The sequence below is a fragment of the Maricaulis sp. genome, from assembly GCF_048270265.1.
In the GTDB taxonomy this organism is placed as follows: domain Bacteria; phylum Pseudomonadota; class Alphaproteobacteria; order Caulobacterales; family Maricaulaceae; genus Maricaulis.
Genome location: NZ_JBLWTD010000018.1, coordinates 1 through 56,523 on the forward strand (window position 1 = coordinate 1; position 56,523 = coordinate 56,523).

Annotated in this window: 52 protein-coding genes and 1 other RNA gene; 42 read left to right on the forward strand and 11 right to left on the reverse strand. The window is 65.0% G+C overall.

Annotated features, from left to right (window positions below):
- Window positions 1–1,359: energy-dependent translational throttle protein EttA (ettA, locus tag ACN0YF_RS10335; protein ID WP_417494313.1), on the forward strand; the 1,359-nt coding region annotated here is incomplete at its 5' end.
- Between the two features lie 183 nt (window positions 1,360–1,542).
- On the forward strand, window positions 1,543–2,172 hold the full coding sequence (locus ACN0YF_RS10340; RefSeq protein ID WP_417494314.1) for a CPBP family intramembrane glutamic endopeptidase: 630 nt from the start codon (window positions 1,543–1,545) through the stop codon (window positions 2,170–2,172).
- Here the strand turns inward: ACN0YF_RS10340 and ACN0YF_RS10345 are convergent.
- On the reverse strand, window positions 2,169–3,437 hold the full coding sequence (locus tag ACN0YF_RS10345) for a D-amino acid dehydrogenase (protein WP_417494315.1): 1,269 nt from the start codon (window positions 3,435–3,437) through the stop codon (window positions 2,169–2,171). The genes ACN0YF_RS10340 and ACN0YF_RS10345 overlap by 4 nt on opposite strands.
- Before the next feature lie 96 nt (window positions 3,438–3,533).
- Between ACN0YF_RS10345 and ACN0YF_RS10350 the strand changes: the two genes are divergently transcribed.
- Window positions 3,534–4,478, forward strand: coding sequence for an ArsR/SmtB family transcription factor (locus ACN0YF_RS10350; RefSeq protein ID WP_417494316.1), 945 nt, complete (start codon window positions 3,534–3,536; stop codon window positions 4,476–4,478).
- Between the two features lie 68 nt (window positions 4,479–4,546).
- Here the strand turns inward: ACN0YF_RS10350 and ACN0YF_RS10355 are convergent, their stop codons facing one another.
- Complete coding sequence (locus tag ACN0YF_RS10355; RefSeq protein ID WP_417494317.1) at window positions 4,547–5,725, reverse strand: helix-turn-helix domain-containing protein; 1,179 nt, start codon at window positions 5,723–5,725, stop codon at window positions 4,547–4,549.
- A 236-nt stretch (window positions 5,726–5,961) separates the two neighbouring features.
- Between ACN0YF_RS10355 and ACN0YF_RS10360 the strand changes: the two genes are divergently transcribed.
- The 3 genes from ACN0YF_RS10360 to rimK all read left to right on the forward strand — a co-directional run bounded on the left by ACN0YF_RS10360 (window position 5,962) and on the right by rimK (window position 8,890).
- Window positions 5,962–6,642, forward strand: coding sequence for a DUF4386 domain-containing protein (locus tag ACN0YF_RS10360; protein ID WP_417494318.1), 681 nt, complete (start codon window positions 5,962–5,964; stop codon window positions 6,640–6,642).
- A gap of 50 nt (window positions 6,643–6,692) precedes the next feature.
- Window positions 6,693–7,361 (forward strand): DUF2306 domain-containing protein, encoded by a 669-nt coding sequence (locus ACN0YF_RS10365; RefSeq protein WP_417494319.1) that lies wholly within the window; start codon window positions 6,693–6,695, stop codon window positions 7,359–7,361.
- A gap of 101 nt (window positions 7,362–7,462) precedes the next feature.
- Entirely contained in the window at window positions 7,463–8,890 is a 1,428-nt protein-coding gene (gene rimK, locus ACN0YF_RS10370) for a 30S ribosomal protein S6--L-glutamate ligase (RefSeq protein ID WP_417494320.1), read from the forward strand.
- 104 nt (window positions 8,891–8,994) lie between these two features.
- Here rimK and ACN0YF_RS10375 read toward each other — a convergent pair whose 3' ends face one another.
- Together ACN0YF_RS10375 and ACN0YF_RS10380 are read right to left on the reverse strand one after the other, a co-directional pair.
- Window positions 8,995–9,522, reverse strand: coding sequence for a fasciclin domain-containing protein (locus tag ACN0YF_RS10375; protein WP_417494358.1), 528 nt, complete (start codon window positions 9,520–9,522; stop codon window positions 8,995–8,997).
- A 935-nt stretch (window positions 9,523–10,457) separates the two neighbouring features.
- A complete protein-coding gene (locus ACN0YF_RS10380; protein ID WP_417494321.1) occupies window positions 10,458–14,018 on the reverse strand; it encodes a hydantoinase B/oxoprolinase family protein in 3,561 nt (1,186 codons plus the stop codon).
- A 168-nt stretch (window positions 14,019–14,186) separates the two neighbouring features.
- Between ACN0YF_RS10380 and ACN0YF_RS10385 the strand changes: the two genes are divergently transcribed.
- The 31 genes from ACN0YF_RS10385 (at window position 14,187) to ACN0YF_RS10535 (ending at window position 47,462) form a co-directional block, all read left to right on the forward strand.
- On the forward strand, window positions 14,187–14,906 hold the full coding sequence (locus ACN0YF_RS10385; protein WP_417494322.1) for a TerB family tellurite resistance protein: 720 nt from the start codon (window positions 14,187–14,189) through the stop codon (window positions 14,904–14,906).
- A 55-nt stretch (window positions 14,907–14,961) separates the two neighbouring features.
- Complete coding sequence (locus ACN0YF_RS10390) at window positions 14,962–15,249, forward strand: hypothetical protein (RefSeq protein WP_417494323.1); 288 nt, start codon at window positions 14,962–14,964, stop codon at window positions 15,247–15,249.
- Between the two features lie 118 nt (window positions 15,250–15,367).
- A complete protein-coding gene (locus ACN0YF_RS10395; protein WP_417494324.1) occupies window positions 15,368–16,282 on the forward strand; it encodes a DMT family transporter in 915 nt (304 codons plus the stop codon).
- Window positions 16,282–16,941, forward strand: a complete 660-nt coding sequence (locus ACN0YF_RS10400; protein WP_417494325.1) for an N-acetylmuramoyl-L-alanine amidase — start codon at window positions 16,282–16,284, stop codon at window positions 16,939–16,941. Before ACN0YF_RS10395 ends, ACN0YF_RS10400 begins: the two co-directional genes overlap by 1 nt.
- Window positions 16,942–17,032: 91 nt before the next feature.
- Complete coding sequence (locus ACN0YF_RS10405; RefSeq protein WP_417483551.1) at window positions 17,033–17,707, forward strand: aquaporin; 675 nt, start codon at window positions 17,033–17,035, stop codon at window positions 17,705–17,707.
- A gap of 132 nt (window positions 17,708–17,839) precedes the next feature.
- Complete coding sequence (locus ACN0YF_RS10410; protein ID WP_417494326.1) at window positions 17,840–19,012, forward strand: iron-containing alcohol dehydrogenase; 1,173 nt, start codon at window positions 17,840–17,842, stop codon at window positions 19,010–19,012.
- Window positions 19,013–19,333: 321 nt separating this feature from the next.
- Window positions 19,334–19,727: RNase P RNA component class A (rnpB, locus tag ACN0YF_RS10415), an RNA gene on the forward strand.
- Window positions 19,728–19,933: 206 nt separating this feature from the next.
- Window positions 19,934–20,395 carry a division/cell wall cluster transcriptional repressor MraZ gene (locus ACN0YF_RS10420; protein WP_417494327.1) on the forward strand — a complete coding sequence of 154 codons (462 nt, stop codon included), beginning with the start codon at window positions 19,934–19,936 and terminating at the stop codon, window positions 20,393–20,395.
- Complete coding sequence (gene rsmH, locus ACN0YF_RS10425) at window positions 20,392–21,393, forward strand: 16S rRNA (cytosine(1402)-N(4))-methyltransferase RsmH (RefSeq protein WP_417494328.1); 1,002 nt, start codon at window positions 20,392–20,394, stop codon at window positions 21,391–21,393. The genes ACN0YF_RS10420 and rsmH overlap by 4 nt, the downstream gene beginning before the upstream one ends.
- Window positions 21,390–21,773: a cell division protein FtsL gene (ftsL, locus tag ACN0YF_RS10430; protein WP_417482281.1), complete on the forward strand. Its 384-nt coding sequence runs from the start codon at window positions 21,390–21,392 to the stop codon at window positions 21,771–21,773. The genes rsmH and ftsL overlap by 4 nt, the downstream gene beginning before the upstream one ends.
- A gap of 62 nt (window positions 21,774–21,835) precedes the next feature.
- Entirely contained in the window at window positions 21,836–23,527 is a 1,692-nt protein-coding gene (locus ACN0YF_RS10435; protein WP_417494329.1) for a peptidoglycan D,D-transpeptidase FtsI family protein, read from the forward strand.
- On the forward strand, window positions 23,524–24,996 hold the full coding sequence (locus tag ACN0YF_RS10440) for a UDP-N-acetylmuramoyl-L-alanyl-D-glutamate--2,6-diaminopimelate ligase (protein ID WP_417494330.1): 1,473 nt from the start codon (window positions 23,524–23,526) through the stop codon (window positions 24,994–24,996). Before ACN0YF_RS10435 ends, ACN0YF_RS10440 begins: the two co-directional genes overlap by 4 nt.
- Complete coding sequence (locus ACN0YF_RS10445) at window positions 24,989–26,401, forward strand: UDP-N-acetylmuramoyl-tripeptide--D-alanyl-D-alanine ligase (RefSeq protein WP_417494331.1); 1,413 nt, start codon at window positions 24,989–24,991, stop codon at window positions 26,399–26,401. Before ACN0YF_RS10440 ends, ACN0YF_RS10445 begins: the two co-directional genes overlap by 8 nt.
- Before the next feature lie 7 nt (window positions 26,402–26,408).
- A complete protein-coding gene (mraY, locus tag ACN0YF_RS10450) occupies window positions 26,409–27,512 on the forward strand; it encodes a phospho-N-acetylmuramoyl-pentapeptide-transferase (protein WP_417482277.1) in 1,104 nt (367 codons plus the stop codon).
- 3 nt (window positions 27,513–27,515) lie between these two features.
- The gene (gene murD / locus ACN0YF_RS10455) at window positions 27,516–28,940 is read left to right on the forward strand and encodes a UDP-N-acetylmuramoyl-L-alanine--D-glutamate ligase (RefSeq protein WP_417494332.1); all 1,425 of its coding nucleotides are present in this window, start codon (window positions 27,516–27,518) and stop codon (window positions 28,938–28,940) included.
- Window positions 28,937–30,064: a putative lipid II flippase FtsW gene (gene ftsW, locus ACN0YF_RS10460; protein ID WP_417482275.1), complete on the forward strand. Its 1,128-nt coding sequence runs from the start codon at window positions 28,937–28,939 to the stop codon at window positions 30,062–30,064. Before murD ends, ftsW begins: the two co-directional genes overlap by 4 nt.
- Window positions 30,061–31,167: an undecaprenyldiphospho-muramoylpentapeptide beta-N-acetylglucosaminyltransferase gene (gene murG / locus ACN0YF_RS10465; RefSeq protein ID WP_417494333.1), complete on the forward strand. Its 1,107-nt coding sequence runs from the start codon at window positions 30,061–30,063 to the stop codon at window positions 31,165–31,167. The genes ftsW and murG overlap by 4 nt, the downstream gene beginning before the upstream one ends.
- Window positions 31,164–32,570, forward strand: coding sequence for a UDP-N-acetylmuramate--L-alanine ligase (murC, locus tag ACN0YF_RS10470; RefSeq protein WP_417494334.1), 1,407 nt, complete (start codon window positions 31,164–31,166; stop codon window positions 32,568–32,570). Before murG ends, murC begins: the two co-directional genes overlap by 4 nt.
- A complete protein-coding gene (gene murB, locus ACN0YF_RS10475) occupies window positions 32,528–33,499 on the forward strand; it encodes a UDP-N-acetylmuramate dehydrogenase (protein ID WP_417494335.1) in 972 nt (323 codons plus the stop codon). Before murC ends, murB begins: the two co-directional genes overlap by 43 nt.
- On the forward strand, window positions 33,496–34,410 hold the full coding sequence (locus ACN0YF_RS10480; protein ID WP_417494336.1) for a D-alanine--D-alanine ligase: 915 nt from the start codon (window positions 33,496–33,498) through the stop codon (window positions 34,408–34,410). Before murB ends, ACN0YF_RS10480 begins: the two co-directional genes overlap by 4 nt.
- Window positions 34,411–34,529: 119 nt before the next feature.
- On the forward strand, window positions 34,530–35,306 hold the full coding sequence (locus ACN0YF_RS10485; protein ID WP_417494337.1) for a cell division protein FtsQ/DivIB: 777 nt from the start codon (window positions 34,530–34,532) through the stop codon (window positions 35,304–35,306).
- On the forward strand, window positions 35,303–36,628 hold the full coding sequence (gene ftsA, locus ACN0YF_RS10490; RefSeq protein ID WP_417494338.1) for a cell division protein FtsA: 1,326 nt from the start codon (window positions 35,303–35,305) through the stop codon (window positions 36,626–36,628). The genes ACN0YF_RS10485 and ftsA overlap by 4 nt, the downstream gene beginning before the upstream one ends.
- A gap of 104 nt (window positions 36,629–36,732) precedes the next feature.
- A complete protein-coding gene (locus ACN0YF_RS10495) occupies window positions 36,733–37,131 on the forward strand; it encodes a hypothetical protein (RefSeq protein ID WP_417494339.1) in 399 nt (132 codons plus the stop codon).
- A 137-nt stretch (window positions 37,132–37,268) separates the two neighbouring features.
- Window positions 37,269–38,849, forward strand: a complete 1,581-nt coding sequence (gene ftsZ / locus ACN0YF_RS10500) for a cell division protein FtsZ (protein WP_417494340.1) — start codon at window positions 37,269–37,271, stop codon at window positions 38,847–38,849.
- A gap of 124 nt (window positions 38,850–38,973) precedes the next feature.
- Window positions 38,974–39,873 (forward strand): UDP-3-O-acyl-N-acetylglucosamine deacetylase, encoded by a 900-nt coding sequence (gene lpxC / locus ACN0YF_RS10505; protein ID WP_417494341.1) that lies wholly within the window; start codon window positions 38,974–38,976, stop codon window positions 39,871–39,873.
- 110 nt (window positions 39,874–39,983) lie between these two features.
- Window positions 39,984–40,814 carry an outer membrane protein assembly factor BamD gene (locus ACN0YF_RS10510; RefSeq protein ID WP_417482265.1) on the forward strand — a complete coding sequence of 277 codons (831 nt, stop codon included), beginning with the start codon at window positions 39,984–39,986 and terminating at the stop codon, window positions 40,812–40,814.
- A 27-nt stretch (window positions 40,815–40,841) separates the two neighbouring features.
- Entirely contained in the window at window positions 40,842–42,539 is a 1,698-nt protein-coding gene (recN, locus tag ACN0YF_RS10515) for a DNA repair protein RecN (RefSeq protein ID WP_417494342.1), read from the forward strand.
- 153 nt (window positions 42,540–42,692) lie between these two features.
- The gene (locus tag ACN0YF_RS10520) at window positions 42,693–43,955 is read left to right on the forward strand and encodes an alpha/beta hydrolase (RefSeq protein WP_417494343.1); all 1,263 of its coding nucleotides are present in this window, start codon (window positions 42,693–42,695) and stop codon (window positions 43,953–43,955) included.
- A 78-nt stretch (window positions 43,956–44,033) separates the two neighbouring features.
- Window positions 44,034–44,507: a hypothetical protein gene (locus ACN0YF_RS10525; protein WP_417494344.1), complete on the forward strand. Its 474-nt coding sequence runs from the start codon at window positions 44,034–44,036 to the stop codon at window positions 44,505–44,507.
- Between the two features lie 89 nt (window positions 44,508–44,596).
- Window positions 44,597–46,705, forward strand: a complete 2,109-nt coding sequence (ligA, locus tag ACN0YF_RS10530) for an NAD-dependent DNA ligase LigA (RefSeq protein WP_417494345.1) — start codon at window positions 44,597–44,599, stop codon at window positions 46,703–46,705.
- Window positions 46,706–46,853: 148 nt separating this feature from the next.
- Complete coding sequence (locus tag ACN0YF_RS10535; RefSeq protein WP_417494346.1) at window positions 46,854–47,462, forward strand: 3'-5' exonuclease; 609 nt, start codon at window positions 46,854–46,856, stop codon at window positions 47,460–47,462.
- Between the two features lie 152 nt (window positions 47,463–47,614).
- Here the strand turns inward: ACN0YF_RS10535 and ACN0YF_RS10540 are convergent, their stop codons facing one another.
- Window positions 47,615–48,145, reverse strand: a complete 531-nt coding sequence (locus tag ACN0YF_RS10540) for a hypothetical protein (protein ID WP_417482261.1) — start codon at window positions 48,143–48,145, stop codon at window positions 47,615–47,617.
- On the reverse strand, window positions 48,145–49,983 hold the full coding sequence (locus ACN0YF_RS10545; protein ID WP_417494347.1) for an aminopeptidase P family protein: 1,839 nt from the start codon (window positions 49,981–49,983) through the stop codon (window positions 48,145–48,147). Before ACN0YF_RS10545 ends, ACN0YF_RS10540 begins: the two co-directional genes overlap by 1 nt.
- 150 nt (window positions 49,984–50,133) lie before the next feature.
- On the opposite strand from ACN0YF_RS10545, the gene ACN0YF_RS10550 reads away from it, so the two are divergent.
- Entirely contained in the window at window positions 50,134–50,310 is a 177-nt protein-coding gene (locus tag ACN0YF_RS10550) for a hypothetical protein (protein WP_417482259.1), read from the forward strand.
- Between the two features lie 28 nt (window positions 50,311–50,338).
- On the opposite strand, the gene ACN0YF_RS10555 is transcribed toward ACN0YF_RS10550, so the two are convergent.
- The 3 genes from ACN0YF_RS10555 to ACN0YF_RS10565 all read right to left on the reverse strand — a co-directional run bounded on the left by ACN0YF_RS10555 (window position 50,339) and on the right by ACN0YF_RS10565 (window position 52,485).
- Complete coding sequence (locus tag ACN0YF_RS10555) at window positions 50,339–51,199, reverse strand: 50S ribosomal protein L11 methyltransferase (protein ID WP_417494348.1); 861 nt, start codon at window positions 51,197–51,199, stop codon at window positions 50,339–50,341.
- Window positions 51,200–51,293: 94 nt separating this feature from the next.
- Window positions 51,294–51,938, reverse strand: a complete 645-nt coding sequence (locus ACN0YF_RS10560) for an NrsF family protein (protein WP_417494349.1) — start codon at window positions 51,936–51,938, stop codon at window positions 51,294–51,296.
- Complete coding sequence (locus tag ACN0YF_RS10565) at window positions 51,931–52,485, reverse strand: sigma-70 family RNA polymerase sigma factor (protein WP_417494350.1); 555 nt, start codon at window positions 52,483–52,485, stop codon at window positions 51,931–51,933. Before ACN0YF_RS10565 ends, ACN0YF_RS10560 begins: the two co-directional genes overlap by 8 nt.
- A 169-nt stretch (window positions 52,486–52,654) precedes the next feature.
- Here ACN0YF_RS10565 and ACN0YF_RS10570 point away from each other — a divergent pair, with 169 nt between their 5' ends.
- The 3 genes from ACN0YF_RS10570 (at window position 52,655) to ACN0YF_RS10580 (ending at window position 54,129) form a co-directional block, all read left to right on the forward strand.
- Window positions 52,655–52,945: a DUF2282 domain-containing protein gene (locus ACN0YF_RS10570; protein WP_417494351.1), complete on the forward strand. Its 291-nt coding sequence runs from the start codon at window positions 52,655–52,657 to the stop codon at window positions 52,943–52,945.
- A gap of 207 nt (window positions 52,946–53,152) precedes the next feature.
- The gene (locus ACN0YF_RS10575) at window positions 53,153–53,557 is read left to right on the forward strand and encodes a hypothetical protein (RefSeq protein ID WP_417494352.1); all 405 of its coding nucleotides are present in this window, start codon (window positions 53,153–53,155) and stop codon (window positions 53,555–53,557) included.
- Window positions 53,557–54,129: a carboxymuconolactone decarboxylase family protein gene (locus ACN0YF_RS10580; RefSeq protein WP_417494353.1), complete on the forward strand. Its 573-nt coding sequence runs from the start codon at window positions 53,557–53,559 to the stop codon at window positions 54,127–54,129. Before ACN0YF_RS10575 ends, ACN0YF_RS10580 begins: the two co-directional genes overlap by 1 nt.
- 58 nt (window positions 54,130–54,187) lie before the next feature.
- Here the strand turns inward: ACN0YF_RS10580 and ACN0YF_RS10585 are convergent, their stop codons facing one another.
- Window positions 54,188–54,913, reverse strand: a complete 726-nt coding sequence (locus tag ACN0YF_RS10585; protein WP_417494354.1) for a cytochrome c biogenesis CcdA family protein — start codon at window positions 54,911–54,913, stop codon at window positions 54,188–54,190.
- A 25-nt stretch (window positions 54,914–54,938) separates the two neighbouring features.
- Window positions 54,939–55,379, reverse strand: coding sequence for a thioredoxin family protein (locus tag ACN0YF_RS10590; protein WP_417494355.1), 441 nt, complete (start codon window positions 55,377–55,379; stop codon window positions 54,939–54,941).
- A gap of 648 nt (window positions 55,380–56,027) precedes the next feature.
- Between ACN0YF_RS10590 and ACN0YF_RS10595 the strand changes: the two genes are divergently transcribed.
- On the forward strand, window positions 56,028–56,357 hold the full coding sequence (locus tag ACN0YF_RS10595; protein WP_417494356.1) for a GIY-YIG nuclease family protein: 330 nt from the start codon (window positions 56,028–56,030) through the stop codon (window positions 56,355–56,357).
- Window positions 56,358–56,523 lie beyond the last annotated feature (166 nt).

Sequence of the window (56,523 nt, forward strand, 5' to 3'; positions counted from 1 at the left end):
GACGAGTTCAATGCCGTCTCCATGAAGCTCGCCGAGGATTATTCCGACGAGCTGATGGAAGAGATGAATACGCTGCAGGAAAAGATCGATGCGGCGGACGCCTGGGACATTGATTCCAAGATCGAGATGGCGATGGACGCGCTGCGTTGCGCGCCGGCCGACTGGGGCGTCAAGGATCTCTCCGGTGGTGAGCGCCGCCGTGTCGCGCTGTGCCGCCTGCTCTTGTCCGAACCGCACATGCTGCTGCTCGATGAGCCGACCAACCACCTCGACGCCGAGTCGGTGGCCTGGCTGCAGAACTATCTCGAGAAATTCGCCGGCGCCGTTCTGGTCGTGACCCACGACCGTTACTTCCTCGATAGCATCACCACGTGGACGCTGGAGCTCGATCGTGGCCGCGGCGTGCCCTATGAGGGCGGCTATTCCTCCTGGCTGGAACAGAAGACCAAGCGTCTGGCCCAGGAAGGCCGTGAAAAGTCCGCCAAGGAACGCGCCCTGGCCCGCGAGCTGGACTGGATCCGCTCCTCGCCGAAAGCCCGTCAGGCCAAGTCCAAGGCGCGTATCCGCTCCTATGAGGAGCTGCGCGAGAAGGCCGAACGCGCCGATATCTCGACCGCCACGATCAACATCCCGCCAGGCCCGCGCCTGGGTGGTGTGGTTGTCGAGGTCGAGGGCCTGAAAAAGGGCTATGGCGACAAGCTGCTGATCGACGGTCTGGAATTCAAGCTGCCGCCAGGCGGTGTTGTCGGTGTGATCGGCCCCAATGGCGCCGGTAAATCGACCCTGTTCCGCATGATCATCGGCCAGGAAACGCCTGACGAAGGCTCGATCCGTCTCGGCGAGACCGTCAAGCTGGGCTATGTCGACCAGTCGCGCGACAAGCTCGATCCGAAGAAGACCGTCTGGGAAGAAATCTCCGAGGGCAATGACATTCTCAATCTCGGCAATCGCGAAGTGCCGAGCCGGGCCTATGTCGGTGCCTTCAACTTCAAGGGCGGCGACCAGCAGAAGAAGGTCGGTCTGCTCTCCGGCGGTGAACGCAATCGCGTCCACCTCGCCAAGATGCTCAAAGAGGGCGGCAATCTGCTCCTCCTCGATGAGCCGACCAATGACCTCGACGTCGAAACCCTCTCGGCCCTCGAAGAAGCGCTGGAAATCTATCCAGGCTGCGCCGTGGTCATCTCCCACGACCGCTTTTTCCTCGACCGTATCGCCACCCACATCCTCGCCTTTGAAGGCGACAGCCATGTGGAATGGTTTGAAGGTTCCTTCTCCGACTATCTCGAAGACAAGAAGCGCCGCCTCGGCGCCGATGCGGACATCCCGCACCGGATCAAGTTCCAGAAATTCGGGCGCTAGTCCGCAATTTCAATGGCAGTCTGACGATCAGGGCCTGGCGCACGCGCCGGGCCCTTTTCATATCTGGGACCGGCCCATGCGCAGGCCCGCTCCGGGGTGGACACTGCGTGCCCGGTTCCCGCTATGCCCGGTGCGGCCGGCGCACTAGTCTGCCCGCCTCGCATGTCGGACATGGAGGGGAGCATGCAACAGATACTGATGGATACCCTGGTGCAGCTGATTGTGGTCGGGCTGGTGTGCAGCCTCGCCTGGCTGATCTTCGCGCGGAAGCGCAGCGGCCTGCGCGCCTGGCTCGGCCTGACCTTGCCGCCCCTGCGTGCGGTCGGCCTGACGCTCCTGGCCGCCCTGGTGATCGTGCCGGCCTCGCTGGCGCTATTCGTATTCTCACCGATGAATGACGCGGCCAGCGGTGAAAACACGGTCGCCGCCGCCCTGACCTTCTTGGAGGGTGGCTGGCCATCCATCGTTCTGGCGATTGTCCTGCTGGCGGTGCTCAAGACGGCACTGGCCGAAGAGATCTTCTTTCGCGGCCTGATTGCCAAACGCCTGGTCAATGGTCTGGGCTTTTCCGCCGGAAATCTGGTCCAGGCGCTCGCCTTTGGCGCGGTTCACCTGGTCATCTTCATCATTCCCGGCGGCCCGGCCTTCGATCCGGTGATGGCGGCCGGGATTGTCGGTGTCACGGGCTTCGGCGCCTGGGTCTCGGTCTGGCTCAATGAAAAGCCCGGCCAGGGCTCGATCATGCCTGGCTGGATCCTCCACGCCCTGACCAATGCCGTGTCCTATCCGGTATTGGCTTTCGGCCTCGGCTAGATCCGGCTCGCCGCGAACGGCGCCGGATCAACCGGTGGTGTCTCGGCGTCCATCAGGGCGGCCAGCAGGCCGGCCGAGCCCATAGCCTGGGTCCAGCCGAGATGGCCATGGCCGGTGCTCAGCCACAGGCCCTTGGCGCGGGTCTCGCCGATGAAGGGGCGCCCGTCGGCACTCATCGGCCGGAAACCGGTCCAGGCATTGATCTCGCCGGCCAGCAGCCTGTCGGCAAATTCGGGATAGACGGCGCGGACCAGGGATTTGAGATTCTCAACCCGTTCGGTGCGCAGGCGCTTGTCATTGCCCGCGATCTCGGCCGTGCCGGCCACGCGCAGCCGGTCACCCATCGGCGTGATGATGGTGTGCAGCGCCTCGTCAAACACCGGAGTGGCCGGGCGCGCATTGAGGCCGGACATGTCGAGGGTGAGCGAATAGCCCTTCACCGGACGCACCGGCAGATGCAGGCCGAGCGGCTTGAGCAGCGACCAGGCCGTATGACCGGCAGCGATCACGATGGTGTCGGCCTCGATCTCCTCGGTCTCGGTGCGCACGCCGATGACATGGCCGCCGCGATCCATCAGCTCGACCACGCGTGTCTCCCACTCGAACGCGACCCCGGCCGCCTGCGCTGCGGCCGCCAGGCCAGCGGTGAAGCGATGGGCATCGCCGGATTCGTCGTCGGGGAAGTGGATCGCCCCGGCAATCTTGCCGGCGATGCCAGCCAGTTGCGGTTCCAGCGCCAGCGTCTGCGCGCGGTCCAGCGCCTCATAGCGCAGGCCAAGCGGGACCAGCTTGTTGGCCGCCAGGACAGCGGCCTCCATGGCGGCCAGGCTGCGGCAGAGCTTCAGCGTGCCGCATCTGAGATTGTCGAATTCCAGCCCGAGTTCATCGCGCACGGCCTGGGTCTGGGCCAGGCTGTAGCGCGCCAGGGCGAAATTCGCGGCGCTGGCGGCATCATGGCGCTTGTGGGTGGAATTGCGCAGGAAGCTCAGCCCCCAGCCGATCAGGCCGGGCAGGGGCGCCAGGCGCAGTTTCATCGCCGCGCCCGGGTCAAACAGCGAGGCCAGCAACTGCCCGGCCACCCCGGGCTGGTTCCATGGCTCCGGTTCCGACGGTGTCAGCGCTCCGGCATTGGCGAAACTGGTTTCCAGCGCCGGCCCTGTCAGGGCATCGAGAACGGTCACGGAATGACCGTGCCGGCGCAGCGTCCAGGCCGCGGAAACCCCCGCCAGCCCGGCCCCGATAATGATGATCTCGCGGCGTCTCACATTGCACTCCAGAATCCGGCATACAGGCTTGCCTTTGAACTTCGTCGCGATGCGGATAAAAGCAAGGGACATTCCGCACTTACAGGCAAGATTCCCATGGATGCACTGGTCACTCAGCTCAAGGCAATCGCCGAACCGACCCGTTTGCGGGTGGTCTCGCTCTTGTCACGCGGCGAATTGACGGTGTCGGAACTCGTGCATGTGCTCGGCCAGAGCCAACCGCGGGTCAGCCGTCATCTCAAACTCCTGACCGATGCGCGCCTGGCGGAGCGCCTGCCCGAGGGGGCCTATGTCTTCTACAGGCTGACCGAGGCCGGTGGCGGGCGGCGGCTGGCCGATATTCTCGGCGGCCTGTTGCCCGATGATGATCCGGTACTGACGCGCGATATCGCCCGGCTGGAATCGATCAAGCAGGCGCGCGCCGTCGCCGCCCAGACCTATTTCGAGAGCGTCGCCGAGGACTGGGACCAGATCCGCCGCCTGCATCTGGCCGATGCCGAGGTTGAAAAGGCGATGCGCAAGCTGGCGGGGCCTGGCCCCTTCGATCTGATGATCGATGTCGGCGTCGGCACCGGCCGGGTGCTCGAACTCTTCGCCGACCGGGTCAAGCGCGGGGTTGGCGTCGATATCAATCACTCCATGCTCAATGTCGCCCGCCTCAACCTGGCCAATGCGGGGCTGACCAATTGCTCGGTGCGCCATGCCGATGTCGGCGCGCTGCCCTTCGAGAATGCCGCTGCCGATCTCGTCACCGTGCACCAGGTGCTGCACTATCTCGACGATCCGGCCGGTGCCGTCACCGAATGCGGCCGCCTGCTCAAGCCCGGCGGCCGTCTCCTGATCGTCGACTTCGCGCCGCACCAGCTGGAATCCCTGCGCGAGGACCATTATCACCGCCGCCTCGGCTTCTCCGACGAGGAGATGCAAGCCTGGATCGAAGGCGCCGGCCTCAAACTCGCCCACCAGACCTCGCTGCACCCCGATGAACCGAGCGGTCAGCTGACGATGAAGATCTGGGTCGCGGTGCCGAGTGATAAATAGGGGGCTCCCGGCGATGCCCCCCGCATATTTGAGGCCCCGGCTTGTCCCGGTGCCTCCAATCTCCTGAGCTATACCCCCGCAGAGGAGAGCTGCTGGGCCCGGTACTGGCTCGGGGTCTGTCCGGTGACCCGTTTGAAAGCCTTGTAGAAGGATGAGCGGGCGTTGAAACCGACCGAGAGTGCGATGGCGAGCACGGTTTCGCTGCCTGACATGATTTGCGGCTGAGCCGCCAGCACACGCCATCTGTTCACATAGTCAAAGAAGCACTCTCCAATCGTCTCGTTGAGGGTCTGGGAGATGTGATTGGGCGAGGTCCCAATCTGGCTGGCCAGCCTTTGCAACGAGAGCGCGGGGTCCAGATAAGCCTGGTCTTCACGCATGGCGCGCTCGATCTTGGCGGCGATCCGGGCTGCCTGGTCGGGACCGAGGGCGGATCGCAGATACTTGCGGTCCCCGGCCTCGCCGGGTTCAGCCTGGTTCTCCTCCTCGGCCTGGAACTCCGGATAACGTCCCTCAAAACCCGGCTTCTGGCGCAGCCCCCAAAGTCCGAGAAACCAGACCAGAATCAGCGCGGTGGCACCGTTGAGCCAGTGGTCGACGAGCGCCAGACCAAGAAAATTCTCACTCACGAGCATGCTGGTGGCGAGCAGCCACGATCCCCCGAGGAAAAAGACAAGCCAGGCGAGCCAGTCCAGCTCCCGGTTTTCATTGCTGGCAAACAAGTCCCGGATTCGCCGACCATAGGCTGCGAGGCGATACAGGATTCTCGCGACGTAATATCCTGACTGTCCGATCCAGCCGATCACCAGCACGAACAGGACGAGCGCGACGACCGGGGGAAAGATTCCCTCCGGAAGCTCGCCCTGCAGGAACATGGTTGAGCGGGCGGCCGGGTTCATCGCGGCGATCATGGCGCTCGCCATCAGGCCGAGCAATGCGGGCATAAAATGCCAGACATGGGCTGTTCTCGGGTGCCAAGCGGTCTCGGACGTCAGACCCTCGACATAGAACCACAACATCGGACCCAACAGGAAAAAGGTCGGGGCCGCGATCGCGGGAAACAGGGCCGGTGCCAGCGGGAACGAGGCGTGGAGGAGTGGTGCTGACGCGATCGCGCCGAAGGCGCAGAAAAACCCGGCCAACGGCAGCCCGGTCGGGGCGCGCACAGACCGCATCAGCAGCACGGATGCGCAAAGCGCCGCCTGGCCGACAGTCGCGCCTGCGAGCATCACATCGAGGGTGTCCAATAGCCCAGCCTCCAGTTTCCCGCTTGATTAGGCACCCTGCGGCGCAATGACAAGCGGCGAGCCTGAAGCCCGGTGTCCGGCCCGGCAGGCGCGGACAGAAAACTGTCTCAGCCGACAGGCCGGGCCGACAGGCAGGGGGCCGCTGGTCCAGGGATAGGGCTTGTCACGATCGACATTGCACGGGCGATGGCCTGGCCGCACCCGGCCGGTCAAGGAAGCCGTAGAGGAGAGTTCGCATGATCAGTTTTCAAAGAATTGGCGGCCTGTCGGCACTGGTTGCGGCGGCCACATATCTGGTGGGGTTCTGGCTCTACTTTCAACTTCTCGAGCCTGCTCAATATGGCAGCTCGCTTCTGCCGCCGCTGCAACACGCCGGTTTCCTCGCGGAAAACGAGGCTCTGATGCGGGGCTGGAACTTCATCATTTACATCGTGAACGGCGTTGTCCTGACGGTCCTGGCGATCGCGGTTCACCGTCGCCTGGCAGGAACGCCCACCGGTCTGGCGTTATGCGCCACGGCGTTCGGCTTGATGTGGGCGACGCTCGTGCTGGCCAGCGGCATGGTGGCCAATGTCAGCCTGGGGGTTATCACCGGATTGTACGAGACCGAGCCTGTCCAGGCCGCCGACGCCTGGCTGGTCCTGACGACGGTGCAGGAGGGGCTTGGCGGTGGCAATGAGCTCGTCGGCGGCCTCTGGATCCTGCTGGTCAGTGCCGCGGCCCAGTGGGCCCGATGTCTTCCAACCTGGCTCAATCTCCTCGGGGTCACGATCGGGCTGGCCGGACTGCTGACCCTGGTTCCCGGCTTGACCGATGCGGGCGCTGTTTTTGGTCTGGGCATGATCGCCTGGTTCATCGCCGTCGGATTTGCCCTGCTGTTCGGACGCCGCCCGGAGGTATCGGTCGCCAGCCGCTAAGGCTGGACCGGGCTCGCGCCCAATTTCACCGCCACACGGAAAGTCACCTGATGGAAATTCCTCAAATCGCCCTGATTCATCTGGCTGCGGGATGCGTCACCATTCTTGCCGGCACACTCGCCCTGGCATCCGCCAAGGGCCGGCGTGTGCATCGGTGGGCGGGGATCGTGTTCGTCGCCGTCATGCTCTGCCTGACCCTCAGCGGCCTGTATCTCAGTTACAGCCGCGAGATCATTTTCACGGCTTTCCTTGCAATCCTCGCCTCGCATCTGGTCATCACCGGCTGGTTTGCTGCCAGACGCAAAGACGGGATAACGCGTCGGGTGGAGATATCGGCGCTTTTGCTGATCATGCTGAACACCGCGGTGTGCCTGGCAGTTGGCCTGCATCTTTCGATCGCCGGCAATTATGCCCCCGAACTGCCCTCGGCTGCCGAGTATTTTATCGTGGCCGGGTTTTCGGGCTTTTTGTCGACCCTCGATTTCAGGGCGATGAGACCCGCAGGCCTGGAAGCTCGGGGTCGCATCGCCCGTCACCTCTGGCGCATGTGCTTCGCCCTGTTCATTGCCGTGGGCATATTCTCCGGGGGCAATAGCAATATTCTCCCTGACTTCGCGCAACACCCACTCATCCTGGCGGCGCCGGTCGTGGCGGTTCTGGCCGTGATGGTCTCCTTCCTGTTGCGGGTCTGGCTTGGGCGCAGGCCTCCGGCCGCATAGGTCTGTCTTTTCCGCAAGGCCAGCGCTCGCGCGCCCCTTGGCTCAATCCTGCGTTCTGCTAAGACCGATCCGTGTTTGATCGCGACGCTTGAGAGAGACCCATGGACAAGACATTCCAGCTCGGTTGGGAAGAATGGGCGGCATTTCCCAGGCTGGGGCTGCCGGCGGTGCGGGCCAAGGTGGATACCGGGGCGCGGACATCGGCGCTGCATGCGGTCTCGGTGGAGCCTTTCGGGCCGCTCGACAAGCCGCAGGTCCGCTTCATCATGCATCCGGTGCCGGACAAGCCGGAGATCGAGGTTGTCTGTTCCGCGCCTGCGGTCGATCGCCGTGAAGTGACGTCGTCGAATGGCGAGCGTGAATTGCGCTGGGTGATCGAGACGCCGATGAAGATTGGCGACCGCACCTGGCCGGTCGAGCTGACCCTGACCAATCGCGAATCCATGACCTATCGCATGCTGCTCGGACGCCAGGCGATCGGCGAGGACATGACGGTCAGCCCGGGCCAGTCCTGTGCCCAGGGGGCGCTATCCTACGAGCTCTACAAGGATTTCCCGCGCCGCCGGCCGGTCAAGCGGCCGCTTCGGGTCGCGATCCTGACGCGGGAGCCGAATAATTACTCCTCCCAGCGCCTGAAGGACGCCGCCGAGACGCGCGGTCATGTCGTCGAGATGATCAATACGGCGCGCTGCACCCTGGCGCTCGATGCCGCCGATCCGCGGGTGTTTTACGATGGCAAACCGCTGCCGGCCTATGACGCCATCATCCCGCGCATCGGCGCCAGCATGACCGGCTATGGCATGGCGGTGTTGCGCCAGTTCACCATGATGGGGGCCTATTGCCTCAATTCAGCCGAGGCGATCGGCGCCTCGCGCGACAAGCTCTATGCGCACCAGGTGCTGGCGCGCGAGGGCATTGCCATGCCGGTGACGGCCTTTGCCCATTCGCCGAAAGACACCAACAATCTGATCGCCCATGTCGGCGGCGCGCCGCTGGTGGTGAAGCTGTTGCAGAGCACCCAGGGGCGCGGCGTCGTGCTGGCCGAGACCAAGAAGGCAGCGGAATCGGTGATCGATGCCTTTCGCGGCCTCGAGGCCAATTTCATCGTCCAGGAATTCGTCAAGGAAGCCGGCGGCGCCGATATCCGCTGCTTCATCGTTGGCGGCAAGGTGGTCGCGACCATGATGCGCCAGGGCGAGGCGGGCGAGTTCCGCTCCAACCTGCATCGCGGCGGTTCGGCGACCAAGGTCAAGGTGAGCAAGGATGAACGCAGCGCCGCGCTGCGCGCCGCCAAGGCGCTGGGGCTGTCGGTGGCCGGGGTGGATCTGTTGCGCTCCTCGGTGGGGCCGAAAATCCTGGAAGTGAATTCCTCGCCGGGTCTTGAGGGCGTTGAACGCACTTCGGGCAAGGATGTTGCCGGCATGATCGTGGAATATATCGAGGACCATGTGCGCCCGATTGCCCGCAAGACGGTGCGGCGCAAGAAGGCGGTGGCGGCGAAGGCTGCGAGCCAGGACCCTGCGTCCTGAACAGCTGATTGCGGACCGGCGGGGGGAGCCGGTCCGCTATATCAGGTCTGAAACCCGGGCAGGCCTGCATTTGCCGGGGGGAGCGGCAGGCCTGCCCGTTTCAATCAACCGGCCGGAATGATGACCTGGTCGACGACGTGGATGACACCATTCGAGGTCAGGATATCGGCCTGCACCACATTGGCATTGCCGACCCGGACACCATCTGTTGCATCGATGGCGAGCATCGAGCCTTGCACAGTCTCAACCGAAAGGGTCTGGCCGGCCAGCTGGTCCGACGTCACGCGTCCGGGGACGACATGATAGGTCAGCAGGCTGGCAAGCTCGGCCTGGTTTTCCGGCAGGAGCAGGCGTTCAACTTCGCCCTCGGGCAGGGCGGCGAAGGCTGAGTCCAGCGGCGCGAACACCGTGAACGGACCCTCGCCCTTGAGCGTGTCGACAAGACCGGCGGCCTGGACGGCAGCGACCAGCGTGCCGAACTGGCCGGCGGCAACAGCCGTATCGACGATGTCGGTCTGGGCCATGGCGGCATGGCCATGATGGTCCGACTTGGCCGAGGCCGGGGTGCCGGCAAAAGCCGGGGCAGAGAAGGCGGCGGCTGCGACGGCAGCCAGGGCAATGAGACGCATGATTGCGCTCCCGTTCTTGAGACAAGGGGGACCGCCGGTGGCCACCGGCGGTTTTGAGGACTGGGTCTCATGCATGTGACAGACGGGGTTACGCCAGCCCGGCGCGAACGGATGAATTTCTGTCCGATGTTTAATGTTGGGGGCTGGCCGGGCACTCAAGCCGTCCACGACGCCGGCCAGAAGGCCGCCTGTCAGCGAAAACCACTGTCTGCCAGTCTGTCATTTCGTCATCGGGGGCGAAATGGCATTGCAGTACAAGGGGATAGCGATTGTTTGCCCGTGACAGTCAGCCTGTCATCCTGCCACTGACTGTGATGCCCGGAGCGCCTGCCAGGACGCGCTGACGCACGGGCAGGCGCGGCGGGCCGGGTGAGGGCGGAGGATCGGGGTGGGGCCGACAATGTCAAAGAGCGCGAAATCCCTGTGATCATAGCCCGCCGGGGCCCGGGGTGGATAAGCCACGGATACACACCCCACCCAACACACCACCTTCCCCCGGAGGAGCGAAGCGAATTCCGGGGCCTGCCATGCGTTGGCGACCTGTCTGGATTCCCCTCCGGCAGGCCCCGAAACAAGTCCGGGGAAATAGTTCTTGGGTTTTATTCAAAAAATGCCCCGAGCGGCCACACCGCCCCCTGAACGCCATGCCGGGATCCGGCCAGGCTGGACTTGTCTCGTCAAGGGCGCGAAGCGCCGCTGCGCGGTCAGGACCCTTGACGAGACAAGTCCAGCCTGGCGCCCTGCCTGGCAAGGATTTCAGGGATGGCTCTGCCCGGCGCGGGCTGTGTCCCCGTTTTTTTGGTTGCCCGGGACATGGTCCGGCTTCGCCGGTGCGTGTCCCGACTCGGTGAGAGGCAATGCGGAACGGGTCACGCGATGACTACCCAAGTCGGGACACGGACCTGCTTCCTTGAAGCAGGACCATGTCCCGTTGGGGCTTAACCCTTCCCATACCCGCCACCGCCCGGCGTCCTGACCTCAACACTATCCCCCGGCTCGACATCAATCCGGAACAGACCAGGCAAGGCTTCCGTCTCGCCGCCCGCCCGCGTCACGCTCTGCTCGCCGCGCGCGGCATCGCCGCCGCCCGCCAGGCCAAACGGCGCTTCCTTGCGGCGTGAGGAGAGGAGGGCGACTTCCATCGCTTCCAGGAAGGTGACTTTGCGATCACTGCCATCGCCGCCGGGGAATTGGCCCGCGCCGCCGGATCCGGGGCGGATCCTGTGATGCTCCAGCCGGACCGGGAAGCGCCGTTCGAGCACTTCCGGGTCGGTCATGCGTGAATTGGTCATGTGGGTGTGGACGGCCGAGAGGCCGGCAAAGCCGTGGCCCTCATTATCGATGCCGGCCCCGGCGCCGCCGCAAATCGTCTCGTAATACTGGTGGCGCGCATTGCCGAAGGTGAGATTATTCATCGAGCCCTGGCTGGCGGCGAGGCGGCCGGTGGCGCCGAACAGGGCGTCGACGATCAGCTGGCTGGTCTCGACATTGCCGGCGACCACGGCGGCGGGCGGTTTCGGATTGAGCAGGCTGCCCTCCGGGATGATCAGCTCAAGCGGTTTCAGACAGCCCTCATTGAGCGGAATGGCATCGCCAACCAGGCAGCGGAAGACATAGAGCACGGCCGCGCGGGCGACCGATGAAGGCGCGTTGAAATTGCTCGGCCGCTGCGGCGAGGTGCCGGTGAAATCGACCACGGCGGAGCGTGTCGCCCGATTGACCCGGATCGCGACGCGGATCTCGGCGCCGTCATCGAGCTTGACGCTGTGCTCGCCATCGCTGAGCGCATCGATCACGCGGCGCACGGCGCGTTCGGCATTGTCCTGGACATGGCCCATATAGGCCTTCACCACATCGAGCCCGTTATCATCGACCAGCCGGCGCAATTCGTCAGCGCCCTTGGCGCAGGCGGCGAGCTGGGCCTTGAGGTCGGCGATATTCTGGTCCGGATTGCGTGCCGGCCAGGGCTTGGAGGCGAGGACGGCGCGGGTCTCGGTCTCGAGGAATTTTCCGCCGGACATGATCTTGATATTGCGGAATTGCACGCCCTCTTGCTCGATCGAGGTCGAGAAGGGCGGCATGGAGCCCGGCGCGATACCGCCGACATCGGCATGATGGCCGCGCGAGGCGACGTAGAAGATGCGCTCGCCGGTGGTCTCGTCATGGACGGGCGTCACAAGGGTGATGTCGGGCAGATGGGTGCCGCCATCATAGGGCGCATTGACGGCGACGGCATCGCCGGCCGAAAGGTCAGGATGGGCCTCGGCGGCGGCGCGCACGCTCGCCGACATGGAGCCGAGATGCACCGGCATGTGCGGGGCGTTGGCAACGAGGCCGCCTTCCGCGTCAAACACGGCGCAGGAGAAATCCAGCCGCTCCTTGATATTGACCGAATGCGCGGTGCGCTCGAGCGCCAGGCCCATTTGCTCGGCGACGCTCATGAAGCGCTTGTTGAACAGTTCCAGCCGGATCGGGTCCAGCGCGGTGTCGGCGGTCTCGGTGGCGAGGGCTTCGGTGCGGGTCAGTTTCAGCGTGCCATCGGGCAGGCGGGTGGCTGACCAGCCGGCATCAATGACGATGGTGGAATTGGGATCCATCACCAGGGCCGGTCCGGCGGCTTCGGCGCCCGCGCCAAACTGGTCGAGCCGGTAAAGCGGCGTCTCGCGCCATTGGCCGCGATCGAACACCTGCACGGAGGCGATGGCCTGCGGCGTCGTCGTCTCCTCGCTCATCGCGATCGACCAGCCCCGCGCGCCCGGCGGATCGGCCTCGGCCTCGACCATCACCGATTCAATCATCAGGGCTGCATCGGGCGCAAAGCCGAACAGGCGTTTATGGGCGGCGGCGAATGTGGCCTGCATCGCCGCGGGCTCGTCGACGGGCACCGGCAGGCTGGTGTCGGAGCCCTGCACGCGCAGACGCCATTCGGTGCGGGTGCGGATCTGGCCGGGGGTGAAGCCTTCGGCGGTCAGGCGGGCGGTGACGTCAGTCGCCAGATCGGCGGCGAGGGCGTGGGCGGTGTCGAGCCCGGCCTCGAAGTCCTGCTCGACGGCGGCCAGCTTGGTCTGGCGGATTTCTGCGAGTCCGATACCCAGCGCCGAGAGCAATCCGGCATAGGGGTGGATCAGCACAGAGGTCATGCCTAGGGCGTCGGCGACCTTGCAGGCGTGCTGCGCCCCGGCGCCGCCAAAGGCGGCCAGCGCATAGGCGGACGGGTTGACGCCCTGGCCGATGGAGATCTGCTTGATCGCCTGGGCCATGCTCTCGACGGCGACGGCGAGAAAGCCCTCGGCGGCCGCTTCCGGGCTGTCCAGCCCCATGGCGTCGGCCAGTGTCTGCAGTGCGGCGCGGCTGGCGGCGACGTCGAGCGGCGAGGCACCGTCTGTGCCGAAGACGAGCGGGAACCAGTCTGGTTGCACCCGGCCGAGCACGATATTGGCATCGGTGACGGCCGCCGGGCCGCCGCGGCCATAGCCGGCCGGGCCGGGCATGGCGCCGGCGCTCTCGGGGCCGACGCGGGCGCGTTCGCCGTCAAAGGTGAGCAGGGAGCCGCCGCCGGCAGCGACCGTATGGACGGCCATCATCGGGGCGCGCAGGCGGTGGCCGGCGACCAGGGTCTCTTGCACGCGTTCGAAAGTTTCGCCATCGAAGCGCGAGACATCGGTCGAGGTGCCGCCCATGTCGAAACCGATCACTTTGGGATGTCCGGCAGCGAGGGCCGTCTTGGCCATGCCGACCACACCGCCGGCCGGGCCGGACAGGACGGCATCGCGGGCATGGAAACCGGCCGCCGGGGCGAGCCCGCCCGAGGACTGCATGAAATAGAGCGGCGTGCCCTCCAGCCCGGCATCGACGCGATCGACATAGTCGCGCAGGACCGGGGTGAGGTAGGCATCGAGGACGGTGGTCGAGGCGCGTGGCACGATCTTGACCAGCGGGCTGGCAATGCTGGAACGGATCACGGTGGCAAAGCCGGCCTCGCGGGCCATCGCCTCCAGCCGCGCCTCGTGGGCGTCATTGCCATAGGCATGCATCAGCGTGATCGCGACCGAGGCGAAACCATCACGCTTCGCGGCAGCCAGCGCCTCGCGCACGGGGGCCTCGTCGAGCGGGACCCGCACGGCGCCGCCGGCATCGAGGCGTTCATCGACTTCCACCACGCGGTCGTAGAGCGGGTCGGGGCGCTGGATGTCGAGGGCGAAGATATCGGGCCGGGTCTGGTCGCCGATGACCAGCAGATCGGCAAAGCCGCGCGTGACCAGAAACAGGGTTTTTGCGCCCTTGCGTTCGAGCAGGGCATTGGTGGCCACCGTGGTGCCCATCTTGACCGAACCGACCGCCGCACCAGCGGCGAGGCGGCGCACGCCTTCGCTGGCGGCGTCGGGATAGTCGGGGCTTTCCGACAGCAGTTTGAGCGGATGCAGGCGGCCATCGGGGCCGCGGCCGATCACATCGGTGAAGGTGCCGCCGCGATCAATCCAGAACTCCCAGTCAGACATGAAAACTCCCGTCAAACCACTGTAGCGCGTCTGTGCCTGCAGCACGGTTTATCATGGTCTGCGCCGGCGTGAGCGGGTAAAGCTGACAAAATACGGCCAATCCGCTTGCCCCTCCCTGACGTATCCAGGGCAGGACACCTATATGGCCGCGCAAGGGACAATTCACGCATGCGCTTTTGGCACAAACTGGCAGCCCGCCTGCAGGGACGGGACAGCTTCCTCGACTGCGACGGCTGCGAAGCGGGCTCCGGCCTGGCCAGCGCCGAGCCGGAGCGCCGGGTGGAGGATGCCGAATTCGCCATGGCGCTGATCGGGCTGGGCGCCAAGATGGCCAAGGCCGACGGCTTTGTGACCCGCAGCGAGATCAAGGCCTTCTACGAGGTGTTCCGCCCGCCGCCGGAGGGGCGCGCCTCGCTTGACCGCGCCTTTGAACTGGCGATGCAGACCACGCTCGGCTTTGACGGCTATGCCCGGCGCCTGGCGCGGCGCTTCCGGGCCAATCCGGCCATTCTGGAAGATGTGCTCGACGGTCTGTTCCATATCGCCAAGGCGGACGGGGCGGTGACCAGTGACGAGCTGGACTATCTCAGCCAGGTGTCGGAAATCTTCGGTTTCTCGCCGCTGGAATTTCGCCGCATCAGCACGGCCCATATCGGCACCGCAGACGATGATCCCTATGTCATCCTGGGGATCGAGGCGGATATTTCCGATACCGATCTCAAGCGCGCCTACCGCCGAATCGCCTCGCAAAACCATCCCGACCGCATGATGGCGCGCGGTGCGCCGCTGGAAACCCAGCGATTTGCCAATGAAAAAATGGCAGTAATCAACGCGGCTTATGGCCAGATCCTTGCAGAGCGCGGGCTTAATGTCGGTGCCAGCAATTGACCTGGGGCAATGAAATGCCAACATTGAGGTCAGGGGCAAGGATGGATAGAGGCAAATGACCGAAACACATCATACCCAATCGGCAATCTTCTCCGGCGGCGCTGGCCGTGTCCTGCGCGATATTCTGGCGGCGATCATTGCGCTCGCCTTTGTCGGCGCGATGGTTTTCCTCGCGGTGATGCTGACAGCCGTCTTCCTGATCGTGGCCGGTGCGGCGCTGGTGACCTTCGGGGTCTACTGGCTCTGGATGAAGGTGCGCGGACGCCGCAAGGCGAGCGGTCCTGAAGTCTTGGTCGCAACGCGCGGCCCCGATGGCTGGACGGTTGACGGGCTCGGTTCCTGAACCGGACCAGCGCCCTGTAATGCCCGGGACAGATTTCGCAACGCACTGACATCAAACGTGCATGCGGCCTATACGCTGCGTGGCTTGTGCGCCGCGACGCGGCGGTCCATGAAGCGATATGCGTCTGCGTGATCTCCTCGCCCTGATCGCCGTCTGTGCCGTCTGGGGCGTCAACTTCGTCGTTGCCAAATTCTCGATCACGGGCTCACCGGGATGGGTGCCCGGATTCGAGGGCTCGCCGCCGCTCTTCTTCGCCTTCCTGCGCTTTGTGCTCCTGTTCGCCATCCTCTCGCCCTGGCTGCGGCCGCGCCCGCAGGACATGAAAGCGATGGTCGGTATCGCCCTGTCGATGGGCGCGCTGCAATACGCGCTGATGTTCCTGGGCCTGCAATGGGCGACGCCCTCGGGCATGGCGATCACGCTGCAGATGGGAGTGCCGTTCGCGACCCTGCTCTCGGTGGTGATGCTCAAGGAGCGCCTCGGCCTGCCGCGCATCACCGGCATCATCATCGCCTTTGCCGGCATTATCCTGGTCGTCGCACGGCCCGGCATTGGTGGGCTCTCCTTCGGCCTTCTGCTCGGGATCGGCGCCGCCTTCTCGGGTGCGCTGGGGATGATCCTCGTCAAACGCATGCCACTGGATTCGATGCGGATGCAGGCCTGGATCGGGCTGATCTCCTGGCCGCCCCTGCTGGCCTTGTCGCTGGCATTCGAGCACGACCAGATCGCCTCGGTGATGGCCGGCGGCTGGCCCTTCCTGCTGACGGTTCTCTTCACCGTCCTGCTGGTCAATGTGTTCGGCCATGGTGTGTTCTACAAGATGCTGCAGCGCTATGATGCGACCATGATCGCGCCCATCACCCTTTTGGCACCGCTGATCGGCGTTGTTTCCGGTATCGTCATCACCGGCGATGAGGCGGGCTGGCGCCTGTTTGTCGGCGGCGGCATGGCCCTCGTCGGTGTCGGTATTATCGCCCTGCGGCCCAACCGGGCCCTGCCGGAGGCGGGGCTGGCACGGGAGAAAAACCTGTGATGCCAACGCCGATTGCAGCCCCGTCACCCAATTTCAACGCGCGCAAATTGCCGGTCACGCTGATCGTGCTGCACTATACCGGCATGGAAAACGGCCCTGCGGCGCTCGCGCGGATGTGTGATCCGGCGGCCCAGGTCAGCGCCCATTACATGGTCGAGACCGATGGCCGGTTGTTCCAGCTGGTCGATGAGGATGAGCGCGCCTGGCATGCCGGGGTGGGCAGCTGGCGCGGCGAGCGCGATATCAATTCCGCCTCGATCGGGATCGAGATCGTCAATGGTGGCCATGATTACGGCCTGCCCGATTTTCCCGGCGTCCAGATCGCCCGCGTCATCGCCCTGGTGCAGGACATCATGGCGCGCCACGGGATCGGGCCGGGCGAGGTGATCGGTCATTCCGATATCGCACCGGGCCGCAAACAGGATCCCGGCGAGAAATTCCCCTGGGGTGCCCTGGCGGCTGCGGGCTGTGCCAGAGCCGTCGTGCCGGCGGCGCAGGCCGGCGCTGACCCGCAGGCGCAACTCGGCGCCATCGGCTATGGCCTTGAGGCCGGACTGCCGGCTGTGGTCGAGGCCTTCCAGCGGCGCTGGCGCCCGGCGCGCGTGGACGGCGTCATCGATGACGAGACGGCGCGCCTGATCGCGGCGGTGGCCGGCTAGCGCGCATCGACCAGGATTTCCTGTCTCCCGGCACAGCGAGACGCTAGTCTCTGCCGGCCGCAAGGCGCGGCGATTCTGGGGAGACACCATTATGAAAAAACTGATTGCCGAGTTCATCGGCACGTTTGCGCTTGTCCTGTTCGGTTGCGGCGCTGCCGTGCTGGCCGGAGCCGAGATCGGACAATTGGGCATCGCGCTCGCCTTCGGTCTGGCGATTGTCGCCATGGCCTATGGCATCGGCCCGATCTCCGGTTGTCACGTCAATCCCGCCGTCAGCTTCGGCGTCTTCATGGCCGGACGCATGGAACTCAAGGACATGGTCGGCTACTGGGTCGCCCAGACGCTGGGGGCCATCGCCGGTGCGGCCTTGCTGATGTTCCTGCTCTCCAACAGCGCTGGCGGCTTTGCCGGCAATCTGGGCCAGAATGGCTGGGGGCCGGGCTATCTCGGCGAGTATTCCATGGTCGCTGCGCTCGCCTTCGAGATCGTGATGACCTTCCTCTTCGTCGTCGTGATCCTCGGCGTCACGGGACCGGGCGGCAATGCCGCCTTTGCCGGTCTCGCCATCGGCCTCACCCTGGCGGTGATCCACATCACCGGCATCCAGGTGACCGGTGTGTCGGTGAATCCGGCGCGCTCGATCGGACCGGCCCTGCTGGCCGGCGGCAGCGCGATCGGCCAGCTTTGGCTCTTCATCGTCGCCCCTCTGGTCGGTGCAGCCCTGGCCGGTCTCGCGGTCAAGATGAAGCTGATCGCCGCAGACTGAGACGCATAAAGCATGGGGGCGCTCACCGCTTCACCCTGCCGGTGCAGGACAGCGGCGGCGCCCCTTTTGTCCGCCATACTGGCGGGAGAGCCCGGCCCTGGCCGGGTGATCACGAATGAGAAAGCCTCTGCCATGTCTGCCAATATCGCCATCCCGCCCATATTGCAGATCGGCGCCGGAGCGCTCGGTGAGATCGCGCCGATCCTGGCGCGGCTGGGCTGCAGCAATCCGCTGATCGTCAGCGACACGGTGCTGGGCAAGATCGGGCTGACCGGCCAGCTCACCGCCTTGCTCGACGCGGCCGGCCTTCCTCACGCCCTGTTCGACGGCACCGAGCCGGAACCTTCCGATGCCTGCGTCATGGCGGGCGTGCAGGTCTTGCGCGCCGGATCGCCGCGCGGGGCCTACGATGCAGTGATCGCGATAGGCGGCGGCAGTGTGATCGATACGGCCAAGGTGATGGCGGTGCTGGCCACCACGGGCAAGACCATCCGCGAGATCGCCGTGCCGGCCGTGGTGGCACCGGTCGGCCTGCCGGTGATCGCCATTCCGACGACGGCGGGCACGGGCTCGGAAGTGACGCGCGTCGCCGTGATCACCGAGGCGGTCAATGACGAGAAACTCCTGTGCATGGGACCGGGCCTCGTCTCCGCTGCCGCCATCATCGACTTTGAGCTCACACTCGGCCTGCCGCCGCGCACCACCGCCGATACCGGGCTGGACGCGCTCACCCACGCCATCGAGGCGCATGTCAGCCGCAAGGCCAACCCCTTCTGCGACCAGCAGGCCCTCGCCGCGATGCGCCTGATCGGCCCCAATCTGGAAACCGTCTACACCGACCCGCAAGACCGCACCGCCCGCGAGGCGGTGATGCTCGGCGCGACGCTCGCCGGCATCGCCTTCTCCGGCGCCTCCGTCGCCCTGGTTCACGGCATGAGCCGCCCGATCGGCGCGCATTTCCATGTGCCGCACGGGCTGTCCAACGCGATGCTGCTGGCGAAGGTCACGGAGTTCTCGCTGGCGGCGGCGCCGGAACGCTATGCCGCCTGCAGCCGGGCGATCGGTTTTGCCGAGGCCGGTGATGATGTGGGCGCTGCCCATGCCAAGCTGATGGCGGGGCTCAACCGGATCGTGGCGGCACTGGAAGTGCCGACGCTCTCCGGCTTCGGCATCGACCGCGCCCGCTATTTCGAGATGATCCCGGTGATGGTCGAGCAGGCGCTGGCGTCGGGCTCCCCGGGGAATAATCCAAGAGTGCCGACGGCGGCGGAGCTGGCGGGACTGTATGAGGCGGTTTGGGGGTGAGGGGGTATTCGCTCCCAAAAACCAAACGCTTGTCATCCCTGACGGATGCCCCGCGAATGCGGGGCGCAGATCAGGGACCCAGAACCACCAAGTTTCACTCAATCAGGCTCAGGCGCAGGCGGCATCCGACCTGACACACAAGCACCAACCGTCGGGCGTCTGGGTCCCTGATCTGCGCCCGGATCGCTGCCGCGTCCGGGCATCCGTCAGGGATGACAAGCGTTTGGTGATTTATGAGTGGAAGAGATGGCGTTGCGGTGACGCCTCCCACCACCCCCGCCGCTTGACCGCACCTCTCACTTCAACCACATATCCTCCCGATCAGGTGGCTGGGCGGCCGCGGTGTCAGGCTTGAAAAGGCGGCACCGAGGAAAGTCCGGGCTCCACGGAGACAAGGTGCCGGGTAATTCCCGGCGGGGGTGACCCCAGGGAAAGCGCAGCAGAGAAAGACCGCCGGACGTGCGCGTCCGGTAAGGGTGAAACGGTGCGGTAAGAGCGCACCGCCCCGACCGCAAGGAAGGGGGCTAGGCAAGCCCCACCTGGAGCAAGACCGAATAGGGATGGGCCGTGGCCTCGGCCACACATGCGTCTCCGCATGCCATCCGGGTAGGTCGCACCAGGCATGTCGCAAGGCATGTCGCAGATGAATGGTCGTCGCGCTTTTTCCAATCTGGAAAAAGCGACACAGAACCCGGCTTACAGGCCACCTGATCCCATTTCCTCCCATTCATTCCTTAACGGCCCTGTGGATATTAACTTAATGTTCCCTTGTTGTTCTCAGTTTAGCCATATTTGATTACTTCAAAAGGCGCTTCAATCCATAGAAATCGATGCTTTCGGCGTTGTTTCCCATCTGATCCCATGTTATCCCATGGTTAACCATACGGGGACGGATCGGTATGGCCGGGGAGCAATTCGCGCGTGTTTTTATCAACCACCATTAATGGCGTTGACGCCAAGGGACGGGTATCGGTGCCAGCCGATTTCCGCTCGGTGGTGCGTGGTGGCGACTTCGACGGCATCATCGTCTGGCCCTCCTTTGACGGTCCCTATCTGGAAGGTGGCGGCCAGGCCCTGCTCGACAGCTATCAGCGTCTGATCGAGGATATGGATCCCTATGACGAGGCGCGCATCGCTTTCGAGCGCGCCATTTTCGGCGCCGCGCGTCCGCTCGCTTTTGACGCGACCGGCCGGGTCACCCTGCCGAAGGAATTGATCGATCATGCCGGGCTGGCCGGGAAGGCGACCTTTGTCGGTCTCGGTTCGCGCTTCGAGCTTTGGTCGCCGGAGGCCTATGCCGAACACCAGGCGGCTGCGCGCAGCTTTGCGCGCGAGAACAAGCGCTCCCTGCGACTCGTTCCGCGTCCGGGAGGCAGCGCATGAGCCATCTCCCCGTCATGCTCGATGAAGTCGTGCGTGCGCTCGAGCCGCGCGATGGCGCGCTCTATATCGATGGCACTTTTGGCGCTGGCGGTTATTCGCGCGCCATATTGTCGGCCGCCGATTGCCGCCTGATCGGGATTGATCGCGATCCCAGTGTTGTCCCGGCCGCCGAACAGCTGGGCAAGGCCTCAGGCGGGCGTTTCGTCTTCGTGCAGGCGCCCTTCTCCAAAATGGCCGAGGTCATCACCGCCAATGGCGGTGAGACGGTGGACGGTATCGTGCTCGATATCGGCGTTTCCTCGATGCAGATCGACCAGGCCGAGCGCGGTTTCTCCTTCATGCGCGCCGGCCCGCTCGACATGCGCATGGCGCGTTCCGGCGCCAGCGCCGCCGATGCGGTCAATCTGCTGAGCGAGCAGGAGCTTGCAGACATATTTTATGTTTACGGCGATGAGCGCCGCTCGCGCCGCATCGCCAAGCAGATTGTCGAGGCCCGCGCCGAGGCTCCAATCGAGACGACAGACCGCCTCGCGGCGATCGTGACCCGCGCAACGGGCGGAAAACATTCAAAGATTCATCCGGCCACCAAAGTCTTCCAGGCCTTGCGCATCTATGTGAATGACGAATTGGGCGAACTGGCCCGCGCGCTCGAAGCCGCTGAGCAAATTCTCGCACCGCGCGGGCGCCTCGTCGTGGTTACTTTCCATTCACTGGAGGACCGCATGGTGAAGGACTTCCTGCGGGCCCGTTCGGGCCAGGCAGGGGGAGGCGGTTCGCGCCATATGCCTGCAGCAGATACCGGTCCCGCCATCGATCCGAGTTTTTCCCTGTTGCACCGCAAGGCGTCGGCCGCCAGCGCGGCGGAGATCGCCGTCAATCCACGGTCTCGCTCGGCCAAGCTGCGCGTCGCCATTCGTACCGAAGCCCCGGCCTGGTCAGCCGATCCGGCGGTTTCGGATAAAGTTGTGTCGCTTGCACGTCTGGAGGCAGCGTTATGATCCGCACGTTCAACGCCATTGCCCTCGTCGTCGCCGTCGCTCTCGCCGGCGCGCTCTATGTGGCCAAGACCGAAGCCAAGAACTCCCAGGAGCGTCTGGAGGATATCCAGTCGCAGCTGGTCGAGGAGCGGCGCCAGATCAATGTCCTCAATGTCGAGATCGCGCATCTGGAAGACCCCGAGCGGCTGCGCCTGCTGGCGCGGCGCTATCTCGGTTTCGAACCCCTCGACACGAGCCGCGAAGTGGCGTTGAGCGATTTGCCCTTGCTGGCCGACCCCGGCGTCGAGATCGAGCAGCCGCGCCGCGAAGGCCTGCTGGTCAACCAGACCGACCAGGCATTGGCGCTGGCCGAGCCGCGTGAGGTTGGGGGGCAGAACTGATGCGCTGGTGGCCCTTTCGCCGTCAAGTTTCAGCCGAGTCCCGCAGTGTCGGGCCGCCACCCATGGCCGAAGCGGCGCCGGCCGACATGTCGCGCCTGCTGCGTATTGAAAGCACGGAAATCAGGGCCCTGGACGCCGCACGCGGCCGGTTGAAGATTGTCGGCCTCGCTCTGGCGCTCAGCTTTGGCGTGCTCGGGGTGCGGGCTGTCGAGTTGGCTGTCACCAGTCCGGCCCATGCGACGGCCGCGCGTCCGGCGCCCCAGGAAGTGGTGCGCGGTGACCTGTTTGACCGCACCGGCCAGGTCCTGGCCACGACCCTGCAGACCCATTCCCTGTTTGCCGACCCGTCCCTGGTCTGGGATGCGGCCGAGACGGCCGAGGCCCTCGCCACCGTGCTGCCCGATCTCGATGTCGAGGCCGTCACGCGCGATCTGTCCTCGCACCGGCGCTTTGTCTGGATCCAGCGCAATCTGACCCCGCGCCAGCGCCAGGCTGTTTTCTCCCTCGGCCTGCCGGGCCTGGATTTCCGCCTTGAACCGCGCCGGGTCTATCCGCGCGGCCGCCTGGCAGCGCATATTGTCGGCTATACGGATCGTGACCTGCACGGCCTGGCCGGCGCCGAGCGCTCCTTCGATTCAGCCTTGTCCTCCAGCGATGGACGCCCGGTGGCGCTGTCGATCGATATGGGTGTGCAATTCCATCTCGATGAAGTCCTGCGCACGACAATGGATGAATTCAATGCGCTGGCGGCGTCGGGCATTGTGATGAATGTGCGCACCGGCGAGATCGTCGGCATGGTCTCGCTGCCTGATTACGACCCGAACCGGCCCAATGATGCGTCCGGCAATGAGCGTCTCAACCGCTCCGCCCAGTCGGTCTATGAAATGGGCTCGACCTTCAAGGCCTTCACCGTCGCCATGGCGCTGGAGGGCGGCACGGCGACGCTGGAGACCGGCTATGATGCCACCCAGCCGCTGCAGATCGGCGGCCATACCATTCATGACTTCCACGGTGAGCGGCGCTGGCTGACCCTGTCCGAGATATTCATTCACTCCTCAAATATCGGCTCTTCGCGCATCGCGCTGGAAGTCGGCGCCGAGGGGCAGAGGGAGTTTCTCGGCCGCATGCGTCTGCTCGAGCGCGCCCCGATCGAGCTGGCCGAGAGCGCTGATCCCTTGCTGCCGCGCAATTGGGGTCCGACGGAAACTGCGACGATCTCCTATGGTCACGGCCTTGCCGTCAGCCCGATCGCCACAATCGCGGCCTTCGCTGCCATCGCCAATGACGGCATCTATGTCGCGCCAACCCTGCAGCCGGTCGCGGCTGACGAGACGATTGTCGGTGAACGGGTCATGGAAGCGCAGGCTGCCCGGGACGTGATGGCGCTGATGCGCGAGAATGTCACCGACGGCACCGGCGGCCGCGCCGAGGCGCCCGGCTATCTCGTCGCCGGCAAGACCGGCACGGCGGAAAAACCCTCGCGCGGTGGCTATGACCGCAATCGCCTGATCTCCTCCTTCTCGGCCGTCTTCCCCTATAACGACCCGCAATACGCCATCCTCGTCCTGCTTGATGAGCCGCACGGCAATGAGTCCACCCATGGTTATTCGACCGGCGGCTGGACCGCTGCGCCGGCCGTGGGCGAGATTGTCTCGCGCATTGCGCCTATCCTGGGTGTCGAGCGGTCCGATGCCGATCACAATGAGCGGGCGGCGCTGGTCCGTGCTGCGCTGATGCCGGAGGCGATTCCGTGATCCTGTCTGCGCTGCTCGACCCGTCCATCATCCCAGCCGAGGCAGGCGGGATCGAAATCGCCGGCCTGACGCTGGACAGCCGGGCGGTGAAGCCCGGTTTTCTGTTCGCCGCCCTGCCGGGCGTGAAGCTGCATGGCAGCGCCTTTGCGGCGCAGGCGGTTGATCGCGGTGCTGTCGCCATCCTGTCCGACCGGCCGATTGCCGATTGCGCCGTGCCGGTCATTGTCGTTGACGACGCCCCTGCGGCCCTGGCGGCGATGGCGGCGCGCTTCTATCCGCGCCAGCCCGGCCATGTGGTGGCGATCACCGGCACCAATGGCAAAAGCTCGACCGTGGAATTCCTGCGCCAGATCTGGACGGCCGCCGGTCTTGATGGTGCCAGCCTCGGCACGCTCGGCGTCGCACGCGGCAACAGCCTGGAGACCACCGGCTACACCACGCCCGATGCCGTCGCCCTGCACCACGCCCTTGATGCGCTGGCCGCCGACGGCGTCACGCATCTGGCAATGGAGGCCTCGAGCCATGGTCTGAAGCAGCGGCGGATGGACGGGGTGCGCCTGACGATCGGTGCCTTCACTAATCTGACCCAGGACCATCTCGATTATCATCCGGATTTCGATGACTACTTCGCGTCCAAGGCGCTGCTGTTCACCGAACGCCTGCCCGGGCACGCCGGCGCGGTGATCAATGTCGACTCCCCGTGGGGCGAGCGCATGGCCGATCTGGCCCGGGCGCGCGGTCTGAAGCTGACAACGATCGGCTGGCGCGGCAAGGATCTCCAGATCCGGGAAATCACACCGCGGCCAGCCAGCCAGGATGTGGTGTTCGCCTGGCAGGGTATCGAGCATCAGGTCGAGGTGCCGCTGGTCGGCGAATTCCAGATCCTCAACGCGCTCGGCGCAGCGGCAATTGCCCTGACCGAAGGCATCGAGCTCAAGACTGTACTCAAGACGCTGGGTCAGCTGGGCGGCGTGCCCGGCCGGCTGGAAAAGGTCGGCGAGACGGAGGCAGAGGCCCCGGTGCTGGTCGACTACGCCCACACGCCCGACGGCCTCGACAAATTGCTGCGCTCGGCCCGTCCGCACACGCGCGGCCGCATCATCCTGGTGTTTGGCTGCGGCGGGGATCGCGATGCCAGCAAGCGCGCCAGGATGGGCGCCATTGCCGCCAGCCAGGCCGACCACGTCATCGTCACCGATGATAATCCACGCTCCGAGGATGCGGCCCTGATCCGGGCGGCGATCCTGGAGGGCTGCCCCGAGGCCGAGGAAATTGCCGACCGTGCCGCCGCTATCGCGCGCGGCGTTGCCATGCTGCAGCCGGGCGATTGCCTGCTGCTGGCGGGCAAGGGGCATGAGACCGGTCAGACGATTGGCGGCATCGTCCATCCGTTTAATGATCGCGAAGAGGGCCGCAAGGCGCTGCTCGCCCGCAAGGCCTATCTGCGACAGGAGGGCGAGCATGTCTGAACCCCTGTGGACCGCCCGGCAGGCGATGGCAGCAACCGGCGGCATGCTGGTCGGTGATGCCGGCTGGAGCTGTGGCGGGCTGTCGATCGATACGCGGTCCATCGTGCCGGGCGACCTCTTCGTCGCGCTCAAGGATGTCCGCGACGGGCATGATTTCGTCACCGATGCCATGGCGCGCGGCGCGGCGGCCTGCCTGGTCTCCGATGCCTCCAACTGTCCGGGCCCGGCCCTGAAGGTCAAGGACACGCTTGTTGCCCTGCGCGCGCTGGCAGCTGCAGCGCGCGATCGCAGCAAAGCCATCCGCATCGCGGTGACCGGCAGCGTCGGCAAGACCAGCGTCAAGGAAGCGCTGGCCGCTGTCCTGCGCGCCGCCGGTCCGGCGCACTGGAGCGTCAAATCCTACAATAATCACTGGGGCGTGCCGCTGACCCTGGCGCGCATGCCGGTCGAGACGCAGCGCGCCGTGTTCGAGCTGGGCATGAACCATGCCGGCGAAATCCAGGACCTCGCCTCACTGGTGCGCCCGCAGATCGCGCTGATCACCCGTATCGCACCGGCGCATCTGGAGCATCTGGGCACGATAGAGGCGATCGCCGATGCCAAGGCCGAGATCTATGAAGGCCTCGAGCCGGACGGCGTCGCCATCTATCCCGCGGACGATCCACTGGCCGAGCGCCTGGCCGAGCGTGCCCGCAATTCCAGTGCCGCCTTCATGCTTGATTTCGGGCGCAGCGCCACAGCCGCCATCCGGATGGAGAGCTTCGAGACGGGACTTGGCGGGAGTGACGGGGTCGTCAATGTCATGGGCGTGCGTGTCCCTTTCCATCTCGCCGCGACCGGCGAGCACTGGGCCTGGAATGCCGGTGCGGTGTTTGCCGCTGCCGCGGCTTGCGGGCTCGACCCGCGCCAGGTGGCCGAGACACTCAGTACTGTAGATGCCGAGCCCGGCCGCGGTCGCGCTGTCAGGGTCGCGCTGCCGCGCGGCGGTGAATTCACCCTGCTCGACGATGCCTATAATGCCAATCCGGTCTCGATGGCCGCCGCAATTGCCTCGCTGGGCAGTGCCAAGCCCGGACCGGGCGGGCGCCGCATCGCGGTGCTCGGTGACATGCTGGAGCTGGGTCCGCGCTCGGCGGAGCTGCATCGCGGTCTCGCAGCGCCCCTCGGCGAGGCCGGCGTCGATGTGGTGTTTTCCTGTGGACCCTTGATGCGCGAGCTGCACGAGGCCTTGCCGGACCGGCTGCAGGCGGGCTATGCGCCCAGCGCCGGCGAGGGGCGGGACATGGTCGCGTCGGCCATTCGCGCCGGCGATATTGTGTTGATCAAGGGATCGAATGGCTCCGGCCTTCATAAAATAGCCGCCGTTCTGGCCGACGGCTCTGCATTCACGAAGACGGAGGTCTGAGCCGCCCATGCTGTACTTGCTGTTTGCGCCAATGGCGGACGATTTCCAGATCGCCAACCTGTTTCGCTACATCACCTTCCGCTCCGGCGGCGCATTGATGACGGCGATGCTGATCGCCTTCGTTTTCGGCCAGCCGATGATCGGCTGGTTGCGGCGCAAGCAGGGCAGGGGGCAGCCGATCCGCGCTGAAGGTATTGAGCGCCATGTGATCGAAAAGGCCGGCACCCCGACCATGGGCGGTTTCCTGATCCTGCTCGGGGTGATGGTTGGCACGCTGCTCTGGGCCGATCTGAGCAATGCCTATGTCTGGATCGTGATTTTCGTGACCGCCGGTTTCGGCATTATCGGCTTCATCGACGATTATCAGAAGGTCACCAAGCAGACGACGGACGGGCTGGGCAGCAAGCTTAAACTGCTTGGCGAGTTCATCATCGCCCTGATCGCGGTGTGGTGGGCGACGGCGACGGCGACGGCCAACGGGATGGATCCCGCCGTGACGACATCCATCAGCTTTCCCTTCTTCAAGGATTTCCTGCTCAATCTCGGCCCGCTCTTTCTGGTGTTCGGCTGTCTGGTGATTGTCGGTTCGGGCAATGCGGTCAACATGACCGACGGGCTCGACGGTCTGGCCATCGTGCCGGTGATGATTGCGGCCGCGACCTTCGGCGTCATCGCCTATGTCGTCGGCCGGGTCGATTTCGCCGAATATCTGCAAATCCTCTACACGCCGGGGACCGGTGAAATTCTGGTCTTCTGCAGCGCCCTGCTGGGGGCCGGACTCGGCTTCCTGTGGTGGAATGCACCGCCGGCCATGATTTTCATGGGCGATACCGGTTCGCTCTCCCTGGGCGGCGCGCTCGGCGTCATCGCAGTCGCAGTCAAGCACGAGATCGTGCTGGCCATTGTCGGCGGGCTGTTCGTGCTGGAAATGGTCTCGGTCATGGTCCAGGTCGCCAGCTTCAAACTGACCGGCAAGCGCGTCTTCCGCATGGCGCCGATCCATCACCATTACGAGAAAAAGGGCTGGGCCGAGCCGACCATCGTGATCCGTTTCTGGATCATTGCGGTGATCCTGGCGCTGGTCGGCCTTGCCACACTCAAGCTGAGATAGGCGATGATCCCTGTCCATGCCTTCAAGGGGCGCCGTGTTGCCGTCTTCGGGCTGGGCCGCACCGGCCTTGCCACCATCCGTGCCTTGCTGGCCGGCGGCGCCGAAGTCTCGGCCTGGGATGATTCCGAAGCCTCGCGCGCCGCTGCCGAGGCGCAGGGCTTCGTGCTCGACGATCTCAATCGCCGCGACTGGGGCGATATTGCAGCTTTGGTGCTTTCGCCCGGCGTGCCCCTGACCCATCCCAAACCGCACCGCATGGTCGAGCTGGCCCATGCGGTCGGCGCGCCGGTGATCGGCGATATCGAGCTCTTCGCCCTGGAAGTGCAGGCCATGCCGGCCAAGCGGCGGCCGAAAATCATCGGCATCACCGGCACCAATGGCAAATCCACCACCACGGCCCTGATCGGCCACATCCTGCGCGAGGCCGGACGCAATGTGACCGTGGCCGGCAATATCGGCGATGCGGTGCTGGCCCAGGACCCGCCGCGGCCGGGCTCGTATTTCGTGCTGGAGCTTTCCTCCTACCAGATCGATCTGACGCAGAGCCTGCAATGCGATGTCGCGATCATGCTCAACATCACCCCGGACCATATCGACCGGCATGGCGATTTCGCCGGCTATTTCGCGGCCAAGCAGCGCCTGTTTGCCATGCAGGGCCCGCAGGGCGTTGCCGTCATCGGGGTCGATGATGCCGAGACCAGTGATTTCTATTCGCGGCTGAGGATGCAGCGCCCCGACGCGCAATTGCTGCCGATTTCCTCCGGTCGCGTGGTGCCGCACGGTGTCTATGCGCTCGGCGACCAGGTCTATGAGGCGCTCGGTGTCGCGCCGCAGTCGGTGATGCAGCTGGAGCGCGCCCGCGCACTGCCGGGCCGTCACAATGCCCAGAATATCGCCGCCGCGCTGGCGACTGTGCGCATGCTTGGCATTGGCGCCCGCGTCGCCGCCGATGCGATCGCGAGTTTTGGCGGACTGGCGCATCGCCAGGAACAGGTTGGCGAGCTGGGCGGCGTGCGCTTCATCAATGACAGCAAGGCGACCAATGCCGAGGCCGCGATGCAGGCCCTGGCCTGTTATGATCCGATCTACTGGATCGCCGGCGGCCGTCCCAAGGCAGGCGGGCTGGAGGTGCTGAAGCCCTTCTTCCCCCGGATCGCCAAGGCCTATCTGATCGGCGAGGCCGAGGGCCGCTTTGCCCGCGAACTCGACGGCAGGCTGGCCTATGAGCGTTGCGGCGATCTGGCGACCGCCACTGCGGCGGCCTGCCGCGATGCCCTGGCCGATGGCCGTCCCGGCGCAGTGGTGCTGCTGTCACCGGCTGCGGCCTCCTTTGACCAGTTCGCGAATTTCGAGGCGCGCGGTGATGCCTTCCGCAGCCTGGTCGCCGGCCTCGACGCGCCGGTCAGCGATGCGGAGACGGGGGCATGATCGTCTGGCTGCCGCGGGCCGTGGCCTCCTGGTGGCGCGGCATTGACCGGACCCTGTTGTTTGTCATCCTGGCACTGATCACCACCGGCATTGTGCTGTCGATGGCCTCCAGCCCGGCGGCGGCAGCGCGGCTGGGCCTGGACGACCCCTTCCATTTTCTCTACCGGCAGGTGGCCTTCTCCCTGATCGGCGTGGTCGCCATGCTGGCGATATCGAGCCTGAACCCGAAAGGGGCGCGGCGGCTGGCCGCCCTGGTACTGGTCGGGGCTTTCGTGTTGATGCTTGCGACCTTGCTGGTCGGCTATGAGGTCAAGGGCGCGACGCGCTGGCTGCGCTTCGGCTCCTTTTCGCTGCAGCCCTCGGAATTCCTCAAACCCGCACTGCTGGTCACGGTCGCCTGGCTGTTTGCCGAGGAAAAGCGCGGCGCCCCCATCCCGGGGCGGCTGATTGCGTTTGGCATCTACCTGGCGGCTGTCGGGCTGTTGATGGCGCAGCCGGATTTCGGACAATCAGTATTGCTGACCTTGTGTTTCGGCGGCGTCTTCTTTGCCTCCGGCCTGTCCTGGCTGTGGGTCTCCGTCCTCGGCGGACTGGCCGTGACCGGTTCGGGACTGGCCTATCTGACAATGCCGCACGTGGCCGCGCGGGTGCAGAGCTTTATCAATCCGGAAAACAACGAGACCTATCAGATCGACCGCGCCATCGAGGCGATCTCGCGCGGCGGGCTGACCGGGGTCGGGCCGGGCGAGGGCGAGGTGAAGCACCTTCTGCCGGACGCCAATACCGATTTCATCTTCTCCGTCGCGACCGAGGAATTCGGCCTTCTGGCCTCGCTGTCCATCATCGGCCTGTTCGCCATTCTGGTGACGCGCGCCTGGAACCAGGCGATGCGCCTGAATGACCATTTTGCGCAGCTGGCGGTGGCCGGCCTGGCGCTGCAATTCGGGCTGCAGGCGCTGATCAACATCTCTGTGAACTTGAACCTGATCCCGCCGAAGGGCATGACATTGCCATTCGTTTCCAATGGAGGGTCGTCCATGCTCGCCCTGACTTTTGCGGCTGGCCTGATGCTGGCATTCACGCGCCGCCGTCCCGGTGCCTATTCCATGCAATATTCCGCATGACCCCGCGTCGCTGTCTGATTGCTGCCGGTGGTACCGGCGGGCACATGTTTCCCGCTCGCGCCGCCGCCGAGGCGCTGATCGCGCGCGGCTGGCAAGTGCGCCTGGTGACCGATGCGCGCGGGCTCAAGCACACGGTGGATTTTCCCGCCGTGGCGATTGACGAGATCCATGCCGCCAGCCCGTCGACCAAGAACCCGGTCAAGATGGCAAAGGCCGCCCTGGAGCTGGGCAAGGGGCTGAGCGAGACACGCGCCATCATCAAGCGCTGGAAGCCCGATGTCGTGGCCGGTTTTGGCGGCTATCCCGCCTTTCCGGCGCTGGCAGCCGCCCAGACGATGGGCATCGCCTATGCCATCCATGAACAGAATGCCGTGCTCGGCCGCGTCAATCGTGTCTTCGCGGGACGGGCGGGCTTTGTTGCCTCCGGTTTCGAGCGGCTTGACCGGCTCTCGGCCCAGGGCCGCAAGCACCATCTGCTGACCGGCAATCCGCTGCGCCAGCCGATCCTCGATGCCCGCGCCGCCGGCTATACGCCGATCACGCCGGACGGGCGGATCAATCTGCTCATCCTCGGCGGCAGTCTCGGCGCGCGTCTCTTGTCAGAGACCGTGCCGGCGGCGATCACAAAACTCCCGGAATCGCTTCGTTCCCGCCTTGATGTGGTCCAACAAACCCGGGAAGACTCGCTGGCTATGGCGCGAGATATCTACCAGGCCTGCGGCGTGAACGCCCGATGCGAACCCTTCTTCGAGGATGTCGGCGCGCTCTATGCCGCCTCGCATCTGATCATCGCCCGCGCCGGGGCCTCGACCGTGTCGGAGATTGCCGGTGTCGGACGTCCGGCGATCTTCTGCCCGCTGGCGATTGCCGCCGATGATCACCAGAGCGCCAATGTCGAAGGCCTTGTCGACGCGCTCGCCGCCGACACGCTGCCGGAAGCCGAATTTACCGCCGAGCGTCTGGCCGGCCTTTTGCAATCCCGCCTGTCTGATCCGGTGGATCTGGCCGAGCGCGCCGCTGCTGCGCGTTCGCTGGGCCGCCCCGATGCCGCACAAGCACTGGCCAAGGCCGTTGAGGGCCTGGTTCGAGGAGCACTGACATGAAATTTGCCGCTTTGCCTTTCCCGGTCGGCCCGGTCCATTTCGTCGGCATTGGCGGCATTGGCATGAGCGGTATCGCGGAGGTGATGCTCAATCTGGGCTATGCCGTGCAGGGCTCGGACATCAAGGCCAATCCCAATGTCGAACGCCTGCGTTCGCTTGGCGCGACGGTGGCGATCGGTCATGCCGGCGAGAATGTGACCGGGGCGGGCGCCATCGTCGTGTCTTCGGCGATCCGGCCGAACAATCCCGAACTCGTCGCAGCGCGCGCCGCCAAGATCCCGGTCGTGCGCCGGGCTGAAATGCTGGCCGAGCTGATGCGGCTGAAATTCGCCGTCGCCGTCGGCGGCACCCATGGCAAGACCACCACGACCTCGCTGGTCTCGGTGCTGATGGATGCGGCGGGTGTCGATCCGACGGTGATCAATGGCGGCATCATTTCCGCCTATGGCTCCAACGCCAAGGTCGGTCTGGGCGACTGGATGGCGGTTGAGGCGGACGAGTCCGACGGCTCCTTCCTGAAGCTGCGCGGCACCGTCGCCATCGTCACCAATATCGATCCGGAACATCTTGAGCATTACGGTGATTTCGACACGCTGCGCGAAGCCTTCTACCAATTCGTCGAGAACCTGCCCTTCTATGGCTTCGCCGTGCTCTGCACCGATCATCCCGAGGTCCAGAGCCTGGCCAGCCGGGTCCAGGATCGGCGCGTCATCACCTATGGCTTCAACCCCCAGGCTGATGTGCGGGTGGAGAATCTGCGCTCCGACGCCAAGGGCGCGACCTTCGATGTCTGTTTCCGCATTCGCGGCCAGGAAGCGGAGCGCTGGAGCGATGTCTTCCTGCCGATGATGGGCGAGCATAATGTGCTCAACACGTTGGCCGCGCTGGCGACGGCTCGCGAGCTGGGCCTGACCGAGGCGGCGGGCAAGAAGGCGCTGGCCGAGTTCGGCGGCGTCAAGCGGCGCTTCACCAAGACCGGCGAGTGGAAGGGCGCCAGCATTGTCGATGATTACGGCCACCATCCGGTCGAGATCACGGCCGTGCTGAAGGCCGCGCGCCAGGCGTCCACCGGCAAGGTGATCGCCGTGATGCAGCCCCACCGTTTCAGCCGCCTGCACGATCTGTTCGACGATTTCTCGACCTGTTTCAATGATGCCGACAGCGTGCTCGTCGCCGATGTCTATACCGCCGGTGAAGACCCGATCGAGGGCTATGACCGCGACCATCTGGTCGAGAGCCTGCGCTCCCACGGCCATCGCGATGCCAATCCGGTGACCCGCGCCACGGTCGCCGCCGAAGTGGCCAGCCGCGCCGCCTCCGGCGATGTCGTCGTCTGCCTCGGCGCCGGCGATATCACGCAATGGGCCTATGCCCTGCCGGGAGAGCTGGAGGCGCTGGGTTGAGCCTGATTGAGCGCCTTCCTCCGGTTCGCGGCAAATATATTGAAGCAGCGCCCCTGAAAGACATCACCTGGCTGCGCGTGGGCGGTCCGGCGCAGGTGCTGTATCTGCCCGCCGACGAGTCCGACCTGGCGCGCTTTCTCGCTGAAACGCCCGATGAAATTCCTGTGCATGTGCTCGGTGCCGGCTCCAATACGCTGGTGCGCGATGGCGGTGTGCCCGGCGTGGTGATCCGGCTGGCGGGCGCTTTTGCGAAAACCGAGGCGCTCGGCGAGAACCGGCTGCGCGCCGGGGCCGGGGCGCTCGACAAGATGGTGGCGAAGGCTGCGGCCAAGGCCGGGATTGCCGGGATGGAATATCTCGTCGGTGTACCGGGCACGATCGGCGGCGCCCTGCGGATGAATGCCGGTTGCTATGAGCAGGAGACCAAGGATGTGGTCGTCGAGGTCGTGGCCCTGGACCGCGCCGGACGCCGCATCATCGCGAAGCGCGACGAGCTGGCCTATGATTATCGCCATAGCGGTGCGCCGGCGGACTGGATCTTTGTCGAGGCCGTGCTGCAGGGCACAGCCGATGACCCCGCCGCCATTCTCGAACGCATGGACGCCATCACCGAGCGGCGCGAGCGCACCCAGCCGATCCGCGAGAAGACCTCCGGCTCGACCTTCGCCAATCCGGACGCGCCGGGCACGCCCGATGCGCGCAAGACCTGGCAATTGATCGACCAGGCCGGCGGCCGCGGTCTGCGCGTCGGCGGGGCGCATTTTTCCGAGCAGCACTGCAATTTCCTGATCAATGACGGCACGGCCACCGCGGCCGATCTGGAGGATCTCGGGGAAGAGGTGCGCGCGCGCGTCAAACACAAGTCCGGCGTGGAATTGCGCTGGGAAGTCAAACGCATCGGGGTGCGGGGCAAAGGGGAATCCGAATGACCAAACGTGTCGCTGTTCTGCTCGGCGGGCTGTCGCCCGAACGTGATGTTTCGCTGGTGTCCGGCCGCGCCTGCGCCAAGGCTTTGCAGACAAAGGGCTATGATGTCGTCGAGATCGATGCCAGCCGCGATCTGGCACAGCAGCTCAAGGACGCCAATCCGGACATCGTCTTCAACGCCCTGCACGGCGAATGGGGCGAGGATGGCATGGTCCAGGGCGTGCTGGAGCATTTCGGCAAGCCCTATACCCATTCCGGCGTGCTCGCCTCGGCGCTGGCCATGGACAAGCAAAAAGCCAAGGCCGTGCTGCGCGCCGCCGGTATTCCCTGCCCGGAAGGCCTGATCGTCAACCGGTTCGAGGCCGCCAAGACCCACGCGATGAATCCGCCCTATGTGGCCAAGCCCAATGCGCAAGGCTCCTCGGTGGGGGTGCATATCGTGCTCGAGGGTGCCAACCGTCCGCCCGCCGAGCTGGGCTCGACGGCCTGGGCGCTGGGCGATGAGGTTCTGATCGAACGCTATATCCCCGGCCGCGAACTGACCGTCGCCGTGATGGAGGATCGGGCGCTTGCCGTGACCGAGATTATCCCCAACACGACCTTCTATGATTACGAGGCAAAATACGCCGCCGGTGGTTCGACTCATATTTTACCTGCCGATGTTTCGCCGGAGATTGCGGAACTTGCACGCGAATTGGCTTTGCAGGCACACGCGGTGCTGGGTTGCCGGGGCTTGACACGGACAGATTTCCGATACGACGAATCAGCAAATCCGCCGCTATGGTTACTCGAAATTAACACCCAACCGGGCATGACTCCGACTTCATTGGCGCCAGAACAGGCGCTCTTCTGCGGGATTGAATTCAATGATCTCGTGGAGTGGATGGCGGAGAATGCGTCGTGTCGAAGGTAGCACGTGGCGGGTCGCGAAAAGCACCCCGTCGCAAGTCTAACCACCGGTCCGCCGCGGTGTCTGCACCGCGGCGTTTGCGTAATTGGGCTGAAGCCCAACTGAGAAGTGCGCGTTACCGAGTGGCAAATGCAGCCCGTATGGGCGCGATGGCGGCTGCCGCACTCTTGCTGGCGACCGTCGCCGGTCTGGCCCTGTTTGGTCAGCTCGACGATGTCGTGCGCCTGGGCGGCGACAAGGTCACCATGCGGCTGGCCGATATGGGCTTCGCCGTGCGTTCCGTGGACGTGACCGGTGCCGGCGAGGAGATTGCCCATTCCATCGTTGTCGCAACCGAAATCTATGACGGGCAATCGCTGTTCTCGGTCGATCCCGGCGAGATCCGTACCCGTGTTGAAGCGCTCCCCATGGTGCGCTCCGCGACCGTCGCGCGCCTTTGGCCCGACCGGATCTCGATCGTGGTGGAAACCCGTGAGGCCTTCGCCCTCTGGCAGGTCGACGGCGTGCTCAATATTATCGACCGGGACGGTGTCGTGCTGGCCGAGGCTGATGTCATGAACCCGCCGGACCTGCCGCTGGTGGTCGCCGAGGGCGCCAATGAAAGCGCCGTCGAGATCGTCGAGGCCCTGGCCCTTCATCCCGCTATCCGCTCCCATGTCATCGGTGCGGTGCGGGTGGGGGACCGGCGCTGGAACCTGCGCCTCGACAGTGGTGCCGATGTGAAATTGCCCGAGGGCGATGTCCAGGCCTCGGTCGCCATTCTGGCGCGCCTGCAGGCCGAGCGCGGTATTCTGCGCCTGGCGGCTGAAAGTTTTGACCTGCGCGGGCAGGGTGATTTGATTGTCAGAGCCTTGCCCGACCGGGCAGCGGCGGCCGGCATGCGGGAGCATGAAGCATGAGTGTGTTCGAGTTTTTCCGCCCCCAATCCTCCCAGAACGGCGGCAATGGCAAGGCGCCCGGCGTCTGCGCCGCGCTTGATGTCGGCTCCTCCAAGATTGCCTGCTTCATTGCCAAGACCGATCAGACCATTGCCGGCCCGCGTCCGCGCGTGATCGGCGTCGGCCATCAATCCAGCCGCGGCGTCCGCGCCGGCGCCATCGTTGATATGGACGAGGCCGCCGAAGCCATCCGTGCCGCGGTCGAGCAGGCTGAACGCATGGCCGGTCAGGCGGTCAGCTCCGTCACGCTGACCCTGTCAGCCGGTCAGCCGACCAGCACTCGTCTCGGCGCCGAAATCGATCTGCCGCAGCGTGAAGTCACCGAGCGCGATCTGCGCCGGCTGCTCGATGGTGCCCTGTCGGAATTTGCCGTCGCCGATCGCGTCGTGCTGCACGCTATCCCGCTTGCCTGGTCGGTCGATGACCATCGCGGCATCCGCGATCCGCGCGGCATGTTCGGGCGCACGCTCGGCGTCGAGGTGCATGTCATCACCGCCGCCATCGGGCCCTTGCGCAATCTGATGACCTGCGTCGAACGCTGCCATTTCGATCTCAAGGGTGTGGTCGCCACGCCTTATGCGTCCGGCCTCTCGGCCCTGGGCGATGACGAAGTCCAGCTCGGTGCCACCCTGATCGATATGGGTGCTGGCGCCACGACGGCTGCCGTCTTCGCCGAAGGGGCCCTGCTGCACATCGACACCGTGCCCGTGGGCGGTTCGCATGTGACCTCCGATGTGGCGCGTGGCCTCTCGACGCCACTGGCTGCCGCCGAGCGTCTCAAGACGCTCTACGGTTCGGCCCTCGACAGCCCTGACGACGACCAGCAGATGATCGAGGTGCCCTCGGTGACGGGTGACCGGATCTATGGCTCCGCACCGCGCTCCCTGCTCAATTCCATTATCCGGCCACGGCTGGAAGAAACCTTCGAACTGATCCGCGACCGGCTCGACGCCGCCGGGGTCAGCAAGACCTCCGGGCGCCGTCTGGTGCTCACCGGTGGGGCAGCGCAACTGCCTGGCACCGGTGAACTGGCGGCGCGCGTGTTTGGCAAACAGGTGCGCATTGCCGGGCCAAGCGGTATCACCGGCCTGGGCGATGCCGTGTCCGGTCCGGCTTTCAGTGCGGTTGCCGGCGTAGTGCGCCGCGAGACGCGCGGCGCCGCCGAGGCCATCGCCGGGCCGCCGCGCCTGGGCGTGACCTCCGCAGCCCGTATCCGTCGTGACCCGGCCCGTGAAGCGGCGCGCGGCGGCGCAGTCTGGCGCTGGTTCGCCGAGAGCTTCTGAGCTGACCGGGCAGGGCTGCCCAGCTCATAATCAATGACCCGGCCGGTAAGTATATCCGGGGAGCGGATGCCCTATATCGGACCTGTTCAACACAGGTCCGCATCATGTCTTTCAGTCGCATCATCCCTCATCGCGCCGACGGCTATGTCGAAGCCGTCTTTGACGGTCACGAGGACTGGATGTCTGCGGTCCAGCATATCGAGCAGATCGTCGCCCTGTTCGACGAGATGGACGTCTACCGCGTACTGATGGACTTCCGGCGCGTCGATATGCGCATTGCCGTGGTTGAAGCACCTGATGTTGCCCGGCTTTTCCACAAATATGCCTATCACGAGATGAGCTTCGGCATCATTCCGCCGGTCAAGGCCCGCGGCATGACCACGGTCGAGAGATTCGCCGAGTGTATGGAGCGGCTGGGCCATACGGTCCAATATCTCAACGCCCCGGCCGAGATCGATGCGTGGACGGACTTGAATGCAGGCGCACGCCGCCGCGCCGGCTAGTTTTGCCGCGTGCCCCGCTGACCAGCCTGTACCTTTTTCCCGAAATGTCGGGGTGCTTAACTCTCGCTTAAGCGTCGCGGGAGGAAACTTCATGGTGAATCGATTATTACCCGCACCAGCCGGCCACGAGGTCTCGCATGACGTTGAATCTCTCCATTCCTGAAACGACCGAATTGCGGCCTCGCATTGTTGTGTTTGGTGTCGGCGGTGCCGGCGGCAATGCCGTCAACAACATGATCGAGGCCAAGCTCGAAGGGGTCGACTTCGTCGTCGCCAATACCGACGCCCAGGCGCTGACCCGGTCGCAGGCTGAAAAGCGCGTCCAGATGGGCGCTGCGATCACCGAGGGCCTCGGCGCCGGTGCCCGTCCGGAAGTCGGCGAGCAATCGGCGGAAGATTCGATCGACGAAATTCGCGAGCATCTGGCTGGTGCCCACATGGTCTTCATCACCGCCGGCATGGGTGGCGGTACCGGTACCGGCGCAGCACCCGTTGTGGCGCGCGCGGCCCGGGAAATGGGAATCCTCACCGTCGGTGTGATCACCAAGCCCTTCCACTTCGAGGGCACGCGCCGCATGAAACTCGCAGAGGCCGGCATCGGCCAGCTGCAGGATCATGTCGATACGCTGATCGTGATCCCGAACCAGAATCTCTTCCGCATCGCGACCGAGAAAACCACCTTCGCCGAAGCCTTCTCCATGGCTGACCAGGTGCTGCATTCCGGCGTCCGCGGCATTACCGACCTGATGGTGATGCCCGGCCTGATCAATCTCGACTTCGCCGATGTCCGTTCCGTGATGAACGAAATGGGCAAGGCGATGATGGGGACCGGCGAAGCCTCTGGCGAAAAGCGCGCCATCGAGGCCGCCCAGGCAGCCATTTCCAATCCACTGCTCGACGACGTCTCGATGCGCGGTGCGACCGGCGTGCTGATCAACATCACCGGCGGCTATGACATGACGCTGTATGAAGTCGATGAAGCCGCCAACGAGATCCGTTCCGAAGTCGATCCGGAAGCCAATATCATTGTCGGCTCGACCTTTGACGAAAACATGGAAGGCTCGATGCGGGTTTCCGTGGTCGCTACCGGTATCGAGGCTGAAGCCGCCGTGGTTGATCCGCGTTCGCGCCTGCGCGGCACCGCTGCGCCTGCCGAGCGCACGCCCAATGATGCCATCCTGCCCTGGAAGCGCACCAATTCGGATCGTCCCGGACGCGTTGCTGCCGAAGCCAAGCCTGAGCCCGTCGAGCGTTTTGAAACGCCGCGCGAAGCCCAGACCGAAGCCCTGCCGATGGCCGTCGGTGCCGAGGAACTGAGCGAGGCTGTCGCCCGCACCTCGGACGACTCTGATCACGACCCTTATGTTGCGGAAGCTGCTGACACGCATCTCGCCGCCGCCCAGACCCCGCAGGTCCGTGTCGACCAGGCGCGCCTGGCCGAGGAAGCCGCAACGCTGAATGCGCGCTATGAACAGCGCCGTGCGACCGAAAGCCCGTCCCGTGCAGCTCCGGCTGCTCCGGAAGAACCCAAGCGCGGTGGTTTCTCCCTGTTCGGACGTCGCCGCAAACCGGCGGAACCGGCACCGAAGGCTGCTCCGACAACCCGCAATACCGGCGTACAATCAACGACTCGCATGTCGAGCGGCGATCTGTTCGGCGAAAGTGTGGACGAGGGCGATCTGGAAATTCCAGCCTTCCTGCGCCGTCAGGCCAACTAGGGCCGGTTTGCCGTAACAAACCGCAACAAAGCTTTAGTTGAATGATGACGCCGCATGTCGTTCTGTGCAGGCGAGGGGCGACGCAAGTCGCTGATTGTTGAACCAGAAAAGACGGCGTTGTGTTGTGATTTACCGGCAAACATTGGCGGCACCTGTAGTGTGCGCAGGCATTGGTCTCCATACCGGGGAGCGTGTGCGCCTCGTGCTGAAGCCGGCTTCGACCGGCGCCGGGATCTGCTTCGTCCGTTCCGACATCACCGATCGTGACAATCGCATCGAAGCGCGCGCCGACAGTGTTGCGGCCGTGCGTCTGGGTACGACGATCGCCAACGCGGCCGGCGTTTCGGTTGCGACGGTCGAACACCTGATGGCGGCCCTGGCCGGCCTCGGTGTCGACGATGCGATCGTGGAAATCGACGGGCCGGAACTGCCGGTGATGGATGGCTCTTCGGCCCCCTTTGTCGATCTGGTCAACCAGGTCGGTCTGAAACAACTCGCCGCGCCGCGCCGCGCCATCCAGGTTCTCAAGCCTGTGGTGATCGAATCAGAAGGCCGCCGCGCCAGCTTCCTGCCGGCGCTCAAGTCGATGATCGAGGTCGAGATCAATTTCGAACACAGCGCTGTGGGCAATCAGTCCTGCGTGTTCGAAGTGACGCCTGAAATCTTCTCCACCGACATTGCAGCCGCCCGGACCTTCGGTTTCCGCAAGGATCTCGACGCGCTGCTTGCTGCTGGCCTGGCTCGCGGCGGATCGATGGACAATGCTGTCGTGCTTGACGATGACGGCGTGGCCAATCCGGAAGGCCTGCGCTTCGACGACGAGTTTGCGCGCCACAAGGCGCTCGATGCGCTGGGCGATCTTTACCTTGCCGGCGCGCCGATTATCGGCCGTTACCACGCCCAGCGTCCGGGCCATGCGATCAATAATCTGGCGCTGCGCGCATTGCTCGCTGACAAGTCGTCCTGGAAAATGGTTACAGTGCGTGACGCTTGCCAGCACGACGTGGCGATGGCCAACTCCTGATATTGCGGCGGTTGACCTGACGCGGCTCTTTTGTCGCGGCGCATGATCCGCTACAAGCATTTCTGGACCGGCGGTCATTCGATCGCCCTAGCTGTTGAGCCGTGTTCAATATGACCTTTTTGTCGCGTTTGCTGCCGACTGTATTCCTGTCCCTTCTCGTCGCTGCCTGCGCGGGTGGACCGGACACCTCGGTGGCTTATGTCGAGCGTCCGGCAGAGTCGATTTATGCCGATGCGTTCGCAACGATGGAGCGGGGCCAGTACCAGCTCGCCGCCGCCCAGTTCGACGAGGTCGAGCGCCAGCATCCCTATTCCGAATGGGCCCGCCGCTCGATGCTGATGGCGGCCTTTGCGAATTACCAGGCCAACAAGTATGACGAGGCCGTCTCCGACGCCCAGCGCTTCATCTCGCTGCACCCGGGCAATCGCAGCGCGCCCTACGCCTATTATCTGATCGCCATCAGCTATTTCGAACAGATCGTCGATGTCGGCCGTGACCAGCAAATCACCCAGCAGGCGCTCGATGCGCTGCAACAGGTGGTGCGCCGCTATCCCGAGAGCCGCTACGCCACCGATGCGCGGCTGAAGATCGACATGACGCGCGACCACCTCGCCGGCAAGGAAATGGATATCGGCCGCTGGTATCTGCGCCGCAATTACCATCTCGCCGCAATCAACCGGTTCCAGAACGTGATCCGCGATTACGGCACCACCTCGCATGTGCCCGAAGCGCTGCACCGTCTGGTCGAGGCCTATGTCTCCCTCGGCCTGGACAGCGAAGCGACCCAGGTAGCTTCGGTGCTCGGCTACAACTTCCCGGGCAGCGACTGGTACCAGAGCAGCTATGATCTGCTGACCCGTGAGGGGATTGCGATCGAGGAAGGTATCGACCAGCGCGATCCGTCCTTCATTGACCGCGCCATGCAGCGCATCTTCGGCTAGTTTGGGCAGGAGGTGCGATCGCTCTGAATGCTGCAATCGCTCTCGATCCGGAATGTTGTCCTTATCGACAGTCTCGACGCCGGCTTCGACCGGGGTCTGTGTGCCCTGACGGGCGAGACCGGCGCGGGGAAATCCATTCTGCTCGGCGCCCTGGGCCTGGCGGCAGGCGAGCGCGCCGAACGCGGTCTTGTGCGTGCCGGCACTGAAGAGGCTTCCGCCACCGCCGAATTCGATCTCGCACCCGGTCATCCGGCCTGGGCCCTGCTCGAGGAGGCCGGTCTGGTGATCGAGCCCGGCGAGGCGCTGATCCTGCGCCGCCGTCTGGCCGAGGATGGCCGCAGCCGTGCCCATATTAATGATCAGCCCGCCAGTGTCGGCCTGTTACGCAGCCTCGGCGATGTCCTCGTCGAAGTGCATGGCCAGCATGATGGCCGCGGCCTGCTCGATCCGAAAACCCACCGCAGCCAGCTGGATGCCTATGCCGGCAATGCGCCGCTCCGGGATGCCTGCCGCAAGGCGTGGGCGACCCTGGCGCAGGCGCGCTCCAGCCTGGACGAGCTGGTGCGTGCCCATTCGGCCTCGACCGAGGAGCAGGACTTCCTGCGCCATGCCCTGGGAGAGATCGACAAGCTGCAGCCACGCGCCGGTGAGGAAGCGGCCCTGGCCGAGGAACGGCAATTCCTGATGGGCGCGGAACGGGCGCTGGGCGATCTGCAGGAGGCCCAGGATGCACTGGCCGGGGATGGCGGCGGGCTTGAGGGCCGGCTCAATCTCGCGGTGCGCGGGCTGGAGCGGGTGCGCGACCAGATCGGTGAGGCCGGCGGGGCTGCCGGCGACGCGCTGGATCGGGCCGCAGCCGCGATCGACCGCGCCCTGATCGAGTTTACCGAGGCCGGCGACGCCCTGACCGATGCGGCTCGGGCTTTCGAGATCGAGCCGGGTCAGCTGGAAAGCGTCGAGGAGCGCCTGTTTGCGCTGCGGGCGCTGGCGCGCAAGCACGAGGTTGATGTCGATGAATTGCCGGCTCTGCATATCCGCTTCGCCAACCAGCTCGATGCCATCGAGAATGCCGGTGAGCGTATCGCCGAGGCTGAAAAGAGTGTGCAGGCGGCCGAGGCTCTCTATCGCGATGCGGCGGGCGCCCTGACGCGCTCACGCGACAAGGCGGCGCAAAAGCTGGCCACCGCCGTCGCTTCCGAATTGCCACCGCTGAAAATGGACAAGGCCCAGTTCCGTGTCGCCCTGGTCACCGATGCCGAGCACGGCGGGCCCGAAGGCTGCGACACGGTCCGCTTCGAGGTCTCGACCAATCCGGGCGCGCCCTTTGGTGCCCTCGACAAGATCGCCTCCGGCGGCGAACTCTCCCGCTTCGGCCTGGCACTCAAGGTCGCCCTGGCGGGCGATGATGATGGCCGTGTGCTGGTGTTCGACGAGGTTGATCAGGGTGTCGGCGGCGCTGTCGCCGATGCGGTCGGGCGGCGGCTGAAACGCCTCGCCAAGACCGGTCAGACCCTTGTGGTCACCCATAGCCCGCAAGTCGCTGCCCTGGCCGATCATCACTGGAAGATCGTCAAGGAAGATGATGGCAAGGGCGGCGTCCGCACCGTTCTGCTCCAGCTCGATGGCGAGGCACGCCGCGAGGAAATCGCCCGCATGCTCTCCGGCGCCGAAGTCACCGACGCGGCACGGGCGCAGGCCGACCAGTTGATGGCGGTTCAGGCCTAGCCAGGCCAGGCGCAGTGGCCCGGTTCGAGATCACGGCGGATCACATCTTCGCGCTTTCCCGTTTCGAGCTTCTGTCTCGCAGGTGCTTCTGTTAGGCCCGTAGCAGCTGCCCAGCGGTGAGTATCGCCGGGGCAGGCGCTGCCAGAGGCCCAAATGAACCGTTTCAGTCTGATTTTCCTGCTCTTCACGCTCGGTGCCTGTGCGCATCCCTATCCAGGCGCGGTGTCACCGAACCCCTGGACACGCGCGGCAGAGGCCGGGTCCGAGACGGGCATCGCCTCGCAAACGGCGCTGCCGACACTCCTCTATGTCACCGACCGCGCGCCGGCTGTCGGCGAGGGATACGGGACGGACAGGTCCAGCTCGATGGCCTTCGGCTCCCTCCGGATCGACGTGACCAATATGTCGGCCGCGGCCTATTCCGGCTATATGTCCGGCACGGACCGGTCCAGTCGCGCGCCGCGATATGAGCTCGCCGATATTGTCGAAACGGTCCGCTTTCCCGGCACACCGATGCCGTTCTCGCTTCAGGGCGGCGCCATGCGCCGCGACCGGGCGGCCATCCTGGCCGACCAGACCGCGCGCCGGGATTTCAGTCGCGCCCTGTCTGACGAACTCGCCGCACGGGGCACCGGGAAGGTCGTGCTGTTCGTGCACGGCTTCAACAACAGCTTTGAACGCGGTGCCTTCTCCCTGCTGGAATTGTGGGCGGCGTCCGGCTGGGACGGTCTGCCCGTCCTGTTCAGCTGGCCGACGGGGGAGCCGAATGTGCTCAGCTACTTCGGAGACACCCAGGACGGTGAGTTCTCGGTCTTCCACCTCAAGGAAACGCTGCGCCTGATCGCGGCGAACGAGGATGTCGACAAGGTGGTCCTGATCGCGCACAGCCGCGGCGCCTCGATCGCGACGACTGCGCTCCGTGAGCTGCTGATCGAGTCGCGGGGCGCTGGCCTGTCGATGCTGAATACCTATCGCATCAACACTCTGATCCTGGCAGCGCCGGACATTGACCTGGGCGTGATGGAGCAGCGCCTGGTGGCGGAAATGTTTGGCATCGGCTTTGGCCAGATTGACGTCTATCTCAACCGGAGTGACGATGCCCTGGGCGTCTCGGGCTGGCTGTTTGGCGGTGTCCGCTTTGGCTCTCTGGGACCGGAACAGCTTTCGGCCGAGTCGCGATCCGTATTCCAGGGCGTGGATTCCGTTCACTTCATCCTCGTCGACGATGCCCGCGGTGAAGCCCGTCACAATCACTTCCGGCTGCATCCCGGTGTGCTCTCCGACATCGCCATCACCATGCGCACCGGGGCTGAACCGGGCGACCCGGAACGGCCGCTGGAACATCTGGACCTCAATTTCTGGCGCATCAATGAGGGCTATACGCCGCGATTTGCGGGCGACGGGGCTGAAGAGTGAGATATCGGCGGCGGGCAGGGGCCTCGGGTTTCTCTCGGCTGGTGAAGCGGGGGGATGACATGGCCCGGCGGGTTGAAAATGAATAGTGGCCTGTTGATCTACCTGCTGGCGCTCGCGCCGGCACTGCTTCTGCTGCGCTCCCTGCAGGTGCTGCGTCGCTGCGTGAACGATATCAGGTTCCGCCGCCGCGCCCTGGTGCAATTGCCGATCCTGATCCTCGCCGCCCCGTTCGTGATCACCCTGATCATGAGCGGGGAGTCGCAGCTGGATTCCGGTTTCATCCTGCGCACCTTCTCGACGGTCGCCCCTGTCGGGATGAAGGACTTGTTCCTGTTCGCCATTGATCAGACGGGGCGCGGTGCCTTGCTCGATTTCATGGAAGTGTTCGGGATCCGTGCCTCGCCGCTTGTGCACAGCTGCAACTCGATCCTGTTCTGCATTTCCATGCTGATTTACCGGACCGCCATCGGCCTGGCGATTTCCGTCCTTGCCCTGTCAGTCGGGCTGGAGGTCCACAGGGGCTGGCGGGCCTGGCGGCAGCTTGATCGGTGAATGACGGTCGAACCGGGCGCCCGCAATGCTATTGTGCCGGCTTGTGATCGTGCCCGTATTCGATTCGGGGCCGGGGTTCGGGGTCGGGAATGAGTGCTTTGAAAGATGTCGGGTCTCTCAGCGAGGCCGAGGCGAATGCAGAGCATGCGCGGCTGGCGCGTGAAATCAGCCGCCATGACAAGGCCTATTACCAAAACGATGCGCCCAAGGTGTCGGATGCCGTCTATGACGCGCTGCGCCAGCGGCTCGAGGCAATCGAGGCGCGCTTTCCGCAACTGATCGACCTGTTCAGCCCGACCCAGCGCGTCGGCGCCGCACCCTCGGGCAAGTTCGGCGAGATCACCCATGCCGTGCCGATGCTCTCGCTGGGCAATGCCTTCAATGATGAGGATGTCGCCGATTTCGTCGGCCGCGTGCGCCGTTTTCTCGGCCTGTCCGATGACGAGCCGGTGGCCATCACCGCCGAGCCCAAGATTGACGGGCTCTCGGCCAACCTGCGCTATGTGAAGGGCCAGCTTGTCTCGGCCGCGACGCGCGGCGATGGCACGACCGGCGAGGACGTCACCGCCAATATCCGCACCCTCAAGGACATCCCGCAAACCCTGCCGGGCTCGAACTGGCCTGAAGTGGTTGAGGTGCGCGGCGAGGTCTATATGAGCCATGCCGATTTCGCGGCACTCAATGAGCGCCAGGAGGCCGCCGGCAAGCCCGCCTACAAGAATCCGCGCAATGCCGCCGCTGGCTCCCTGCGCCAGATCGATCCGAAGATGACGGCCCAGCGGCCGCTGAAATTCTTCGCCTATGCCTGGGGAGAGCTGAGCGAGCCTCTGGCGGCGACCCAGATGGAAGCCGTTAGGCGCTTTGCCGACTGGGGTTTTTCGGTGAACCCGCTGATGCAGCGCTGTGACAGCGTCGAGGCCCTGCTTGCCGTCTATCGCGATATCGAGGCCAGGCGCGCCAGCCTGGGCTATGATATCGACGGTGTCGTTTACAAGGTCGACCGGCTCGACTGGCAGGCCCGCCTCGGCCAGGTTGCTCGTGCACCGCGCTGGGCCATCGCCCATAAATTCCCCGCGGAACAGGCGACCACCGTGCTCGAGGGCATCGACATCCAGGTCGGCCGCACCGGCTCGCTCACGCCGGTAGCGCGGCTGAAACCGGTCACCGTCGGCGGTGTCGTCGTCTCCAATGCGACGCTGCACAATGAGGACGAGATCGCCCGCAAGGATGTGCGCGTCGGCGACACGGTCGTGATCCAGCGCGCCGGCGACGTCATTCCCCAGATCGTGCGCGCGGTCGATGCCGAGAGGCCGGGGCGGGGCGAGCCCTTCGAGTTTCCGACGACCTGTCCTGTCTGCGGCAGCCATGCCGTGCGCGAGCATGACGAGAAGACCGGCAAGCTTGATGTCGTGCGCCGCTGCACCGGCGGGCTGATTTGCGCCGCCCAGATCAAGGAGCGGCTGCGCCATTTCGTCAGCCGCAAGGCCTTCGATATCGAGGGCCTCGGCGCCAGGCAGATCGAGGCCTTCCATGATGAGGGCCTGATCACCGAGCCGTCCCACATCTTCACCCTCAAGGCGCGCAATGAGGCGGGCGAAATCATCCCGCCGATCCAGGAGCGCGAAGGCTGGGGCGAGACCAGTGCCAATAATCTCTTCGCCGCGATTGAAAGCCGGCGCACGATTGCCCTGTCACGGCTGTTGAATGCGCTCGGGATCAGGCATGTCGGCGAGAACACCTCGACCCTGCTGGCGCGCACCTATGGCAGCTGGGATGCGTTCAGCGCAGCGGCGCAAAACCTCTCCGACGAGACCGTGCGAGCGGAAATGCTGGGCATTGACGGCATTGGCGAAACCGTTGTCGAAGCGCTCGACCAGTATTTCTCCGAGCCGCATAATCGCGATCTGCTGGCGCGCCTGGTGGAACAGCTCACCATCGAGGATGCGCAGGCCGTCGCCAGTGACAGCCCGGTGGCCGGCAAGACGGTGGTCTTCACCGGCGCGCTGGAACGCATGACGCGAGACGAGGCCAAGGCCAAGGCACAATCGCTCGGCGCCAAGGTGGCCGGGTCGGTTTCGGCCAAGACGGATCTGGTGGTGACCGGGCCCGGTGCCGGTTCGAAGGCGAAGAAGGCGGCCGAGCTGGGGGTGGAGATGATCAGTGAGGACGAGTGGTTCACCCTGATCGGGGAGGGGTGAGCGCTACGGCTTCACCGGCTCTGCCTTCTGCGAGGGCACAGCTTCCTGAGGACGAGGAGTCCCTGCTTTTCTCCGAAAACGAGCTTGTCCCGAAGGCCGAACGGGCCACACTGCCGAGTGGCGTCCAGGGCATTCGGGGAATGGCTCAATGAGAATGGTGGCGATCGACTTCGAAACCGCAAATGAGCAGCGAGGCAGTCCATGCTCCGTCGGGATCGCGGTGTTCGAGGGGCGCGATCTGGTCAATTCGCAGGAATTCCTGATCCGCCCTCCGGAAATGCGGTTCAGCTCCTTCAATATCGGCATTCACGGTATCCGTCCGTCTGATGTGGAGGATGCGCCCGACTTCCGGGAGATACTGGATCAGCTCACGGCGATCATTGGCGGCTCGCTGGTCGTTGCGCACAATGCCTCGTTCGACATGAGCGTCATCCGCCATACGTGCGAGCATTATGGCCTTCAATATCCGCAGCTCGAATACCTGTGCACGATGAATGCGGCCAAGGCGGCTTTCCCGGACATGGACCGCGTCAAGCTGAACCTCCTGGCAGCCCGGTTCCAGTTCGAATTCAACCATCACCGTGCCGAAGACGATGCCCGTGTCTGCGGGCTTGTCGCCGGTGAGATCGGAAAATCCCATGGCGATGGGTGTTTCTACGAGGCGTGCCAACGGCTTCGCATCGTTCCCGGGCGTCTGGCGGGCCGTGGATACCAAGCCTGCACCGGGCCCACCGCGCGAAGACCGCGCCGGGTGTAGAGGCGCGACGAAGCCAGGGCGCAATCGCCTGGTGCCCAGGTGGCGGGCAGCGTTTCGGCCAGAACGGAGCAGGTGGGCGGCGGTGCCGTCTGCAAACTCTCCCAGCCGGGATTTACCGGATCCTCTCATCGCGGAGAGGGAGTGCGTGGCAGCTATTCGGGTTCGCTCACCAGCCGGTACACCCCGTCAATCCGCGGCTCGCCCACGGCCTCGAGATAGCTCAGCAATATCCCGCTCAGCCGGTCCCAGTCATTGACCTTGCAATAGCCTGCTTCGCCCTCGGCCTGGGTAATGTCGTAATCGTCGAGCAGGGCCTGTTCGAGCTCGCTGCAGGCGGGCTGGTGATAGGTGATGATCCCGTCGGGATAGATCCACACCAGGCCATAGACCCAGTTGTCATCATCGGGCTTCATGGCGGCGTAAATGCCCGGCGCCAGTTCGCGCAGGCGAACATTGTCGTGCGGAAAGTCGACCACTTCGGAATGATAACTGGCACCGCGCCGGCGCACTTCGCCGCGCCACATCGGCTGGTCGAAGGGCGTGCCGTCGGTCAGATAGGGCGTGTGGGTATAGACGCCATTGGCGATCGGGAATTCCGCCGCACGGCGGGTGATCAGCGGCCGTTCCGAATAGAAACAGCCGCTCAGGATCAGTGCCGCAAGGACGATGGCGAAGCGCGACACTAGGGTGTGGCGCCGGCAAGCGGCTCGGTCGCGCGGTGCAGCCAGGCCGCCGTTTCACCCCCGACCAGTGGCGCGATGCGTTCGCGCACTTCGGCGTGATAGGCGTCCAGCCATTCCATTTCCGCCGGGGTCAGGGCGGTGACATCGATCAGGCCGCGATGGATCGGCGCCATGGTCAGGCTTTCAAAGCCGAGCATCGGCCGTTCGCCGCCCTCGATCATCTCTGCCTCGGTGACGAATTGCAGGTTCTCGATCCGGATGCCATAGCCGCCTTCCTTGTAGAAGCCGGGCTCGTTGGACAGGATCATGCCGGGCTCAAGAGCTACCGCATTGGGCGATTTGGCGATGCGTTGCGGGCCTTCATGCACGCCGAGGAAGGCGCCGACGCCGTGGCCGGTGCCGTGATCATAGTCAAAGCCGGCTTCCCAAAGCGGCAGGCGCGCCAGGATGTCGAGCTGGGTGCCCGTCGTCCCCTTGGGGAAGCGCACGCGCGCCAGGGCGATATGGCCCTTGAGGACGCGGGTGAACTGGGTGCGCATCTCGGCCGTCGGCTGGCCGATCGGCACGGTGCGGGTGATGTCGGTGGTGCCGTCGGGATACTGGCCGCCACTATCCACGAGATAGAGCGAGCCGGGCACGAGCTTGAGATTGCTGGCTTCCGAGACCCGGTAGTGCGCGAAGGCGCCATTGGCCTGGGCGCCTGAAATCGTGTCGAAGGACAGGTCGCGCAGTTCCGGCAGGGTCTTGCGGATGGCTTCCAGCTTGCGCGCGGCGATGATTTCATCGACCTCGCCGGTCTGGGCCGTGGTGTCGAGCCAGTGCAGGAATTTGACGATGGCGGCGCCGTCGCGGATATGCGCCTGGCGTGAGCCTTCGATCTCGGCGGCATTCTTGGTCGCCTTGGGCCGCATCACCGGGTCTTCCAGCTTCTGCACGCTGGCCCCGCCGGCACCGAGCCGTTCCAGCACCCAGGCCGAAGCGGTCGAGGGATCGACGCGGACGGTCTTGCCCTTCAGCTCGGACAGGCCGGCCTCGAACTCGGTCTCGGGGCGCAGGGCGACCTGGTTGCCGAGATGGCTGCGGGTCTCGTCGGTGATCTTCTCCGGGGCGACAAACAGGGTCGCGGTGCCGTCCTTGTTGATGATCGCGGAGGAGAGGGGCAGAGGCGAGCGCGAGACATCGCCGCCACGGATATTGAACAGCCAGGCGATCGAGGGCGGGGCCGTGATGACGGCGGCATCGGCGCCGCCGCGTTCGATGGCAACACCGATGCGGTGGCGCTTGGAGGTGTGGTCCTCGCCGGCAAACTCGAGCGGTTGCGGGTTGATCTTCGCCATCGGTGCGGCCGGACGGTCGGTCCAGGCCAGATCGATCGGATTGGTCTCGACCGGTACCAGCTCGACCTTGGCCCGCATCGCGGCGGTCTTGAGCAGGTCCAGAGCGGCAGGGCTGTGCAGGCGGGCGTCATAGCCGATCTTCTCGCCCGGCTTGCCGTGTTCCTCGATCCAGCCATACATGCCCTGGTTCACCAGGTCGCAATAATCGAAAATCTCCGGGTCGGCCTGCTGCCGGACCTGGCCGGTATAGCGGCCATCGACAAAGATTGCGGCGCGGTCGGCCATCACGATGGCGGCGCCGGCGGAGCCGGAGAAACCGGCAATCCAGAGCAGGCGCTCATTGCAATCGGGCAGATACTCGTTGTCATACTCGTCCTCATGCGGGACGAGAAAGCCATCGAGGCCGAGCTTTTTCAGCTCTGCGCGCAGCTTGGGAACATTGTCGCGGCCATAGTGAAAGCCGCCCTTTACGTCGAAAGTCTGGGAGATCATCTGGGTCATTGGGGCAAGCTAGGCCCGACGGCGACGGGTTTCAATGCCTGTCATCGGCGGCATGCATTTGCGCAGGGCGGCCCTGCAGCAACGGGCCTCCACACTGGCGCCAAAGCGGCGCAAACGCTCGCCAACGACTGACCGCGCCGTGGCGCAAGAATGAGAGAATTTCCAATGTATTCGATGATGGATGAAGTCCTGCGCCTCAATGGCTGCGACAGCTTTTCACGCACCCTCGACCGCTCGCGCGAACGCGCCGGCGTGCGGGTCCGCGCCCGCAATCATGATGTCGACGGCTTCCTGTCGGCCTGTGGTCTCAAGGCCCGCCGCAAATAATTGTCGTCCCCCGCTTGCGGGGGACGCGTCACGCTTTCGTCGCCACCAGGGTTTCCCAGCCTTCCAGCGGCGTACGGCGCTGGATATTGAGGCCGGTGACGCGATAGGCGTCACTCACCCAGCCCGCCTGTTCCGTCAGCAGACCGGACAGGATGACCCGTCCGCCCGGTGCCAGCGCCGCGGCGATGCCCGGGGCCAGCTCGACCAGCGGGCCGGCAAGGATATTGGCGAAGATCAGCTCGAACTCGCGCCCGGCCAGTTTCGGATGGTCGAGCCCCTCGGCGACGAAGCAATCAATCCCCGGCGTGCCGTTCTTGGCGCAATTCTCGGCGCTCTCCTCGACCGCTTCCGGGTCAATGTCCGAGGCAAGGATTTCCGCATCGGGCAGGACCTTGGCCGCTGCGATGGCAAGGGCCGCCGTGCCGCAACCGAGATCGAACACGGTCTTCGGGTTGAAGCCCGCATCGAGCATTTCATCAAACGCAATCAGGCAGCCGCGCGTGGTGCCGTGATGGCCGGTTCCGAAAGCCGGCCCGGCCTCGATCTCGATCCCGATCTGGCCCGGCGCCACCGCCTCGCGGTCATGGGCGCCAAACAGCACGAAACGTCCGGCATCAACCGGCTTGAGGCCTTCTAGTGAAATCCGCACCCAGTCCTCGTCCGGCATCGGCTCGACGGTGATGGCGGTATTGCCGGCGAGGCCCGAGGCCGCGCGGAAGGCGGCCTCGTCGGGACGCGCCTCGAACAACACATCCATCCGCGCCGCATCGCCTTCGTCGAACAGCAGCCAGGACAAGGCTATCGGCGGATAGGCCTCATCCAGCCGTTCGACGGCATCGCCCAGTGTCTTGAAATCGGCAAAGGCGGTCAGGCGCCAGATCGTGCTCATGGGGATGTCCTTGGCTGGTGTGGCGCGGGTTTGGACCGGCGGGGTGGGAAATTCAAGAGGGCCACGCGCCAGACCATCTCCCGGGCGTAGCTCTCTACCAGCGCAGCAGATGGCGTCCGGCGATGGCGCCGATCAGGCCGCTCAGGGCGATCCCCAGAGCATACCAGGCGGCGAGAAAGCCGATTGAGGATTCCGGGCAGCCCATGCCGTAGATCGTTGCGCCGATGCCTCCGGCAGCCAGGCCGCTGGCCCAGCCGGCCATGGCCAGCCTTGTCGGGGCGCCCTGGCGGACAGCGAAGAAAAGCACGGCGATGATCGGCAGCGAGATCAGCACGATATCGATAACACAGCGCAGCGCGGTGGGCCGCACAATCCAGCCGGTCCAGCTTTCCACCGGGGTGATCACCACGCTGATGGCCGCGATCAGGGCAAGCCCCAGCCAGACAGCGAGGGGGAGACGCACCGCGGCGCGCGCCGTGCCGCCGGGGCGGCTCAGCTGGCGCAGGGAGAGATAGCCGATAAGGGCCAGCAGGCCGGTGAAGCCGGCTTTCACCCAGAAGCTGGTGCCGTGGATCGCATCGGCGAGGTCGGCGCGGAGTGTCAGTCCCGGCAACAGCCAGAAGACCGCCGCGCCGAGGGCGAGGCCGGCGAGCAGGCACAGCGTCAGGCGGCGTCCGACCCGGTGCCGGTTGACCGGCTTCAGGTCGGCGGCGAGGGATTCAATCAGTGGATCAGACATTTTTCTCCTCCGATTTCTGAAACCGGGCGATCAGGGTTTTCAGTCCGCGATGTACATTGACCTTTACCGCAGAAATGCCGGACGCGGTCTGCTCGGCGGCTTCGGCGACCGAGAGTTCCTCGACCTTGGTCAGCTGGACAGCGCGCGACTGGGCCGCGGGCAGGTCCTGCATCATGCGGCCGAGATCCATGCGCGCATCGGCTGCGGCAAAGCCGTGATCGGCCTCGCCGAGAAATTCCTCCAGCCCGTCCAGCGGTACCGATTGGTGCTTGCGGTTGCGCCGGTAGTAATCGATCAGCTTGTAGCGCGCGATCCCGTAGACCCAGGCCGTAAACGGCTGGCCGGGATCATAGGTGTCGCGCTTGATATGCATTGCCATCAACGTCTCCTGGACCAGGTCTTCCGCCGCCGAACCATCGCTGACCCGCCGCCGGTAGAAAACGTCCAGCCGGGGGCGCAGGGCCGTGAGCAGGCGCCGGTATACGGGCGCATTGCCTTCCTGGCTCGCGATCATCATCGCGCGCAGCTCGGTCTCGGACGCAATCATGTCTGTCCTTCTTGAAGAGAGTTCGCCCGTGGACGTCAGAAGGTTACATCTCGCACTGTGGCGATGGTTTTTTGGCGGGATGTAACCTTTTGTCCCGACCGCGCGAAATGGAGCATGTGGTCGGCGCGATGGCAATGATCACAACCCGATTATCAAGCAAAGGTGAACTATGAAAACGCAAACGAAAATCGCAACCGTCGCCGCGTCCGCCCTGGCGCTGGCCCTCTCCGCCGCCGCCGCAAATGCGACCATGACCGTGACGATCGCCGATACCGAGCATTGTTATGGTGTTGCACTGGCCGGCGAAAATGATTGCGCTGCCGGGCCGGGAACCACCTGCGCCGGTACCTCGACCGTCGATTACCAGGGCAATGCCTGGAGCAATGTCCCCGCCGGCACTTGCGAGTCGATCGAAACGCCCTACGGCAACGGATCCCTGACCCCGATCGAACGCCCGTAAATTCGAGATGCTGCGCGGACTGCTCCCCCCAGGGCACCGCGCTGCAAGAGGCCATCCTGATCAGATTGACCCGCCTTGTCCCCCCCCCCTTTGGACGCGGGCCCGTGAGACGCGCGCACCTTTGCGCCCCGCCTCCCGCATCGATCCGGATGGCCTCGCTTTCGGCGTTTCCGGCCGCAGCGGCGGCACGCCAGACAAGGACAGGATATGCAGCCCTTATCGATGGCGCTGGAAGTGATTGATGGTGGCCAGGTCGCCCGGGTGCGGCTTTTTGGCGATAACGGATTTGAAGTCAGCCTGAAGAATGCCGGGGCGATCTCCGCCTTCGTGACAGCGCGCGGATTCCGCGCCCTCATTCTCGACTGGAACGAGTGTGTGATGCTGCAGGACGTGCAGCAATTCGGCGATGTCGCGGACCATTTCATTGGCGCGCTACCGCCCCAGACGATCTTCATTGTCCTGCACCGGCCAGCCCAGCTCAGCCACGCCATGTTCATGACCAAGGCCCTCTTCCGGGCCGGTTTTCCTGCGCGCGCTTTCAGCAGCGAGATTGATTGTCTGGCCTGGCTTGCGGAGAATGCGCTCCTGCCAGCTGCCCAGGGGCCCAATTGATGTCGAATTTCCCGTCTCTGCCTGAGAACGCGCATCTCAGTGATGTCTTCAAGCGCTTTCCCAAGGGCGTCGGCCCGCTGCTGGCCCTGCATGACGCGCTGTTGCGCTCGCCTTCGCAATTCTCCATCGCCGAGCGCGAACTCATCGCCGCCTTCGTGTCCGGCACCAATGCCTGTGCCTTCTGCTATGGCGCCCACACGCTGATGGCCCGGGCCTTCGGCATTGATGCCGATGTCTTCGAGACCATGCTGGAGGACCCGGCGGCGGCCCCCATCGATGCGAAAATGGTTCCGGTCCTGCTGCTCGCCCGCGCGCTCACCACCGAACCCGGCAAGAGCCCGGCCCGGGAATCGCGCGCCGTGCTGGAGGCCGGATGGAGCGAGGAGAGCCTGTTCGAGGCGATCTCCATCATCGGGCTCTATAATTACATGAACCGGCTGGTCGATGGCGCCGGCCTGGTGCCGGGGCCTGAATATCTCGAGCCGGGCGAGGCGCAGCTCGAGGCGCGCCGGGGTTCGACCTACAGCGAGTGGGGCGCCGGTCTGGGCCTGAACTCAGACGAGACGGGCTGACTGCCTGCGACGCCCGTGCCACGCAAGCGAGGACAAGGGGCGCCGCAGGGACCAGGTTTTACACGCTGGTCGTCAGCCAGGTCAGCCAAGCGGGCGAGTGCTCGACGGCCCAGGCTTCTATGGCCTTGTCGACACCGGTGATGATCATGATCCCGACGATCAGCATCACACCGCCCAGCAGCATTTTGCCGATCGATCCGGCCTGCAGCATTTTCCCGCGCCAGCGGGCCAGGGTGGCGCGTGAGGCCATGCCGATAAAGGTCAGCGGGATGGCAGCACCGATGGCGAAGGCGATCATGACCAGTGTGACCTGACCGAGGCTTTCGCCCTGTGCCGCCAGCAGCGAAGCCGCGCCGAGCGTCGGCCCGATACACGGGCTCCAGACGGCGCCCAGAACAACCCCCATCGAGAACTGTCCCGCCAGACCGGCCGGGCCGCTGGACGAGCCGAGCCGCTCATCGAGCCACCGGCTCGCCGGCGCGGTGACCATCGCGAAGCCGGAGCTCAGCGCCGGAACGAGCAGGATGATCCCGACCGCTGCGAGCATGATGCCGCCGGCTTTGCGGATCCATTCGGCATCGAGACCGATGGAATAGCCGATCGTGGCGACGAACAGTCCGACCAGCACGAAGGACAGGGTCAGACCGGCGGCCAGGGCGAGCGGTCCGTATTTGTGATTGTCGGAAGCGGTGCCGAACACGATGGGCAGTAGCGGCAGGACGCAGGGCGACAGGATTGAGAGCATGCCGGCTATCAATCCCAGGCCGTAGGATTCAGGTCCCATGGTCTAGACTCTCCGGATCCGTGATTTAGTCCACATAGGCCTGTGACAGCAGGGACTGGATGGCGTCATCGCTGGTGATCGCAATCGCCCGGCCGACTTCGTCGGTGCCGCGATATACGACGAGCGTGCTTTGGCGCCGCGCACCGAAGGAATGCGCAATCTGGCGCTGGTCGTCCCAGTCGAGCTTCAGGATCACCAGGTCGGCAAACTCGCCGCGATCAAGGATCTGCCCGATCACTTCGCCCTGACGTCGGCAGGTCGGGCACCATGTTGCGGAGATGTCGACCAGAATGGGATGCCCGGCCGCCTGGGCGGCTTCGAAGCGTTCCTGGGTGAAGGGCTCGGAGCGTTCAGTGGTCATCTCCTGCTGCGTATTGAAGATCAGGCCGGTCGCCGAGGCGGCCGCGCCGACGCAGGCAAAACACACGGTGGTGAACAGGACTATGGCGGGTATCGTCAGTTTCATCAGGGTCTCCGGACGCAGGGGCAGCACCAGGCAAGGCAGTGCCGCGGGATGGCCACTCCACCCCGTCCCCAACAGGTTCGCGTCACGGTTCAAAAAGGTTACATCCCCCGCTGCTTGGTGCGGGCATTGCGGACGATCCTTCGGGCGTTAAGCGTTTATGTGTTGGTGAATGCGTCCCTCAGGACCGTCCACAACCCGGTGAAGCCCGGCCTTCCGGCCAATTAAGGGCGGCCTGATCAAGGCCCTCCCGGCGCCACCCGTCCGCCCCTTTCTGTGCACCGTCCGGAGCGGAACGTGGGGCTATTATGGGGGTGATTGCCGGGGGTGGGGATAAGCGAAGGGGAAGGGGCTTGTTGGGCCTCGGAGTTTTGAGCTGGAGGGCGGGGATAGGTGAGTTGGGTAGCCGCTCCTATACCCTCAAAATCCATATCCCTGTCATCCCGGACGGATGGCCCGACTTGATCGGGCCGAAGATCAGGGACCCAGACGCCCGACGGTAGCGCGTCAGCAGTGGGATGGTAGAAATCCGCGTGAGAGCAAGCTGGATGATCGCTGCCGGGTCTGGGTCCCTGATCTCCGCCCGGATCGCTTCGCGTCCGGGCATCCGTCAGGGATGACAAGGAAAGAATTGCGCGGTAAAATTGCAGTATGCTTTACTTCGTCTACCTGCTCGCCTCGGGTCGGCATGGGACGCTCTATTGCGGCGTCACCAATGACCTTGTGCGGCGGGTGTTCGAGCACAAGACGGCGCAGGTGCCGGGTTTCACCAAGAAGTATCGCGTTGACCGGCTGGTCTGGTGGGAAGCGCATGAGGACATCAATGCAGCCATCACGCGCGAGAAGCGGATCAAGCGTTGGCGGCGCGACTGGAAAACGACGATGATCGAGCGCGAAAATCCGGACTGGATTGATCTCTATGCCAGCATTGGCGGCACCGACCCGGCCAGCGTCGCCCCGCTCGAATTGCGAAACTGGTAGAGCAAACAATTGCTGTCATCCCTGACGGATGCCCCGCGCATGCGGGGCGCAGATCAGGGACCCAGACGCCCAATGATTGGTGCGTCAGCGGCGTGGCGGTGGAAATTTGAGTGAGAGAAAGCTGGATCAGCGCTGCCGGGTCTGGGTCCCTGATCTCCGCCCGGAT

Coding starts and splice junctions, on each gene's coding strand:
- ACN0YF_RS10340 (WP_417494314.1), top strand. CDS start 1,543: ATGCAACAGATACTGATGGATACCCTGGTGCAGCTGATTGTGGTCGGG.
- ACN0YF_RS10350 (WP_417494316.1), top strand. CDS start 3,534: ATGGATGCACTGGTCACTCAGCTCAAGGCAATCGCCGAACCGACCCGT.
- ACN0YF_RS10360 (WP_417494318.1), top strand. CDS start 5,962: ATGATCAGTTTTCAAAGAATTGGCGGCCTGTCGGCACTGGTTGCGGCG.
- ACN0YF_RS10365 (WP_417494319.1), top strand. CDS start 6,693: ATGGAAATTCCTCAAATCGCCCTGATTCATCTGGCTGCGGGATGCGTC.
- rimK (WP_417494320.1), top strand. CDS start 7,463: ATGGACAAGACATTCCAGCTCGGTTGGGAAGAATGGGCGGCATTTCCC.
- ACN0YF_RS10380 (WP_417494321.1), bottom strand. CDS start 14,018: ATGTCTGACTGGGAGTTCTGGATTGATCGCGGCGGCACCTTCACCGAT.
- ACN0YF_RS10385 (WP_417494322.1), top strand. CDS start 14,187: ATGCGCTTTTGGCACAAACTGGCAGCCCGCCTGCAGGGACGGGACAGC.
- ACN0YF_RS10390 (WP_417494323.1), top strand. CDS start 14,962: ATGACCGAAACACATCATACCCAATCGGCAATCTTCTCCGGCGGCGCT.
- ACN0YF_RS10395 (WP_417494324.1), top strand. CDS start 15,368: ATGCGTCTGCGTGATCTCCTCGCCCTGATCGCCGTCTGTGCCGTCTGG.
- ACN0YF_RS10400 (WP_417494325.1), top strand. CDS start 16,282: ATGCCAACGCCGATTGCAGCCCCGTCACCCAATTTCAACGCGCGCAAA.
- ACN0YF_RS10405 (WP_417483551.1), top strand. CDS start 17,033: ATGAAAAAACTGATTGCCGAGTTCATCGGCACGTTTGCGCTTGTCCTG.
- ACN0YF_RS10410 (WP_417494326.1), top strand. CDS start 17,840: ATGTCTGCCAATATCGCCATCCCGCCCATATTGCAGATCGGCGCCGGA.
- rsmH (WP_417494328.1), top strand. CDS start 20,392: ATGAGCCATCTCCCCGTCATGCTCGATGAAGTCGTGCGTGCGCTCGAG.
- ftsL (WP_417482281.1), top strand. CDS start 21,390: ATGATCCGCACGTTCAACGCCATTGCCCTCGTCGTCGCCGTCGCTCTC.
- ACN0YF_RS10435 (WP_417494329.1), top strand. CDS start 21,836: ATGGCCGAAGCGGCGCCGGCCGACATGTCGCGCCTGCTGCGTATTGAA.
- ACN0YF_RS10445 (WP_417494331.1), top strand. CDS start 24,989: ATGTCTGAACCCCTGTGGACCGCCCGGCAGGCGATGGCAGCAACCGGC.
- mraY (WP_417482277.1), top strand. CDS start 26,409: ATGCTGTACTTGCTGTTTGCGCCAATGGCGGACGATTTCCAGATCGCC.
- murD (WP_417494332.1), top strand. CDS start 27,516: ATGATCCCTGTCCATGCCTTCAAGGGGCGCCGTGTTGCCGTCTTCGGG.
- ftsW (WP_417482275.1), top strand. CDS start 28,937: ATGATCGTCTGGCTGCCGCGGGCCGTGGCCTCCTGGTGGCGCGGCATT.
- murG (WP_417494333.1), top strand. CDS start 30,061: ATGACCCCGCGTCGCTGTCTGATTGCTGCCGGTGGTACCGGCGGGCAC.
- murC (WP_417494334.1), top strand. CDS start 31,164: ATGAAATTTGCCGCTTTGCCTTTCCCGGTCGGCCCGGTCCATTTCGTC.
- murB (WP_417494335.1), top strand. CDS start 32,528: ATGGGCCTATGCCCTGCCGGGAGAGCTGGAGGCGCTGGGTTGAGCCTG.
- ACN0YF_RS10480 (WP_417494336.1), top strand. CDS start 33,496: ATGACCAAACGTGTCGCTGTTCTGCTCGGCGGGCTGTCGCCCGAACGT.
- ftsA (WP_417494338.1), top strand. CDS start 35,303: ATGAGTGTGTTCGAGTTTTTCCGCCCCCAATCCTCCCAGAACGGCGGC.
- ACN0YF_RS10495 (WP_417494339.1), top strand. CDS start 36,733: ATGTCTTTCAGTCGCATCATCCCTCATCGCGCCGACGGCTATGTCGAA.
- ftsZ (WP_417494340.1), top strand. CDS start 37,269: ATGACGTTGAATCTCTCCATTCCTGAAACGACCGAATTGCGGCCTCGC.
- ACN0YF_RS10510 (WP_417482265.1), top strand. CDS start 39,984: ATGACCTTTTTGTCGCGTTTGCTGCCGACTGTATTCCTGTCCCTTCTC.
- recN (WP_417494342.1), top strand. CDS start 40,842: ATGCTGCAATCGCTCTCGATCCGGAATGTTGTCCTTATCGACAGTCTC.
- ACN0YF_RS10520 (WP_417494343.1), top strand. CDS start 42,693: ATGAACCGTTTCAGTCTGATTTTCCTGCTCTTCACGCTCGGTGCCTGT.
- ACN0YF_RS10525 (WP_417494344.1), top strand. CDS start 44,034: ATGAATAGTGGCCTGTTGATCTACCTGCTGGCGCTCGCGCCGGCACTG.
- ligA (WP_417494345.1), top strand. CDS start 44,597: ATGAGTGCTTTGAAAGATGTCGGGTCTCTCAGCGAGGCCGAGGCGAAT.
- ACN0YF_RS10535 (WP_417494346.1), top strand. CDS start 46,854: ATGAGAATGGTGGCGATCGACTTCGAAACCGCAAATGAGCAGCGAGGC.
- ACN0YF_RS10545 (WP_417494347.1), bottom strand. CDS start 49,983: ATGACCCAGATGATCTCCCAGACTTTCGACGTAAAGGGCGGCTTTCAC.
- ACN0YF_RS10550 (WP_417482259.1), top strand. CDS start 50,134: ATGAGAGAATTTCCAATGTATTCGATGATGGATGAAGTCCTGCGCCTC.
- ACN0YF_RS10555 (WP_417494348.1), bottom strand. CDS start 51,199: ATGAGCACGATCTGGCGCCTGACCGCCTTTGCCGATTTCAAGACACTG.
- ACN0YF_RS10560 (WP_417494349.1), bottom strand. CDS start 51,938: ATGTCTGATCCACTGATTGAATCCCTCGCCGCCGACCTGAAGCCGGTC.
- ACN0YF_RS10565 (WP_417494350.1), bottom strand. CDS start 52,485: ATGATTGCGTCCGAGACCGAGCTGCGCGCGATGATGATCGCGAGCCAG.
- ACN0YF_RS10570 (WP_417494351.1), top strand. CDS start 52,655: ATGAAAACGCAAACGAAAATCGCAACCGTCGCCGCGTCCGCCCTGGCG.
- ACN0YF_RS10575 (WP_417494352.1), top strand. CDS start 53,153: ATGCAGCCCTTATCGATGGCGCTGGAAGTGATTGATGGTGGCCAGGTC.
- ACN0YF_RS10580 (WP_417494353.1), top strand. CDS start 53,557: ATGTCGAATTTCCCGTCTCTGCCTGAGAACGCGCATCTCAGTGATGTC.
- ACN0YF_RS10585 (WP_417494354.1), bottom strand. CDS start 54,913: ATGGGACCTGAATCCTACGGCCTGGGATTGATAGCCGGCATGCTCTCA.
- ACN0YF_RS10590 (WP_417494355.1), bottom strand. CDS start 55,379: ATGAAACTGACGATACCCGCCATAGTCCTGTTCACCACCGTGTGTTTT.
- ACN0YF_RS10595 (WP_417494356.1), top strand. CDS start 56,028: ATGCTTTACTTCGTCTACCTGCTCGCCTCGGGTCGGCATGGGACGCTC.